53 protein-coding genes (2 of these 53 cut by a window edge) are annotated in these 55,808 nt (G+C 73.6%); 27 read left to right on the top strand and 26 right to left on the bottom strand.

The genetic code is table 11. The annotated features are described in order from the left end of the window. The 3 genes in view from Mco01_RS04020 to ppk2 are tightly spaced (each overlapping or abutting the next) and all read left to right on the top strand, a layout consistent with a single transcriptional unit that may run on beyond the window. Window positions 1-68, top strand: the final stretch of a protein-coding gene (locus Mco01_RS04020) for an inorganic phosphate transporter (protein ID WP_204055501.1). 1,087 nt of this gene lie to the left of the window's left edge; the window shows 68 of its 1,155 coding nt (coding positions 1,088-1,155); its start codon lies off the left edge, out of view; its stop codon occupies window positions 66-68. Next, complete coding sequence (locus Mco01_RS04015; RefSeq protein WP_204055500.1) at window positions 65-292, top strand: hypothetical protein; 228 nt, start codon at window positions 65-67, stop codon at window positions 290-292. The genes Mco01_RS04020 and Mco01_RS04015 overlap by 4 nt, the downstream gene beginning before the upstream one ends. Next, on the top strand, window positions 289-1,218 hold the full coding sequence (gene ppk2 / locus Mco01_RS04010) for a polyphosphate kinase 2 (RefSeq protein ID WP_239103319.1): 930 nt from the start codon (window positions 289-291) through the stop codon (window positions 1,216-1,218). Before Mco01_RS04015 ends, ppk2 begins: the two co-directional genes overlap by 4 nt. A 9-nt stretch (window positions 1,219-1,227) precedes the next feature. Here ppk2 and Mco01_RS04005 read toward each other — a convergent pair whose 3' ends face one another. Together Mco01_RS04005 and Mco01_RS04000 are read right to left on the bottom strand one after the other, a co-directional pair. Continuing rightward, window positions 1,228-2,250 (bottom strand): trypsin-like serine peptidase, encoded by a 1,023-nt coding sequence (locus tag Mco01_RS04005; RefSeq protein ID WP_239103318.1) that lies wholly within the window; start codon window positions 2,248-2,250, stop codon window positions 1,228-1,230. A gap of 59 nt (window positions 2,251-2,309) precedes the next feature. Next, entirely contained in the window at window positions 2,310-3,362 is a 1,053-nt protein-coding gene (locus Mco01_RS04000) for a trypsin-like serine peptidase (protein ID WP_204055499.1), read from the bottom strand. A 215-nt stretch (window positions 3,363-3,577) separates the two neighbouring features. On the opposite strand from Mco01_RS04000, the gene dxr reads away from it, so the two are divergent. Next, the gene (gene dxr, locus Mco01_RS03995; RefSeq protein WP_307825556.1) at window positions 3,578-4,729 is read left to right on the top strand and encodes a 1-deoxy-D-xylulose-5-phosphate reductoisomerase; all 1,152 of its coding nucleotides are present in this window, start codon (window positions 3,578-3,580) and stop codon (window positions 4,727-4,729) included. A gap of 91 nt (window positions 4,730-4,820) precedes the next feature. On the opposite strand, the gene Mco01_RS03990 is transcribed toward dxr, so the two are convergent. Further along, window positions 4,821-5,918 carry a lytic polysaccharide monooxygenase gene (locus tag Mco01_RS03990; protein WP_204055497.1) on the bottom strand — a complete coding sequence of 366 codons (1,098 nt, stop codon included), beginning with the start codon at window positions 5,916-5,918 and terminating at the stop codon, window positions 4,821-4,823. A gap of 345 nt (window positions 5,919-6,263) precedes the next feature. On the opposite strand from Mco01_RS03990, the gene ispG reads away from it, so the two are divergent. The 3 genes from ispG (at window position 6,264) to Mco01_RS03975 (ending at window position 10,168) form a co-directional block, all read left to right on the top strand. After that, window positions 6,264-7,427 (top strand): flavodoxin-dependent (E)-4-hydroxy-3-methylbut-2-enyl-diphosphate synthase, encoded by a 1,164-nt coding sequence (ispG, locus tag Mco01_RS03985; protein WP_204055496.1) that lies wholly within the window; start codon window positions 6,264-6,266, stop codon window positions 7,425-7,427. 126 nt (window positions 7,428-7,553) lie between these two features. After that, the gene (locus Mco01_RS03980) at window positions 7,554-9,251 is read left to right on the top strand and encodes an alpha/beta hydrolase (RefSeq protein WP_239103316.1); all 1,698 of its coding nucleotides are present in this window, start codon (window positions 7,554-7,556) and stop codon (window positions 9,249-9,251) included. A 74-nt stretch (window positions 9,252-9,325) separates the two neighbouring features. Continuing rightward, entirely contained in the window at window positions 9,326-10,168 is an 843-nt protein-coding gene (locus Mco01_RS03975; RefSeq protein ID WP_204055559.1) for a GNAT family N-acetyltransferase, read from the top strand. On the opposite strand, the gene Mco01_RS03970 is transcribed toward Mco01_RS03975, so the two are convergent. From Mco01_RS03970 to Mco01_RS03950, 5 genes are all read right to left on the bottom strand, one after another. Then, window positions 10,149-10,535 (bottom strand): DUF3037 domain-containing protein, encoded by a 387-nt coding sequence (locus Mco01_RS03970; protein ID WP_204055560.1) that lies wholly within the window; start codon window positions 10,533-10,535, stop codon window positions 10,149-10,151. The two genes, Mco01_RS03975 and Mco01_RS03970, sit on opposite strands and share 20 nt — an antisense overlap. Window positions 10,536-10,540: 5 nt before the next feature. Beyond that, entirely contained in the window at window positions 10,541-11,368 is an 828-nt protein-coding gene (locus Mco01_RS03965; protein WP_204055495.1) for a HipA family kinase, read from the bottom strand. A 55-nt stretch (window positions 11,369-11,423) separates the two neighbouring features. Then, entirely contained in the window at window positions 11,424-12,746 is a 1,323-nt protein-coding gene (locus tag Mco01_RS03960) for an alkyl sulfatase dimerization domain-containing protein (RefSeq protein WP_204055494.1), read from the bottom strand. A 78-nt stretch (window positions 12,747-12,824) separates the two neighbouring features. Next, entirely contained in the window at window positions 12,825-15,416 is a 2,592-nt protein-coding gene (locus Mco01_RS03955; RefSeq protein WP_204055493.1) for an AAA family ATPase, read from the bottom strand. A gap of 117 nt (window positions 15,417-15,533) precedes the next feature. Then, window positions 15,534-16,076 carry a TetR/AcrR family transcriptional regulator gene (locus tag Mco01_RS03950; protein ID WP_239103315.1) on the bottom strand — a complete coding sequence of 181 codons (543 nt, stop codon included), beginning with the start codon at window positions 16,074-16,076 and terminating at the stop codon, window positions 15,534-15,536. Window positions 16,077-16,184: 108 nt separating this feature from the next. On the opposite strand from Mco01_RS03950, the gene Mco01_RS03945 reads away from it, so the two are divergent. Further along, a complete protein-coding gene (locus Mco01_RS03945; RefSeq protein ID WP_204055492.1) occupies window positions 16,185-18,434 on the top strand; it encodes an MMPL family transporter in 2,250 nt (749 codons plus the stop codon). 69 nt (window positions 18,435-18,503) lie between these two features. Here the strand turns inward: Mco01_RS03945 and Mco01_RS03940 are convergent, their stop codons facing one another. From Mco01_RS03940 to Mco01_RS03930, 3 genes are all read right to left on the bottom strand, one after another. Then, the gene (locus Mco01_RS03940) at window positions 18,504-19,802 is read right to left on the bottom strand and encodes a cellulose-binding domain-containing protein (protein WP_239103314.1); all 1,299 of its coding nucleotides are present in this window, start codon (window positions 19,800-19,802) and stop codon (window positions 18,504-18,506) included. Window positions 19,803-20,129: 327 nt separating this feature from the next. Then, window positions 20,130-22,448: a serine/threonine-protein kinase gene (locus tag Mco01_RS03935; protein WP_204055491.1), complete on the bottom strand. Its 2,319-nt coding sequence runs from the start codon at window positions 22,446-22,448 to the stop codon at window positions 20,130-20,132. A gap of 70 nt (window positions 22,449-22,518) precedes the next feature. Then, entirely contained in the window at window positions 22,519-23,889 is a 1,371-nt protein-coding gene (locus tag Mco01_RS03930) for an amidohydrolase family protein (RefSeq protein ID WP_204055490.1), read from the bottom strand. A gap of 75 nt (window positions 23,890-23,964) precedes the next feature. Here Mco01_RS03930 and Mco01_RS03925 point away from each other — a divergent pair, with 75 nt between their 5' ends. Beyond that, entirely contained in the window at window positions 23,965-24,489 is a 525-nt protein-coding gene (locus Mco01_RS03925; protein WP_204055489.1) for a MarR family winged helix-turn-helix transcriptional regulator, read from the top strand. Here Mco01_RS03925 and Mco01_RS03920 read toward each other — a convergent pair. Together Mco01_RS03920 and Mco01_RS03915 are read right to left on the bottom strand one after the other, a co-directional pair. Continuing rightward, window positions 24,486-25,820, bottom strand: coding sequence for a serine hydrolase domain-containing protein (locus Mco01_RS03920; protein WP_204055488.1), 1,335 nt, complete (start codon window positions 25,818-25,820; stop codon window positions 24,486-24,488). The two genes, Mco01_RS03925 and Mco01_RS03920, sit on opposite strands and share 4 nt — an antisense overlap. Window positions 25,821-25,835: 15 nt before the next feature. After that, on the bottom strand, window positions 25,836-26,471 hold the full coding sequence (locus tag Mco01_RS03915; RefSeq protein ID WP_204055487.1) for a MerR family transcriptional regulator: 636 nt from the start codon (window positions 26,469-26,471) through the stop codon (window positions 25,836-25,838). Window positions 26,472-26,620: 149 nt separating this feature from the next. On the opposite strand from Mco01_RS03915, the gene Mco01_RS03910 reads away from it, so the two are divergent. Further along, on the top strand, window positions 26,621-26,854 hold the full coding sequence (locus Mco01_RS03910; protein WP_036322524.1) for a hypothetical protein: 234 nt from the start codon (window positions 26,621-26,623) through the stop codon (window positions 26,852-26,854). Here Mco01_RS03910 and Mco01_RS03905 read toward each other — a convergent pair. From Mco01_RS03905 to Mco01_RS03895, 3 genes are read right to left on the bottom strand one after another with little or no spacing between them, the layout of a single operon-like run. Then, the gene (locus Mco01_RS03905; RefSeq protein WP_204055486.1) at window positions 26,812-27,792 is read right to left on the bottom strand and encodes an SIS domain-containing protein; all 981 of its coding nucleotides are present in this window, start codon (window positions 27,790-27,792) and stop codon (window positions 26,812-26,814) included. The two genes, Mco01_RS03910 and Mco01_RS03905, sit on opposite strands and share 43 nt — an antisense overlap. Before the next feature lie 17 nt (window positions 27,793-27,809). After that, the gene (locus tag Mco01_RS03900; RefSeq protein ID WP_204055485.1) at window positions 27,810-28,901 is read right to left on the bottom strand and encodes a hypothetical protein; all 1,092 of its coding nucleotides are present in this window, start codon (window positions 28,899-28,901) and stop codon (window positions 27,810-27,812) included. Beyond that, the gene (locus tag Mco01_RS03895; RefSeq protein ID WP_036322522.1) at window positions 28,898-29,512 is read right to left on the bottom strand and encodes a TetR/AcrR family transcriptional regulator; all 615 of its coding nucleotides are present in this window, start codon (window positions 29,510-29,512) and stop codon (window positions 28,898-28,900) included. Before Mco01_RS03895 ends, Mco01_RS03900 begins: the two co-directional genes overlap by 4 nt. Window positions 29,513-29,620: 108 nt before the next feature. Here Mco01_RS03895 and Mco01_RS03890 point away from each other — a divergent pair, with 108 nt between their 5' ends. Both Mco01_RS03890 and Mco01_RS03885 read left to right on the top strand, forming a co-directional pair. Next, window positions 29,621-30,889: a glycosyltransferase gene (locus tag Mco01_RS03890; RefSeq protein WP_204055484.1), complete on the top strand. Its 1,269-nt coding sequence runs from the start codon at window positions 29,621-29,623 to the stop codon at window positions 30,887-30,889. Then, window positions 30,886-32,283, top strand: coding sequence for an aminobutyraldehyde dehydrogenase (locus tag Mco01_RS03885; RefSeq protein WP_204055483.1), 1,398 nt, complete (start codon window positions 30,886-30,888; stop codon window positions 32,281-32,283). Before Mco01_RS03890 ends, Mco01_RS03885 begins: the two co-directional genes overlap by 4 nt. 16 nt (window positions 32,284-32,299) lie before the next feature. Here the strand turns inward: Mco01_RS03885 and Mco01_RS03880 are convergent, their stop codons facing one another. Continuing rightward, complete coding sequence (locus Mco01_RS03880) at window positions 32,300-32,980, bottom strand: DNA alkylation repair protein (protein WP_204055482.1); 681 nt, start codon at window positions 32,978-32,980, stop codon at window positions 32,300-32,302. Then, the gene (locus Mco01_RS03875; RefSeq protein WP_204055481.1) at window positions 32,977-33,651 is read right to left on the bottom strand and encodes a TetR/AcrR family transcriptional regulator; all 675 of its coding nucleotides are present in this window, start codon (window positions 33,649-33,651) and stop codon (window positions 32,977-32,979) included. Before Mco01_RS03875 ends, Mco01_RS03880 begins: the two co-directional genes overlap by 4 nt. A gap of 95 nt (window positions 33,652-33,746) precedes the next feature. On the opposite strand from Mco01_RS03875, the gene Mco01_RS03870 reads away from it, so the two are divergent. From Mco01_RS03870 to Mco01_RS03860, 3 genes are all read left to right on the top strand, one after another. Continuing rightward, window positions 33,747-35,123 (top strand): alkaline phosphatase D family protein, encoded by a 1,377-nt coding sequence (locus Mco01_RS03870; protein WP_275410460.1) that lies wholly within the window; start codon window positions 33,747-33,749, stop codon window positions 35,121-35,123. A gap of 98 nt (window positions 35,124-35,221) precedes the next feature. After that, the gene (locus Mco01_RS03865) at window positions 35,222-36,715 is read left to right on the top strand and encodes a glycoside hydrolase family 3 protein (RefSeq protein ID WP_204055479.1); all 1,494 of its coding nucleotides are present in this window, start codon (window positions 35,222-35,224) and stop codon (window positions 36,713-36,715) included. Window positions 36,716-36,800: 85 nt separating this feature from the next. Beyond that, window positions 36,801-37,619 carry an ATP-grasp domain-containing protein gene (locus Mco01_RS03860; protein WP_204055478.1) on the top strand — a complete coding sequence of 273 codons (819 nt, stop codon included), beginning with the start codon at window positions 36,801-36,803 and terminating at the stop codon, window positions 37,617-37,619. Here Mco01_RS03860 and Mco01_RS03855 read toward each other — a convergent pair. The 4 genes from Mco01_RS03855 to Mco01_RS03840 all read right to left on the bottom strand — a co-directional run bounded on the left by Mco01_RS03855 (window position 37,616) and on the right by Mco01_RS03840 (window position 40,003). After that, the gene (locus Mco01_RS03855; RefSeq protein ID WP_204055477.1) at window positions 37,616-38,083 is read right to left on the bottom strand and encodes a TIGR00725 family protein; all 468 of its coding nucleotides are present in this window, start codon (window positions 38,081-38,083) and stop codon (window positions 37,616-37,618) included. The genes Mco01_RS03860 and Mco01_RS03855 overlap by 4 nt on opposite strands. 22 nt (window positions 38,084-38,105) lie before the next feature. Next, a complete protein-coding gene (locus tag Mco01_RS03850) occupies window positions 38,106-38,867 on the bottom strand; it encodes an SDR family oxidoreductase (RefSeq protein WP_204055476.1) in 762 nt (253 codons plus the stop codon). Between the two features lie 73 nt (window positions 38,868-38,940). Further along, entirely contained in the window at window positions 38,941-39,474 is a 534-nt protein-coding gene (locus Mco01_RS03845; RefSeq protein WP_204055475.1) for a flavin reductase family protein, read from the bottom strand. Window positions 39,475-39,706: 232 nt separating this feature from the next. Beyond that, window positions 39,707-40,003 (bottom strand): hypothetical protein, encoded by a 297-nt coding sequence (locus Mco01_RS03840; RefSeq protein ID WP_204055474.1) that lies wholly within the window; start codon window positions 40,001-40,003, stop codon window positions 39,707-39,709. Window positions 40,004-40,170: 167 nt separating this feature from the next. Here Mco01_RS03840 and Mco01_RS03835 point away from each other — a divergent pair, with 167 nt between their 5' ends. The 3 genes from Mco01_RS03835 to Mco01_RS03825 all read left to right on the top strand — a co-directional run bounded on the left by Mco01_RS03835 (window position 40,171) and on the right by Mco01_RS03825 (window position 42,587). After that, window positions 40,171-40,923 carry a GntR family transcriptional regulator gene (locus tag Mco01_RS03835; protein ID WP_204055473.1) on the top strand — a complete coding sequence of 251 codons (753 nt, stop codon included), beginning with the start codon at window positions 40,171-40,173 and terminating at the stop codon, window positions 40,921-40,923. A 286-nt stretch (window positions 40,924-41,209) separates the two neighbouring features. Then, entirely contained in the window at window positions 41,210-41,821 is a 612-nt protein-coding gene (locus tag Mco01_RS03830) for a GNAT family N-acetyltransferase (protein ID WP_204055472.1), read from the top strand. 85 nt (window positions 41,822-41,906) lie between these two features. Next, entirely contained in the window at window positions 41,907-42,587 is a 681-nt protein-coding gene (locus Mco01_RS03825) for a copper homeostasis protein CutC (protein WP_036322499.1), read from the top strand. A gap of 103 nt (window positions 42,588-42,690) precedes the next feature. On the opposite strand, the gene Mco01_RS03820 is transcribed toward Mco01_RS03825, so the two are convergent. Next, on the bottom strand, window positions 42,691-43,869 hold the full coding sequence (locus tag Mco01_RS03820; protein WP_204055471.1) for a DUF6986 family protein: 1,179 nt from the start codon (window positions 43,867-43,869) through the stop codon (window positions 42,691-42,693). Window positions 43,870-44,052: 183 nt separating this feature from the next. Between Mco01_RS03820 and Mco01_RS03815 the strand changes: the two genes are divergently transcribed. Then, window positions 44,053-44,703, top strand: coding sequence for an NYN domain-containing protein (locus Mco01_RS03815; RefSeq protein ID WP_204055470.1), 651 nt, complete (start codon window positions 44,053-44,055; stop codon window positions 44,701-44,703). A gap of 25 nt (window positions 44,704-44,728) precedes the next feature. On the opposite strand, the gene Mco01_RS03810 is transcribed toward Mco01_RS03815, so the two are convergent. Further along, window positions 44,729-46,039, bottom strand: a complete 1,311-nt coding sequence (locus Mco01_RS03810; protein WP_239103313.1) for an FAD-dependent oxidoreductase — start codon at window positions 46,037-46,039, stop codon at window positions 44,729-44,731. Window positions 46,040-46,260: 221 nt separating this feature from the next. Between Mco01_RS03810 and Mco01_RS03805 the strand changes: the two genes are divergently transcribed. Together Mco01_RS03805 and Mco01_RS03800 are read left to right on the top strand one after the other, a co-directional pair. Continuing rightward, complete coding sequence (locus Mco01_RS03805) at window positions 46,261-46,752, top strand: hypothetical protein (protein WP_239103312.1); 492 nt, start codon at window positions 46,261-46,263, stop codon at window positions 46,750-46,752. A gap of 250 nt (window positions 46,753-47,002) precedes the next feature. Continuing rightward, window positions 47,003-48,745, top strand: coding sequence for a proline--tRNA ligase (locus Mco01_RS03800; protein WP_204055469.1), 1,743 nt, complete (start codon window positions 47,003-47,005; stop codon window positions 48,743-48,745). Between the two features lie 28 nt (window positions 48,746-48,773). Here the strand turns inward: Mco01_RS03800 and Mco01_RS03795 are convergent, their stop codons facing one another. Next, window positions 48,774-49,340, bottom strand: coding sequence for a ferritin-like domain-containing protein (locus tag Mco01_RS03795; protein ID WP_239103311.1), 567 nt, complete (start codon window positions 49,338-49,340; stop codon window positions 48,774-48,776). Beyond that, window positions 49,333-49,872 carry a hypothetical protein gene (locus Mco01_RS03790; protein WP_204055468.1) on the bottom strand — a complete coding sequence of 180 codons (540 nt, stop codon included), beginning with the start codon at window positions 49,870-49,872 and terminating at the stop codon, window positions 49,333-49,335. Before Mco01_RS03790 ends, Mco01_RS03795 begins: the two co-directional genes overlap by 8 nt. Before the next feature lie 167 nt (window positions 49,873-50,039). Here Mco01_RS03790 and rimP point away from each other — a divergent pair, with 167 nt between their 5' ends. The 6 genes from rimP to rbfA form a co-directional block, all read left to right on the top strand. Then, window positions 50,040-50,567 carry a ribosome maturation factor RimP gene (gene rimP, locus Mco01_RS03785; RefSeq protein WP_204055467.1) on the top strand — a complete coding sequence of 176 codons (528 nt, stop codon included), beginning with the start codon at window positions 50,040-50,042 and terminating at the stop codon, window positions 50,565-50,567. 23 nt (window positions 50,568-50,590) lie between these two features. Next, window positions 50,591-51,580 carry a transcription termination factor NusA gene (gene nusA / locus Mco01_RS03780; protein ID WP_204055466.1) on the top strand — a complete coding sequence of 330 codons (990 nt, stop codon included), beginning with the start codon at window positions 50,591-50,593 and terminating at the stop codon, window positions 51,578-51,580. Further along, on the top strand, window positions 51,564-51,866 hold the full coding sequence (locus Mco01_RS03775; RefSeq protein ID WP_084369573.1) for a YlxR family protein: 303 nt from the start codon (window positions 51,564-51,566) through the stop codon (window positions 51,864-51,866). Before nusA ends, Mco01_RS03775 begins: the two co-directional genes overlap by 17 nt. 184 nt (window positions 51,867-52,050) lie before the next feature. Continuing rightward, the gene (infB, locus tag Mco01_RS03770; RefSeq protein WP_204055465.1) at window positions 52,051-55,182 is read left to right on the top strand and encodes a translation initiation factor IF-2; all 3,132 of its coding nucleotides are present in this window, start codon (window positions 52,051-52,053) and stop codon (window positions 55,180-55,182) included. A gap of 58 nt (window positions 55,183-55,240) precedes the next feature. Beyond that, a complete protein-coding gene (locus Mco01_RS03765; protein WP_204055464.1) occupies window positions 55,241-55,540 on the top strand; it encodes a DUF503 domain-containing protein in 300 nt (99 codons plus the stop codon). Between the two features lie 45 nt (window positions 55,541-55,585). Next, on the top strand, window positions 55,586-55,808 hold the 5' end (the start) of the coding sequence (gene rbfA / locus Mco01_RS03760; RefSeq protein ID WP_204055553.1) for a 30S ribosome-binding factor RbfA. Its footprint extends 266 nt past the window's final position; 223 of the gene's 489 nt are visible here — the first part of the coding sequence; it begins with the start codon at window positions 55,586-55,588; its stop codon lies off the right edge, out of view.

Raw genomic sequence — 55,808 nt, 5'->3', positions numbered from 1 at the left:
CCAACGTCAACGCCGAGTGGAGCGGGAGACTCGTCCCCTCGGTCCCGGTCAAGGAGCCCGTGGCATGAGCCAGTACATCGATGTCGACGCCCTGTGGAAGGTGCTCGTCGCCGGCCTGGTGGCGGGCGCGGGACTCGTCGCCCTGTACGCGCTGGGCCTGGTCGGCCTGGCCGCCGCCAGGACGCAGGACGGGACCGCGGCCCGCCCGGCCGGGGTCGTGGTCGCGGCCGTCTGCTTCGCGCTGGTCCTGGCCGGGGCGTTGCTCGGCCTTTATGTCATGCTGGCGAAATGACCGGGATGTCGGAGAGCGACGGCGTCGAACTGCTCCGCCGGACGCCGGGCCTGAAGGTGCTGGACGACGATGACGACGACCCGGTCCTGGTGCGGTCCGACGGACGCCCCGTGGACACCTGGCGCGAGCACTACCCGTACGACGAGCGCCTGAGCCGGCACGAGTACGACCGGGACAAGCGGCTGCTCCAGATCGAGCTGCTCAAGCTGCAGTACTGGCTGAAGTCCACGGGCGGCCGGATGGTCATCCTGTTCGAGGGCCGGGACGCCGCGGGCAAGGGCGGCACGATCAAGCGCTTCATGGAGCACCTCAACCCGCGGGGCGCCCAGGTGGTCGCACTGGAGAAGCCCAGCGAGCGCGAGCGCACCCAGTGGTACTTCCAGCGCTACATCGCCCACCTGCCGGCCGCCGGGGAGATCGTGCTGTTCGACCGGTCCTGGTACAACCGGGCCGGCGTCGAGCGGGTCATGGGCTTCTGCACTCCGGAGGAGTACCAGGAGTTCATGAACCAGGCGCCGCTGTTCGAGCGCATGCTCGTCCGGGACGGCATCCGCCTGGTCAAGCTCTGGTTCTCGGTGTCGCGCGCGGAGCAGCGGACCCGGTTCATCATCCGCCAGGTCGACCCCGTCCGGCAGTGGAAGCTGTCGCCGATGGACGTGGCGTCGCTCGACCTGTGGCACGACTACACGCGGGCCAAGGAGAACATGTTCCTCAACACGGACACCGAGGACGCTCCCTGGACGATCATCAAGAGCAACGACAAGAAGCGCGGCCGCCTGGAGGCCATGCGGCACGTGCTGTCGCTGTTCGACTACGAGGACAAGGACCACAGGATCGTCGGAAAGCCCGACCCGCTGATCGTGCGGTCGGCCGCCGACATCTTCGAGGAGGACAACGCCGAGTCGCCGAACCTGCTCGACCACTGATCGGCGCGGTCACGCCCCCGCCGCGGCGCGGTACAGGTCCCTGACCGCCGCGCCGAAGTAGGGACCGTACATCGTCCGGTGGTCGTTGCTGTACTTGAAGCTGCTCACCGACGTGAGGAGGCCGCGGCCGGTGGCCGGGTCGAAGCCGCTCAGCCACGGCCCGCCGCTGGCCCCGGCCGTCAGGTCGCAGCGCATGCCCTGGTCGCGGGTCTGCCGCTGGGGGTCGCCGTGGACGAGGCCCGCGCAGTACAGCAGCCGCTGCCCGTCGTACGGCGGGTCGGCCGGGAACCCGAACCCGTAGGTCCGCTGTCCCCGCGCGGTGTCGAAGCCGATCTCCTGGCCGCCCACGGAGTCGGTCAGGTGGCGGCCGTAGGGAGCGGACACAGCGACCATGCCGACGTCGTAGTCGTCGTCGCCCCTGCGCGACCAGGGCCCGGCGACGAACATGCGCCGCGCCGGGAACGCCCCGTACGGCTGCCGCCCCTGGTCGTACCCGGGGACGAACGTCCAGTTCTCGGCCCAGGACCCGGCGCCGTCCTTGACGCAGTGCCCGGCGGTGACCACGACGTCGCGGTTCGCGCTGCGGATCGCACTGGCCGAGCAGACGAAGTCGACGCCGTCCATGGTGAGGAACACCCGTCCGGTGGTCCTCGTGACCTGCCCGCCCGCCGGCCAGCGGGAGCCGCTGGTGGTGGCGGGCAGGGCGGCGGCCCGCATCGGGCCCGAACGGGCGGCGGGGATCGCGGCCTGCGGGATCCGGACGGGCGGGGCGACCGGCGGCAGGACGCCGGCGGCGACCGCCCCCACCCGCCGCACCGCGGACACGGTCCGGTCCATCGCCCCGTGGAGGTCGATCGGGAGCGCCCGCGCCATGCGCTCGGGGGTCCAGTACGTGCCGGAGGGCGGCGGGGCGGCGTGGGCGACGACGTCGGCCACGTGGGGGAGCGGGATCGGGGCGACCGGCGCGGAGGGCGTGCCCAGGAGCCCGGCGGCGAGCATGAGGGAGGCCGAGTAGGGGAGGCTGGGACTCATGGCTCCCGAGTGTGGACCACGAGAGGTGACGCCGCCGCTACTTTTGGTGAATAGGCAGATCAGGTGAGCGAGGTCTTCTGCGCCGCGTCGTACACGGCCTGCGCCTCCGGGCCGAAGTACGGGCCGAACATCCAGAAGTTCGCGAAGTTGTACTTGAAGCTGTTGACCGAGTTCAGCAGGCCCGCCCCGGTGCTCTCGTTGAAGCTCGTGAACCAGGGCCCGCCGCTGGAGCCGCCGGTCATGTTGCAGTTGAGGCCCTGGTCCTCCGAGCTGAGGAAGTCGTCGAAGGCCCGCCCGCTGCAGTAGACGAGCTTCGACCCGTCGTACGGCGAGGCCGCGGGGTAGCCGAAGGCGTACATCTGACGCCCACGGGGCTGGTTGAACGCGACGCCCTGCCCGCCCACGACGTCGGTCAGGCTCTGGCCGTTCTGCGGCGCGACGACGGCCGCCGCGACGTCGTAGTTCATGTCCTCGCCGGAGTTCCACTGAGGGGTGGTGAGCAGGTTGGTGGCCGGCCAGGTGCCGTTGGGCCGGTCGCCCCGGTCGTAGCCGGGGACGAAGACCCAGTTGGTGTGGAAGGCGCCGCCGATCTTCACGCAGTGCCCGGCCGTGATCACCACGCTCTTGTTGGCGCTCGTCACGGCGGTGCCCGAGCAGGAGGCGTTCCGCCCGGCGTCCGAGCCCGCCGCGATCGTGAAGAACACCCGCCCGGTCGTCTTGGTGACCGCGCCGCCGGCCGTCCAGGCCGCGCCCGGGCTGCGGGAGGAGGCCGCCGCCGCCGAGCCGGCGACGGCGTCGGCCTTCACCGTGGTCGGGCCCACGGTGGCCGGGGTGGCGTCCGGGCCGTCGAGGAGCGTGGCGGCGCTGGCGAAGCGGCGGGAGCCGTCGCCCGGCGCGTCGAGCGGCTTGGCCGCCTCCATCTTGGCCTCGGTCCAGAACTGCTTGACGCTGCGCTGCTCCGCCTTGGTGTCGGCCGCGTCGTGAACGGCGACGGGGCGGGGGCCGGCGCTCGCCGCCGCGGCCGTGGCCCCCTGGGCCGCGGGGAGCATGACCCCCGCGGCGGCCAGGGTGGGGACGGCCAGGGTCGCGAGACGTCGTGCGGTGGGGTGCATGCGTACCTCCGTGTCGGATGTCCTGACGCGCGAAGGTAGCGAGGCGTCTCGCCGGATTTCTCATCATTCGCGTATACGGTTATGGGCAGATTCGGGCATTTATGTGCTGGTTTCTCGTCCGTCCCGGGCGTCCCCACTTCGGGCCCGGCCGGCCTTCGGCGACAATGGGGTGCGTGACGTCTCATGCCGCCGGCGCGACGCCGGCCCGGTCTCTGGTGGTGCTGGGCTCGACCGGATCCATCGGCACCCAGGCCCTCGACGTGGTCTCCCGCAACCCCGGACGGTTCCGGGTCGCCGCGCTCGCAGCGGGAGGGGGGCGGGTCGACCTGCTCGCCCGGCAGGCGGCCGCCTTCGGGGCGGAGGCCGTGGCCGTGGCCGACCCCGAGGCCGTGCCCGCCCTGCGGGAGGCGCTCGCCGCGAGCGGCGCGCGGGCGCGGGTCGTGGCCGGGCCGGAGGGCGTGGCGGAGCTGGCCGCCGCCCCCTGCGACGTCGTGCTGAACGGCATCACCGGCGCCCTCGGCCTGACCTCGACGCTGGCGGCCCTGGAGGCCGGCCGCGTGCTCGCGCTGGCCAACAAGGAGTCGCTGATCGTCGGGGGCCCCCTGGTGAAACGGCTGGCCGCGCCCGGGCAGCTGGTCCCGGTGGACTCCGAGCACTCCGCGCTCGCCCAGTGCCTGTGGGCGGCCGGGCCGTCCGGCGCCGACCCCCGGGCCGTACGGCGCCTGGTGGTGACCGCGAGCGGCGGCCCGTTCCGGGGCAGGACCCGGGCCGAGCTTGCCGACGTGACGCCGGAGATGGCCCTCAACCACCCCACCTGGAGCATGGGCCCGGTCATCACGGTCAACTCGGCCACCCTGGTCAACAAGGGCCTGGAGGTTATTGAGGCGCACCTGCTGTACGACATCGGCTTCGACCGCATCGAGGTGGTCGTCCACCCGCAGTCGGTGATCCACTCGATGGTGGAGTTCACCGACGGCTCGACCGTCGCCCAGGCGAGCCCGCCGGACATGCGGCTGCCGATCTCGCTCGCGCTCGGGTTCCCCGAGCGGGTGCCGGACACCGCCCCGGCGGTGGACTGGACGGCCGCCCACACGTGGACGTTCGAGCCGCTGGACGACGAGGCGTTCCCCTCGGTGGGCCTCGCCCGCCACGTCGGCTCCATCGGCGGGACGGCCCCGGCCGTCTACAACGCCGCCAACGAGGTGTGCGTGGAGGCGTTCCTGAAGGGCGCCCTGCCGTTCCTCGCCATCGTCGACACGGTGGAGCGGGTGGTGTCGGAGCACGACGCCGGAGCCGCCTCCACGGTCGAGGAGGTCCTGTCGGCCGACGCGTGGGCCAGGGCCCGGGCGGCCGAGCTGACGCGGTGAGATCCGGGGCGGCGGGGTGCGCCGCCCCGGATCGGGGCCGGTTCCCTCAGGGCGCGGACCGGTCAGGCGGGTCCGCCCCGGAGCGGGACGGTCAGGCCGGCGTGCAGGTCACCGCCGGGTTCGAGCCGCTCGGCCCGCTGGCCAGGAATCCGAACGTGGTGGACGCGTTCGGCGCGAGCGACCCGTTGTAGCTCACGTTCCGGACCGAGACGCCGCTGCCCGACTGGGTGAGCGTGCCGTTCCACAGCTGGGTGATGGTCTGGCCGCTCGGCAGCGTCCATTTGACCGTCCATCCGGAGATGGCCGCGTTGCCCGAGTTGCGCACCGCGACCTCGCCCTGGAAGCCGTTGTTCCACGAGCTGACCACCTTGTAGGTGGCCGCGCATCCGCCCGGCCCGGTGGGGGTGGGAGTCGGGGTCGGCGTGGGCGTGGGCGTGGGGGTCGGTGTGGGTGTGGGGGTCGGCGTCCGGGAGGGACTGGGGCTGGGAGTCGGCGTGGGGGTCGGAGTCGGGGTCGGGGTGGGGCTGGGGCTGGGGCCGCTGCCGGGACCGACACCGGTGACCTCGCCGTTGCCGCCGTCGAACACGACGTCGGAGCAGTTGTAGAAGGTCTCGTTGCTGTCCGACCGCTGCCACACGGAGTAGATGATGTGGCGGCCCGTCTTGTTCGAGGGCAGCGTGGCGTTCCAGTAGTAGTAGGAGTCGGCGCTGCCCGGCGAGCCGACGCTCGGCGGGTCGGTCACGCTGTCGAACGGCGTGGACTCGAGGTCGCTCCAGGCGAGCGGCCGGGTGGGGCTCCAGGAGTCCTTGGTGATGTACATCCGCCACGTGCCCGGGTGGGCGGCCCACTTGTTGTACCGCATCTGGATCTGCGCGCCGGAGGTCAGGTGGGTGACCGGCCAGTCGCTGCGGGCGAGGTCGAAGCCGCTGAAGTCGTAGACGGTGGCGGCGGCGCTGCACAGCTTCCCGTCGGGGATGAAGCCGGACATGCGCCCGGCGCCGTCGGAGCGCAGGACCGCGAACCAGTTGTAGAGCGCGTTCGTCCCGCTCTGGGCGACGGCGGCGGCGCAGGCGGGGTTGTTCGGGACGATCTGTCCCTGCGGCGTCAGGCCGTCCTTCCAGCACAGGTACGTCCGGCTGCCGGGCATCATCATGGCCCCGTGCGCCGATGCCGGGCTCGGGAACAGCATGCTCGCCACCAAGGCCGCCGCGGCGGTCAGGACGGCGGCGAGAGCCGCTTTGGCTCTTCGTGGTCTTCCCACAGGTCACCCTTTCGCAAGGTCATCAGAGGGTCGTCGACCGGTCAGGCGAAAGCGCGCGCGTTTCGAGACTGTAAATCCGGTCTGTCCGCCCTGCCCAGCGGGCCGCGGGCGGTCCGGCGGCGTCCGGAGTGTCCGGGCAGGTCACATGCCCGGGACATCGCGGGGGGCGAGGGAGATGGATGAAACCTTCATCACTTGGACGTCCGGGGCGGGCGGGTTCGGGGCACTGCCTAGACTGAGAGGAGTCGACACCCCATCGCACAAGGGACTGCAATGCCAGTTGATCTCGGGATTCCCACGGTCAGATCGCAGCCGATCGCCAAGCGGCGGGTCTCGCGGCAGATCATGGTCGGGTCGGTGCCGGTGGGCGGGGACGCCCCGGTGTCGGTGCAGTCGATGACCACGACGCTGACGGCGGATGTGAACGCGACGTTGCAGCAGATCGCCGAGCTGACGGCGGCGGGCTGCCAGATCGTGCGGGTGGCGGTGCCCTCGCAGGACGACGCGGACGCGTTGCCGGCCATCGCGCGCAAGTCGCAGATCCCGGTGATCGCCGACATCCACTTTCAGCCCAAGTACGTCTTCGCGGCGATCGAGGCGGGCTGCGCGGCGGTCCGGGTGAACCCGGGCAACATCAAGAAGTTCGACGACAAGGTCGGCGAGATCGCCCGGGCGGCCTCGGCGGCCGGGGTGCCGATCCGGATCGGGGTCAACGCCGGGTCGCTGGATCCGCGGCTGCTGGGCAAGTACGGCAAGGCGACGCCGGAGGCGCTGGTGGAGTCGGCGCTGTGGGAGTGCTCGCTGTTCGAGGAGCACGGGTTCCGGGACATCAAGATCTCGGTGAAGCACAACGATCCCGTGGTGATGGTGCAGGCCTACCGGCTGCTGGCGGAGCGGTGTGACTATCCGTTGCACCTGGGGGTGACCGAGGCGGGCCCGGCGTTCCAGGGGACGGTCAAGTCCGCGGTGGCGTTCGGGGCGTTGCTGGCCGAGGGGATCGGGGACACGATCCGGGTGTCGTTGTCGGCGCCTCCGGTGGAGGAGGTCAAGGTCGGCACGGCGATCCTGGAGTCGCTGGGGCTGCGGGAGCGTGGGCTGGAGATCGTGTCCTGCCCGTCGTGCGGGCGGGCCCAGGTGGATGTGTACACGCTGGCCGAGCAGGTGCAGGCCGGGCTGGCCGGGCTGACCGTGCCGTTGCGGGTGGCCGTGATGGGCTGCGTGGTCAACGGCCCGGGCGAGGCCCGGGAGGCCGACCTGGGGGTGGCCTCCGGCAACGGCAAGGGCCAGATCTTCGTGAAGGGCGAGGTCGTCAAGACCGTGCCGGAGTCGCAGATCGTGGAGACCCTCATCGAGGAGGCGCTGCGCCTGGCCGAGGAGATGGGCGTCGAGGTCGACCTCGGCGACGACGCCTCCGGCCCCGAGGTCGTCGTCTCCTGACGCCCCCGTTACAGAAAGCAATGCTCTGGCTACACAATGGCAATGATCGGGTCTAGCGGGCGGTAGCCGCGCGATCATCTCCGGGAAGCTTGCCTCTGCCGTTTAGGGGAGCAGAGGAGCGTGCCGGTGAAGCGGGTCGTCGGGGTCGTCGCGGGTGCCGCGATGGTGGTTGCCGGGCTGGTCGGGCCCGAGGGGGCGCACGCGGCGCCGGGACGGGAGACGTTGGCCTGGGGGCCCTGCCGGCCCGCGGGCGCCGCGGCCTCGGCCGGGGCCACGGCCGCGCCCTCCGCGGGGGCCGCCCTGGCCGCCGTCACGCGGGTCTCCGGCGCCCTCGGCGCCGTGATCGGCCCTCCTGCGGCGGCCTCGTCCGTCCGCCGTGCACCCGTCCATACCCCCGGCCGCGCCGCCGTGCAGTGCGCGACGCTGCGGGTGCCGCTCGACTACGCGGAGCCGGAGGGCCGGCAGATCACGCTGTCGCTCAACCGGGTCAGGGGCACGGCCTCGCAGCGGGACGACCACCTGGGCGCGCTGCTGGTCAACCCCGGCGGGCCGGGCGGGTCGGGCCTCGACCTGGCCAAGTACGTCGCCGCCATGCTGCCGTCCGAGGTGGCCGCCCGCTACGACGTGATCGGCTTCGCGCCGCGCGGCGTCGGGCCGAGCGAGCCGGCGATCTCCTGCGTCGACCCGGCCCGCTTCTACGCCCCGCCGCGGCCGGACGCCGTCCCGAAGACCGTGGACGACGAGGCGGCGCTCGTGTCCCGGGCCCGGCAGTACGCCGAGGGCTGCGGCTCCCGGTGGTCCTGGTTCCTGCCGTACCTGACCACGGAGAACTCCGCCAGGGACATGGACGCCATCCGCGCCGCCCTGGGCGAGGACAAGATCAGCTACCTGGGCTACTCGTACGGCACCTACCTGGGCGCCGTCTACGCCACGCTGTTCCCGCAGCGGGTGCGCCGGCTCGTGCTCGACAGCAACGTCGACCCCGACGGGGTCTGGTACGACGCGAACATCTCCCAGGACTACAGCTTCGACCGCCGGCACCGGGACTTCCTCGACTGGGTGGCCCGCAACGACGACGCCTACCGGCTCGGCGCGACCGAGCAGGCGGTCCACGACGCGTGGTACTCCATGCGCTCCCGGCTGCGGGTCAAGCCGGGCGGCGGCCTGGTCGGGCCGAGCGAGCTCGACGACATCTACTCCGCCGGGGGCTACTCCAACGCCCTGTGGCCCGCCCTCGGTGCCGCGTTCTCCGCGTACGTCCGCAAGGGGGACACCGCGGCGCTGGTCAAGCTCTTCCACAGCCAGGCCGAGATCAAGAAGACCGAGGAGAACTCCTACGCCGTCTACCTGGGCGTGGAGTGCCGGGACGCCCGGTGGCCCCGGTCCTGGGACCGCTGGCACGTCGACACCCTCAAGGTGAACGCCGAGGCGCCCTTCATGGCCTGGCCGAACGCGGTCTACAACGCGCCGTGCGCGTTCTGGCCGGTGCCCGGGCTGACGCCGGTCCGGGTGGGCGCGGTGAGCCTGCCGCCCATCCTGCTGATCCAGGCCGAGCACGACGCCGCCACGCCGTACGCCGGGGCGGTGCACCTGCGGCGCCGCTTCCCGACCGCGAGCCTGGTGACCGAGGGCGGCGGCAACCACGGGGTGTCGCTCTCGGGGAACTCCTGCGTCGACCGGTACCTGAGCGCCTACCTGCGGGACGCGTCGCTGCTGCCGCAGCGGCGGACCTCCGCGCGGGGGATGCGGCGGGGCGACGCGTGGTGCCCGGCGCTGCCCGACCCCAAGCCGCAGGCCCCCGCCGCGGCCCGGCGGGCGCGCTGAGCGCCGGACGCCCGGACCGCTCACCGAGCCGGTAACTCCCAAAATCGGCGAGGTCGCGTAGGCTGGCCCTCGTGATGCTGCGTACATCGGCGTCGCGCGTGCTCGACGACAACGATCGTGACGAGGTGCTCGCGCTCCTCGACGCCGATCCGGTCGCCAACGTATTCGTCGCATCCCGGGTCAGGACCGTGGGTCTCGCCCCGTCGCGGCTCGGCGGCCAGATGTGGGGATACGGGCCGCGCGGCGGCCTGACGTCCCTGTGCTACGCCGGCGCCAACATGGTGCCGGTCAACGCCTCGCGCGACGCCGTGCACGCGTTCGCCGACCGGGCCCGCAAGCAGGGCCGGCGCTGCTCGTCCATCGTCGGCCCGGCCGGGGCGGTCGAGCAGCTGTGGGAGCGGCTGGAGCCGCACTGGGGCAGCGCCCGGGCCGTCCGCTGGGCGCAGCCCGTGATGGCCACCGGGTCGGCCCCCGCCGTCGAGCCCGACCCGCTCGTCCGGCGGGTCCGGCCCGAGGAGTTCGGCATCCTGCTGCCGGCCTGCGTGGCGATGTTCACCGAGGAGGTGGGCGTCTCGCCGGACAACGGGGACGGCGGCGCGCTCTACCGGTCGCGGGTGGCCGAGCTCATCCGCATCGGCCGGTCGTACGCCCGCATCGAGGACGGCCAGGTGGTGTTCAAGGCCGAGATCGGCGCGGTCACCCCGCAGGCGTGCCAGATCCAGGGCGTGTGGGTCCACCCCGAGATGCGGGGACGCGGTCACGCGGCCGCCGGGATGGCCGCCGTCGTCGAGCAGGCGCTCAAGTACTTCGCCCCGCTCGTCACGCTCTACGTGAACGACTTCAACCTCCCGGCCAGGGCCGCCTACCGGCGGGTCGGGTTCCAGGAGGTCGACACGTTCATGTCCGTGCTGTTCTGACCAGCCGGGCCAGCAGGCGCTCCAGTTCGGCGGCCGGGTCGCCGGTGAGCCCGGCGTGCACCGGGCCCGTCTGCACCACCGTGCTCCTCGGCGCCGTCAGCCAGCGGAACCGGCTGCCGAGCGGCTCGCCGCGCAGCGGCCCCGCCTCCTCGCCGCAGGCGTCCTCGTACGCGGACAGCGCGTGGCGCACGCCGGGCAGGTCGACCGGGCAGCCCAGCGCGAGCAGCCGGTCCTCGTCCAGCTCGACGCGGGCGCACAGGTAGCCGCGCGGCTGGCAGTACACGATCACCCCGGCGTTGAGCAGCTCGCCCCGCTCGACGCTGGGGACGACGCGGATCACCGCGTACTCGTAGACGTCCCTGGTCATCCCGGTCATCGCCCCTCGCCCCTGGCCGTCCGCCAGAACCCGCCGATCGTGCCGCGTTCGCGCCTCGGCGGGGGCGGGGCCGCCTGAGCCGGGTCCGGGAGCCAGTCCCGCGGTCCCGCCGCCCGCGCCAGCAGGTGGTCCACGTACGCCCGCCGCACGTCGCCGGCGGACGCGAAGCCGGGCTCGTCCTCCAGCCACTCGTCCGGGACGAGCGCGGCCGCCGTCTCCAGCAGCTCGGGGGTGACGGCCTCGGCCAGCTCTGCGTCCGCCTCGGCGAGCTTGGTGGCGAACGGCGCGAGGACGTGGTCGCGGCCGTCGAAGCGGCGGCGGGGGTCGGCCGTCGGCCAGTTGTGGTGGAACCAGAGGGCGGCGCCGTGGTCGATGAGCCACACGCCGCCGTGCCAGACGAGCAGGTTGGGGTTGCGCCAGCTCCGGTCGACGTTGTGGACGAACGCGTCGAACCACAGCACCCGGGAGGCGAACCACGGGTCGGGCTCCCAGGCCAGCGGGTCGAACCCGAGCGCTCCCGGCAGGAAGTCGACGGCGAGGTTGTGCCCGGCGCTCGCGGTGAGCAGATCCTGGATCTCCTCGTCCGGCTCGCGCGCCCCGAGCTGCGGGTCGAGGTCGATGACCTTGAGCTCGGGGGTGGCGAAGCCGAACCGGCGGGCCAGCTCGGCGCAGAGGACCTCCGCCACCAGCACCCGGCGGCCCTGCCCGGCGCCCCGGAACTTCACGACATAGGTGCCCAGGTCGTCGGCCTCCATGACGCCGGGCAGCGACCCGCCCTCGCGCAGCGGCGCGACGTACCGCGTCGCCGTGATCTGTTCCAGCACGACAGGAAGGGTACCGGCCGGCGGGCACTCCCCTCCTCGTGCCCGCCGGCCGGGCTCAACAGGCGGAGCTGGGCATCCACCACAGCCGGCCGCCCGTCACCTCGTGGTAGACGTCGAGGAGATCGAGTCCGGTGATCTTGCTGCGGGACTCGGCCGCGGCCCACGCGTACACGCCGCGGGCGATGGCGCCGGGCTCCTGCTGCACGCGCAGCGCGTAGACCAGTGCCCTGATCTCGTGGACCTTGTGGTCGTCGGGCGCGGCCTGCGCGGCCAGTTCGGCGAGCTGGCAGGCCAGGCGCAGGTCGCCGTCGGCGGCGGCCTCGACCGCCCGTCCGGCGACCGTGCCGGCCCCGGCCGACAGCTCGGCGACCGCGCGGGCGAACACGGCGTCCGGGGCCGGCTTGAGGTGCGCCGGGTTGCCGTCGTGCCAGCCGCCGTGCAGCCGCCACACGTTGCGGACGATGAACTCCGGCTCGTCGTAGTGGGGCCGCAGGTAGGCCCGGTCGGCCAGCTCGGGGGGCGGGGTGACCGCGTGCAGGATCTCGTCCAGGCGCGCCCCCGCGTTCATCAGGTCGAGGGTCTGCTCGACCAGGCTGTCGAGGTAGTCGGCGGTGTCGGTCAGCGCCCGCCGCACCCGGGCGGCTCCCGCGATCGGGAGCCCGTGGCCGGGGAGCAGGATGTCGGCGTCGAGGGTCGCCATGCGGCGCAGCGCGACCGCCCACTCGTCGGGGTACCGCTGGACCTTCTGCGGGTCGCCCGCCCCCGGGACGGCCCACACGAACAGGTCGCCGGTCAGCAGCACGCCGCGTTCGGGCAGGAAGGCCCAGGTGGCGTCGTCGGTCTCGCCGAGGGCGTGGCGGAGCTGGAGCGTCACGTCCCCGAGCGAGAGCGTGAGCCGGTCCTCGTACGTCAGGTCCGGGGTCCGGTAGGTGTTCGGCCAGCCCATGCGGACGAAGCCGTTCTCCCGCTGGTCGACGACCGTGTTGTACCCGGCCGTCCGGGCGTACCGGACGAACCGGCGGGCGACGCCCTCCTGGGCCACCACGGTCGGCCGCGGTCCCGGCTCCTCGTCGAAGCCCTCCATGCCCGACACGTGGTCGAGGTGGCCGTGGGAGAAGACGGCGTACTTGACGGTCTGGTCGCACCAGCCTCTGATCGCCCGGTACATCGCCGGGGCGTCGAGCGCGTTGCCCGTGTCGAAGAGCGCCAGCCCGTCCTCGCCGCGGACCGCGTACACGTTGCCGGAGGCCGGCCACATGGCCACGCCGTACGTGATCTCCTGGGCGCCGCCGCGGCGCAGCTCGGAGAGGGGCACCTCGTCGGGGCGCACCGAACCACGCCACAGCTTGTCGGCGTACTGAAGGATCGGTGTATCCATGCCCCGAGCCTGGCCTCCTCGCCGGGGGAGGCCCAGTAGGGACCTCCCTAGAGTCCCGCTTTCACCGCGAATCAGCCGTCACAGCTCGCCGCGCTCGACGGCGAGGGCGAGTTCGACGCGGGAGCGGAACCCGGTCTTGGCGTAGACGCGGGTCAGGTAGACCTCCACGGTCTTGCGGCTGTAGTGCAACTCCTCGGCGATCTGCGGGTTGCTGAGACCGCCGGCGACCAGCTCGATCACCCGGCGCTCGCTCGGGGTGAGGTCGCCCGACGGCTCGACGGGGAGGCCGGCGGCCCGCAGGTGCCGCTCGGCGATCGTCCGCCAGGGCGCCGCGCCGAGCCGGTCGAACGTCGCGTGGGCGCGGGGGAGCTGGGACCGGTCGCCCAGCACGCCGAGTACCAGCCGGGCCCGCGCCTCCTCGAACGGCAGGCCGTCCGCGCGGGCCAGCTCCAGGGCGGCGCCCGCCCGGTCGCGGTCCCGGCAGGCCCAGCCGACCGCGATGTGGGCGGCCATGACGGCCCGGGGGGTCCCGTCCGCGGACACCTCGTCGAGCCGGGCCGCCGTCGCCACGCAGGCCTGCGCGTCCCTCGTCGCGGCGTGCAGCAGCACCCGGACGGCGAGGGCCCGGTGGAGCACCTCGGGCACGCCGAAGGCGGCGGCCCGGTCCAGCTCGCGCCGCGCGGTCGCGTGGTCGCCGCGGCCGAGGGCGAGCCGGGCGCGGGAGACGCACCGCAGGCCCACCTGCAGGGCGCACTCGGGCGGGGGCTCGGCGAGCACGCGGGCCGCCTCGTCGTACCGGCCCTGGTCGAGCAGGATGTCCAGCTCGATGTTGCGCAGCAGCGCCCGGTTCTCCAGCAGCCCGGCATCGGCCAGCGCGCTCTCCGCGGGCGCGATCTCCTCCAGGGCGCGCGCCCACTCGCCGCCCAGGCGGCGCAGCACCGCCGTGGTCCGCACGTGCTGACCGGCGATGTCGTGCCAGCCGAGGCCGCGGTGGATCTGCTCGGCCTGGTCGAGCAGCTCGACCGCGCGGGTGCGCACCCCCGCGATCGTGAGGACGTGCGCGGCGGACTCGAGCGAGGCCAGCCGGGCGCCGGGGGGCAGCGCCGCCGCGAACGCGAGCAGGTCGTCCAGCGCCTTCTGCGTCAGCGGCCAGTCGCCCTCGATCAGGGCATGGAGGGCCAGGCACCCCGCGGTGATGACCCGGTCCTCAGGCGGGCAGTCGGCCAGCCCCTCCCAGCCGCGGCGGGCCGCCTCCTGGGACGGCCGGCCCAGCTCCGCGTCGATGAGCGCCCGCTGCGCGAACAGCGCGGTCGGGTCGTCGGCCTCGGGAAGCGCCCGCCTGGCGACGTCGAGCGCCACCTCGTACCAGCCCATGGCGTGGGCCGCGCCGACCGCGGTGTAGGCGGTGCGGGTGTGCCGGCGTCCGGGTGTCAGCACGGCGAGCGCCCGCTGGGCCGAGTTGAGCGCGAGCGCCGGCCGGGAGCCCTTCCAGTACGCCATGGCCTGCCGGGCCAGCAGCTCGCCCCGCTCGCTGGTGAGCTCGGCGGCCCTGCCGTACCAGTGGGCGGCCGACAGGGGCGCGGTCCAGCGGGTCAGCTCGGCGGCGCGCAGGACGGCGGGCAGGGCCGCGGGCGTCCCGGACTCGGCCACGTGGGTGGCCCACTCCAGCACCCGCCGCGAGCCGCTCAGGCCGTCGCGCTCCAGCATCGCGGCGATCCGCCCGTGGACCTCCCGGCGCCCGACCACCCCGAGGTCCTGGTACAGCGCCTCGGCGACGAGCGGGTGCGTCAGCGCGTACGCCTCGCCCGTGCGGGTGACGACGCCGTCGCGCACCAGGCCCTCGATCGCTCGCTCGGCCGTGGGGAGCGGGAGCCCGGCCAGCTCGGCCAGCTCGGGGAGGGCGGCGGTCTCCCGCGTGCGCGACACGGCCGCCAGGACCCGGGCGAGGTCGCGCCCGCCCTGGTCGCGCTGGAACAGACGGCTGAGGATGGCGCCGCGCCGGGGACCGGGGACGGCCGACCGGACCGCGCCGCCCTGGAGGAGCGTGAGCACGGCCTCCTGGACGAACCACGGGTTGCCCCGGCTGGCCTCGTGGACGCGCCGCAGCACGATGTCGCTGGGCGTGCGCCCGAGCAGGGCGGTGACCATCGCGGCCACCTCGGCCGGCGTCAGCGGGTCGAGCCGTACGGCGAGGTCGACCTCGAGCGAGGGCGGCGTGCGGGCGGTCCCGAGGATCGAGATCCAGGGGAACCGCCGGGGCAGCGCCCCCAGCACGCTGAGCGTGTCGGCGTCGGCAAGGTGGAGGTCGTCGAGGGCGATCAGCGTGGGCCCGGGCAGCGACTCGAACAGCCGGGCCGCCAGGGCGGCGGGGGCGGGCGAGGTGGCGCCGAGGGCGGCCCGGTCGATTGCGTCCTCGAGCGCGGCCAGGGCCTCCCCGGTCTCGCCCCCCTCCCCGCGCAGGGTCTCCAGCGCTCCCGCGAGCGGCGCGTAGGCCCGGCCGCCGTCCAACTCGCGGGCCTGTCCGCGCAGCACCCGGAAGCCGGGCAGCCCGGCCGCCGCCTCCCCGAGCAGACGGGTCTTCCCGATCCCGGCCTCGCCGCAGACGAGGACGGTCCGCGGCGTCCGCGCCAGGGCCGATATGACCTGCTCCAGGATCCCGGCACGCCCCACTGCGCTGTCCCGCCTTCCTCTTCCGTCCCCGCTGGTGTCAAGAAGACGCGGCGGAAAGCTTGAACGTTCACAGGAAATGTGACTCCGGATCCCGCAGATCGCAAGGGAATTCGGATATCAATTGTGCAGAATCGCCACAGCCGCCTCTGCGAGCGCGTGTTCGACCGTCTCAGCGGGCAGATCCATGGTTTTGACCACCGCCGACTGGACGGATCCGAGCGCCGCCCAGGCGCGGACCCGGGCCTCGGGGGTGGGATCCGGCCCGGCGAGTTTCGTGAATAGTTCTCTGCCGAATTCCCGGAGTGCCTCGCCGGGGCTGCCGGGCGGGGCGTTGTCGGCGCCGCCGATGTCCTCGGTGAGCAACCGGATGACGGCGCGGTGCCTCACCGCGAAGGACGTGAACGCCCTGAGGAAGGCCGGGCCGTCGGGGAACTCCCGGCCCAGCAGCGCGATCAGGTCGTCGGCCGCCGGTGCGATGATCTCCGCCGCCAGCCGGTCCTTCGGATGGAAGTGGTAGGCCACCGCGGTCTTCGTCAGCCCGACGGCCGCCGCGATGTCGGCCAGGGAGACGGCGGCGTAGCCGCGCTGGGCGAACAGGTCCCGGGCGGCCGCGAGGATGCGGGAACGGGTCTCGTTCCCCTGGTCCAGTGTGGTCATCATCTCATTTCCCCGCGGGCTACAGCATTTCAGATCTCATCCGCCTACGCTCGTATTGTACGGCCGTACAGGACGGCTATTCGGACACGCTCCCCAAACAGGCGGTCAACGATGAGCGAGCTTTTGGGACGGCTGGGCGGCTGGTGCGCGCGCCACGGCAGGATCGTGCTGGCGCTGTGGGTGCTCGCGGCGGGCCTGCTGACCGCGGGCACGCTGGTGTGGGGCAGGCCGGTCACCAACAACGTGGCCATCCCCGGCAGCGACGCCCAGCGCGCGCACGACCTCATGCGGGAGGGCTTCGGCCCGGGGCTCGACGTGGGCGGCACCGCCCAAGTCGTCCTCTACTCCAAGGACCGCACGCTGATCGACGCGCCGACGAGGCGGGCGGTCGAGCGGGCCATGGACGGGATCCGCCGGGTGCCCCACGTGTCCGAGGTCCAGACGCCGTACCGGGTGGGCGGCATCTCCTCCAACCTGCGCATCGGCACGATCGTCGTACGGCTCAGAGGGCAGGACTCGACCAGGCTCGGCGAGCTGTCGCAGCAGCTCACCGACGCCGCCAAACCGGCGGCCGACGCCGGCGTCGAGGTGGTGGCCGCCACCTCCGCCACCCCCGCGGACAAGGAGATCAAGACCGGTACCAGCGAGATCGCCGGCGTCCTGGTGGCGCTGCTGGTGCTGCTGTTCGCCTTCGGGACGCTGGTGGCCGCGCTCGTGCCGATCTTCACGGCCCTCCTCAGCCTCGGCGTCGGCCTCGGCGTGATCGCGCTGCTCGGGCATGTGATCGACGTGCCGAAGTCCGCGTCCATCATGGCGACGATGATCGGCCTCGGCGTGGGGATCGATTACGCCCTGTTCCTGCTGTCCCGGCACCGCAGGCTCCTCGCGGACGGGGTGCCTGTCCGGGACGCCGTGCGGCGGACGGCCGCGAGCTCGGGCGGCGCCGTGCTGTTCGCGGGCGGCACCGTCGTCATCGCGCTCAGCGCGCTCATGTTCACCGGCTTCCCGATGCTGATCACGCTCGGCTGGCTCACCGGGATCTCCGTCGTCTGCGCGGTGCTCTCCTCGCTCACGCTGGTGCCCGCTCTGCTGGGCCTGCTCGGGCACCGCGTGAACGCGCTGCGCCTGCCGTTCTCCGGCCGCGTCGCGGGCCGGAGCGGCCAGGCCGGCGGGTGGGCCAGGCTGGGCGTCTGGGTGTCCGGCCGCCCGTGGCGTGTGCTGGCCGTCACCGTGGTGGCGCTGGCGGCCCTCGCCGCCCCGGCGGCCGCGCTGAAACTGGGGCCGCTGGACGCCGGGTACTCCGACCAGGGCACCCCCGCCCGCCGGGCGTACGAGCTGATCGACGTGGGCTTCGGGCCGGGGGCCAACGGGCCGCTCATGGTCGTCGCCGAGACCGACCGGGCGATCGCGGACGGCACCCCGGCGGACCCGGTCGTCCAGGTGCTCCGCCAGCGGCTGGAGCACACCGAGGGCGTCGCGTACGTCGCCCCGCCGAAGGTGAACGAGAACCACCGGTCCGTGCTGTTCCAGGTCGTCACCGACTACGCGCCGAGCGACCACCGGGCCCTGGACGTCGTCGAGCGGGTCCGGGCCCTCCAGGTGCCCGGCGTCCGCGTGCACGTGGGCGGGGAGGTGGCCGGCCTGTCCGACGCCGGCGCCCGCATCATGGGCAGGACGCCGCTGGTCGTCGCCATCGTCGTGCTGCTGAGCGCGATGCTCCTGCTGCTGGCCTTCCGCGCGCCGCTGGTCGCGATCAAGGCCGCCGTGATGAACCTGGTCTCGCTGGGCGCCGCGTTCGGCGCGCTCGCCGTGGTGTTCTCCGACGGCCTCGGCAGCCGCCTGGTCGGCATGGACCCGCCGCCGTCGGTCGAGGGGTCCTACCTGTCCACGCTGTTCTTCTCGGTGCCGATCGACACGTACGTGCCGCTGATGCTGTTCGCCGTGCTGTTCGGGCTGTCGATGGACTACGAGGTCTTCCTGCTCACCTCCGTGCGGCAGGCGTACGCCCGGACCGGGGACAACCGGCGCGCGGTCGCCGAGGGCCTCGGCGCGACGGGCCGCGTCATCACCTCGGCCGCGTTGATCATGGTGGCGGTGTTCACCGCGTTCATCGCCTACCCCGACCCGCTGGTCAAGGTCTTCGGCGTCGGCCTGGCCGTGGCCATCGCGGTCGACGCCACGGTGATCAGGGGCTTCCTCGTCCCGGCCACGATGGTGCTGCTCGGCAGGCTGAACTGGTGGATCCCCCGCCGGCTCGACCGCGTCCTGCCCGACCTGGCCATCGAGGGCCGCGAGGAGGACGCGCCCGCCGGGACGCCGGAGCCCGAGCTCGTGGGCGCCGCCCGGCACGCCCGCCCGTGACACGGCCGCTCGTCCGGGCGGGCCACCGCTTCGTCGCGGCGGCCCGCCCGGCGGCCCGTGGCATGCGGGTCAGAAGTTCTTGCTGCGGACCGTCCAGGGAGCCTTGGCCGCCAGGCCGGAGGGCCCGAGGATGTACGAGCGCGCCGTGGCGTTGCCGTTGAGCGTCATGTCCAGGAACTGGACCACCGCGGTCATCCCGTCGTTCATCTGGGCGCCGGTGATGAACCCGACGTGACCCGCCTGCGGCTGCTCGGCCAGCACGGCCGGCACCTGGGTCAGGTCGTAGTTGGCGCGGGTGTTGTCGTAGGCGATGTCGGAGGATCCGCCGTCGAGGAACATCACCGGGGTGTGCAGCTTGGACAGCTCCGAGCGCGAGTAGCCGAACGAGCCGTCGGCGAAGAACCCGCTGTCCAGCGAGACGACGCTGCCGACCCGGCGGTCCTGGCCGGTGACCAGCGCCTCCAGCCCGCCGCAGGAGTGGCCGGCGGCCGCGACTCTGGACAGGTCGAGGCGCTGGTAGAGCGGCGAGCCGGTGCGGGCGTTCTCCCGTTCGGCCCAGCTGATCCCGTCGGTCAGCAGCGACGGTATCGGAGACCCGCTCTGCACCCCGTTCGCCGAGCCGTCGACCGACGCGGTGTCCACCACGACGAACCCGCGGGCCGCGATGAACGTCAGCGCCGAGATCACCTCGCTCCCGTTGGTGTGGGCGCAGGCCCCGTTGCCGAAGACCAGCACGGGCATGGGGCGCCCGAGCGCGGACGGGTTCGACGGCCGGAACACGGTGTACCGGTTGGTGCCGTACGCCCCCTCCCGGGTGACCGGGAAGTTGTTCTCGATGACCGGCCGGCTCGGCGAAGGGCTCGGGGAGGGCGTCGGTGTCGGGGACGGGGTGGGCGTGGGCGTGGGGGTCGGCGTGGGGCTCGGTGTGGGGGTGGGGGTGGGGGTGGGGGAGGTGACCCCGCCGGTGCAGGTGACGCCGTTGAGGGCGAAGCTCGACGGTGCGGGGTTGGAGCCGTTCCAGCTTCCGTTGAATCCGAAACCGGCGCTGCCGCCGGTGGGGATGCTCGCGTTGTAGGAGGCGTTGGTGACCGTGACCTGGGAGCCGGACTGGGTGTAGGTGCCGTTCCACAGCTGGGTGATGGTCTGCCCGGCGGGGAACGACCAGGTCAGCCTCCACCCGTTGACCGGGTCTCCGAGGTTGCGGACGCTGACGCTCGCGCCGAAGCCTCCGGGCCACTCGCTGGACACCGTGTAGCCGACCTGGCATCCGGCCGTGGCCGCGGACGCGGCGTGGACTCCGGCCACGCCGACGCCGGCTGTCAGCAGTGCGGCGGCCGACAGGCTCAACCACCGGCGAGAGCTGTCCAATGGCACAGGCTTCTCCCATTCTCCGAGACGCGAGGGTTTTCAGGACGGCGAAAACGCCCTGGTGGAGACACCGGATGCGGACCCGGCGGTGGCGCGGCCTGTCGCGTTAGCGCTAACACCTCAGGACGCCGGAGTCCTGTGGACATGGTGGTCTCCCGCTGCCGCGAGTCAATCCCGGTAAGGAGAGCCGAGTCAACGAGGTGTGGTCGTCGCCGTTCTCACCTGGTCGCGGGGAATCCACGGTGAACAGGCGCTTCGGAGGCGCGGGTGAGGCCGGCCGTCAGGACGGCGGTGAACATTTCATCCCGCCCGCTCGCCGGGGATAGGTCAGGTGATCGCCGGAGGGGGCGGGCTGTCCTGCGGATCGGGACTCTTGGGCGTGTCAGGCGGGCTGGGCGAGGGGCTCTCCCCGGGGCCGTCCCCCGGGTCGGAGCAGGGCGGGCCGGTGACCGTCAGCGTGCGGGAGGCGCTCGCCCCGCCCGGGGAGACCGTGGCCGTGACGGTCCTGACGTCGACGAACCCGCACTTCGGCTGCCTGAACTGCGCCGTGTAGGCGTGGGAGTAGGACGTGTCGCCCGACAGCGTGTCGCCCGCGGAGTCGTCGAAGGTCAGCGTGCGGCCCTGGTAGGTGAGCCGCTGGGTGAATCCCACCTTCAGCGTCACCGTGGTCTGCCGGCCGGCCCGTACGTTCACCGTCGCCGAGGAGCCGTTCCAGGAGCCGATGGCGACGGATGGCGGCGGGCACTTCGGGCCCTCGACCCGGACCTCACGCGTCTGGGGGCCGTTGGCCGCGGGCGGTCGCGTCGTCACCCGGACGCCGAGCACCGAGGTCGTCTCGCACTCCAGCCGGCCGAGGCCGCCCTTGAGGGAGAAGGCGTAGGACGTGCGGCCCGACAGCGTGCGGATGACGGCCCCGGCGGGCTCGCCGTCGCGGGTGAAGCGCGCCGTCACCCCGACCGGGCCGACGCCGTCGGTGGTGACCGCGACGTCCGCCTGCCTGCCGTCCCATCCGGTGATCGTGGCGCCGCGGACCGAGGGGGCCGGGCAGGGCGCGCCGGTGACCTTCACGACCTTGCGGCGGGCCCCGCCGGACGCCGCAGGCGCCGTCGAGACCTCCACCTGCCGGTAGACGGCCGTGCCGCACGGCGGGGCGGGGAAGGCCTGCTGCACCCCCGGCTCGTACGACCGCGCGCCCTCCAGCGGGATCGCCTGCGGGTCGCCTCCCACCAGGCCGTCCGGTGAGGGGCCCTCGGCGAACCGCGCGGTCAGCACGATCCGGCCGGGGCCGTTGGCCCGGACCCGGACCGTGGCCGCCTGCCCGTCGAAGCCGGTCACGCCGAGGCCCGTCACGGCGAGCGGCGCGGTCGGCGTCGCCGGCGTGGCCGGCGTGGCCGGTGGGCTCGGGGAGCCCGGGGAAGAGGGTGGCGGCGCCGCCGTGGTCGCGGCCACCGCGGTGGTCGGGCCGGTGCCCGAGGTGGCGTCCACGGTCGGGACCGTCGTCGGGCCGTCCGTGGCCCCGGGGGTGTCGCCCGGCGTCTCGGCCGGAGCAGCCGTGGCGGGAGGATCGGCGGGCGGCTCCGCCGTACGGCTGTGCGGAGGCGGGGTGAGCAGGGTGTCCTGCGCGACCGGGGTCTGCCGGTGGGCCGCGACGAGCGCCGCGATCACCACGGCCGACAGCACCGCGGCGCCGATGGCGAACCGGGGCGCGAAGTGCGCCAGCCGGTTCGACAGCACGGTCCGGGCGAGCGACGTGGACACCTCGACCGGCTCGGCCGGCGTGGCCAGGGGGAACGTCAGCGCCAGCAGGGTGGCGAGCTCGGCCAGGTGACGGCGGCCGCGCTGCTCCCAGTCGGGCCCGTAGGCCGCCGTGGCCGCGGCCTCCAGATCGGCCACGAACGCCCGGGCCGTCGCCGGCCGGTCGGCCGGGTTCTTGGCCAGCCCCCGCACGACGAGCCCTCGCACCGATCCCGGCACCTCGAGGACCGGGATCGGCGCGGACTGGTGCTGGTGCCGCAGCCCGGCCACGTGGTCGGCGCGGAAGGGCCGATGGCCGGTCAGGCACTCGAAGAACACGCAGGTCGCCGCGTACACGTCGGTCGCCGGGCTGGCCGCGTTGCCGCTCCACTGTTCCGGCGCCATGTACGGCGGCGTCCCCGCCGGGGTGTCGGGGGCGCCGCTCGGGGTGGCGATGCCGAAGTCGGAGAGCTTGCTGGTCCCGTCGGCCTGGATCAGCACGTTCTCCGGCTTGTAGTCGCGGTGCACGATGCCCGACGCGTGCGCGACCGACAGGCCCGCGAGCGAGCCCTTCAGCACGACGAGCGCGGCCTCGGGGCTGGTCGACCCGTGCTCGGCGAGGATGCGCCGCAGCGGCACCCCGTCGACGAGCTCCATGACGATGGCCGCGCCGTCCCGCGACTCGACGTACTCGTAGAGCCGCACGATGTTGGGATCGTTGAGCTCGACCATGACCCGGGCCTCGCGGCGGAACCCCGACAGGAAGCGGGGGTCGGCGCGCAGCTCATCGCGCAGGTACTTGATCGCGACGTAGGCCCCGGTCGTCGAGTAGGTCGCCAGCACGACCCGCCCGGCGCCACCGGCGCCGAGCTCGCGCACTTCCCGGTATCCCGGAACCGACCAGGCGTTCATGCCGCCGCCCCCTCGGAGAGCCCTGAACCAAGGTCTCATCCGGAACGGCGGTTGTCACCGGAGCATAATGTCACCTCGGGGTTGTACTCCGGCCGAGGGCCTGGGCCGACACATGCCGGGCCGACCGCTCCGCGAGGTCCCGCGCCCGGGCCGTGTCCGGGCCCACGAGGCGGCCGCCCCGCTTGACCACCCGGCCCGCCACGAGCACCGTGTCGACGGTGGAGACGTCGGCCGCGGTGACGACGGCGGCCACCGGGTCGTGCACGGGGGCGAGGTTCGGCGCCCCGGCGTCCAGCAGCAGGAGGTCCGCCTGCTTGCCCGGCGTCAGCGAGCCGATCCTGTCGGCCATCCCGATCGCCGTCGCGCCCTCGATCGTGGCCATCCGCAGCACGTCCGCGGCGGTGAACGGCCGGTCGGCCGGCCGTCCCGGTCGCGACCGCTCCGCCGCGAACGCGGCGCGCATGACCGCGAACATGTCGCCGGGCACGGCGGTCACCGTGTCGACCCCCAGCCCGGTCGGCACGCCCGACTCCCGGAACCTGCCGGTCTCCGGGAGTCCGTGCCCCATCTGGCACTCCACCGCGGGGGTCACGGAGGCCGTCCCGCCGTTGGCCGCGACCAGCTTCATGGCCTCCTCCGGCATCCCGTTGCCGTGCACGAACAGCACGCCGGGACCGAGCAGCCCGTTCGCGTGCAGCCGCTCGACCGGGCCCTCGCCCGTGGCGTGCAGGCTGATCGGCAGTCCGAGCTCGCGGGCGAGGAGCCAGTCGGCCCGCGCCGCCTCGACGGAGCCGTAAACCGGGCCCCAGGCCGCGAAGGCGGGGGTGACCAGGCCCGGTTCCGCCGACGGGAAGTGCTCGGACCTGAACCGCCGTACTGCGGCCTCGTCACGCGCGCCGTCGCCGGGACCCGGATGGGCGTACGCCAGGACGGCGCGGACGCCGGACTCGCGCAGCGCCGCCACGGCGGCGTCGGTGTGGGCCGGGGTGAGCTGGATGTGGGACCAGTCGTACAGGGTCGTGACGCCGGCGTTCAGGGCCTCGATCGCGCCCCAGAGCTCCGCGGCGTACACGTCCTCGGCGCGGAACGCCGGGGCGAGCCGGCCGAGGACGAGGTCGAGGTAGCCGCCGAGCGTCGCGTCGGCCGCGATCCCGCGCAGCACGCTCTGCCAGACGTGGCGGTGGGTGTCGACGAGGCCGGGCAGCACGATCCGGCCGGTCGCGTCGATCACCTCCACGTCCCCGCCGTTCACGTCCCCGCCGTTCACGTCCCCGCCGTTCACGTCCCCGCCGTTCACGTCCCCGCTGGGACGGTCGCCGCGCGGGGGCTCGGGCCCGACCGAGACGATCACGCCGTCCTCCACGACGACGCAGGCGCCGGGGAGCACGCGCGGCTCGGGCTCGGTGTCGATCACGGTGCCGTTCACGATGACGGTGCGCATGGAACTCCTTCATTGAGAAAGCTTTCCTAAAAGCTTTATCGAAAGCTATCAGGGAAGCGGGCTAGGCTCAAGGCCATGACCGATCGCGACCTCGTCGACGAGGTGATCGAGGGGTGGCGGGCCGAGCTGCCTGAGGCGGCCACGGTCGAGCTGGAGATCGTCAAGCGGGCCGGGCGGCTCAAGGGCCGGGTCGAGGAGGTCACCCAGGTTGTGCTCGGCCGGTACGGCCTGACCTACGCCGAGTTCGACGTGCTCGCCACGCTGCGGCGGGAGGGCGAGCCGTACCGGCTCAAGCCCAGCCGCCTCGCCGCACGCTCGATGCTGACCACGGGAGGGACCAGCAACATCCTCCAGCGGCTGGTCGGCGCCGGGCTCGTCGAGCGCGAGCCCGACCCGGCCGACGGGCGGAGCTCCTGGGTGCGGCTCACCCCGCTCGGGGTCCGGCGGGCCGAGGAGCTGGCCATGGAGACGACCCGGGCGCACAGGGAGATGCTGGCCGGCGTCCCCCCGGCGACCGTCCGCGCGCTGGCCGACCTCCTGCGCGACGTGCTGCTCGCCCTCGGCGAGCGCGCCGAGGACGAGGCGCCCGCGCCTCGCTAGCCCAGCGCCGCGTAGACGGCCTCGGTCAGCCGGTACGCCCGCAGGCCGTCGCCGAGCTCGGTGGCCAGCCGGTTCATGGTGTACGCGAGTGCGAGGCCGCGCTCCGGGTCCCCGAGGCCCACCGACCCGCCGAGCCCGGTGTGCCCGAACGCCGACGCGACGCCGGCGGCGGGGGTCAGGAACGTCATCGCCGGCCGCATGTACCCGAGCCCGAAGGCGCTCCGCGCGCCCAGCACGCGGTCGATCCCGTCCGACCGCGGCCGCAGGGCGTCCGCGAGCGTCGCGGGCCGCAGGATCCGCCCGGCGACCAGGTCGCGGTAGAACCCGGCCAGCGCCCGTGCGGTCGTGACCAGGCCCATCGCGGGCCATCCCGCCCGCAGGACGACGGGGTTGTTCGCGCCGCCGGGCAGCAGGGCGACCGGCGGGTTGCCCAGCGCCCGCAGCATCAGGTCGCCCCCGGCGTACGGCGCGCCGGGCGGCCCCTGGGCGCCCGCGCGACCCATGACGGCGGCGCCTGCCGTCCCCGTGACGGCGGCGCCCGGGGTTGCTGTGACGGTGGTGCCCGCGGTCCCTGCGGCGGCGGCGCCCGCGGTCTCCGCGGCGGCGGTGTCCGCGGTGCCTGTGGCGGCGCCGGCGGGCCCGCTCCCGGCCGGGGCGCCGTCGCCCGCCCCGGCCGCCGCGTGGTCCGGCCGCCGTCCTGCGGACAGGCGGGCCGCCCGCTCCGCCACCTCGGGAGGGGCCCCGAGCCACATCTGGAGGCCGCGCGGCCCGGCGATCTCCGCGGCCACCACCTCGCCCGCAGTCACCCCGGTGACCCGGCGGACGATCTCGCCCACCAGGAAGCCGTACGACACGGCGTGGTAGCCGTGCTCGGCCCCCGGCTCCCAGATCGGGGCCTGCCCGGCCAGACGGGCGGCGATCGCCGGCAGGTCCTCGAACTCCTCGACCGGCACCTGCTCCTCGATGGCGGGCAGCCCGGCCCGGTGGCTCAGCACGTGCTCGACCGTGACCCCGGCCTTGCCGTTGGCGGCGAACTCCGGCCAGTACGCGCTCACCGGCGCCCGCACGTCGACCAGCCCGCGCTCGGCGAGCAGCAGCAGCGCGGTGGCCGCGACGGCCTTGGTGCAGGAGTACGCGAGGACCGGGGTGTCGCACTCCCACGGACGGCCGGTGCGCCGGTCGGCCAGCCCGCCCCACAGGTCGACGACCGGCTCGCCGTCCAGGAACACCGCGAACGCGGCGCCGATCTCCTGACCGGCCGCGAAGTGGCGCTCGAACACCTCCCTCACCTGCGAGAAGCGGGGGTCGCAGTGGCCGTCGATCGTCGTCATGGGCACCCCCTCACACTAGGTCGCGCCGAGGATCCGGGCGGACTCGGATTCCTGCGCGAGGCGGCGGAACACGTCGAGGACCCGGCCGTACAGGACCGTGCAGATCACCAGCGTCTCGACCGCCACCTCGCGCGGCCCGTCGAAGGGGATCCTGCTCATCTCGTGGTCGTGGGCGAGCCGCATGGCGGAGGCCGCGTACGGGAGGAGGTCGGCCTGGCCGGCCGGCATGCCGAGCCGCTTCAGCGTGACCAGCGCCCGGGCCAGCTCGTCGCGGGTGGGCGCGAGCGGGGTGACCGTCCAGCCGAGGCCGGCGATCAGCTCGTCGACCGTCTGCCTGGCCTCCCGCAGGTCGTCGTCGCCGGCGTCCGGCTCGGGCGCCGCCCCGAGTGCGTAGTGGGCCGTGCCGAGCATCGTGTGCACCGGGAGATCCTCGTCCTCGACGGCCTCGATCACCCGGCGGATGGCCGCGACCGGCAGCCGCCCGACCTCCAGCAGCGCCCGGATGAGCCGCAGCCGGCGCAGGTGTGACGGGCCGTACTCGGCCCGCGTGGCGGCCGTCTGCTCGCCCGCGGGCAGCAGGCCCTCCCGCAGGTAGTACTTGATGGTCGGGATGGGCACCCCGGATTCGGCGCTGAGCTGGGAGATGCGCATGGACCGATGCTAATGGATAGCCATGCTATCCAAACAGGGCGGGGTCGCGACGAGGGGGGATTACGGGCGCTCCTGGGGTGAATGGGCTACGCTCCGTCTACCCCGGACCGGCACCGGCCCGAGTGGACGGACACGCGCGGAGAGCACCCATGGGCAGGCACAGGCGCGGTAAGACACAGGGCATCGAGACCGTGGGGGATCTGATCGAGGCCCTGGAACGGTTCGATCCCGACCTCGAAATCAGGTTCGCCGTCCAGCCGCGCATGCCGATGGGCTACCGGGTGGGCCCGCTCGCGGAGTTCGACGACATCCTGTGGATCGGCGAGGCCACCTCCGACGGCTACGTCCCCGACGGGGCCGCCAACCGGCTCGGCTGGCGCTGACTCCGTTCCCACCAGGTGGCGGCGACCAGCTCGGCGACCAGGGTCTCGGTGAGCAGCGCCACGTCCGGGTCGTCGTCGTGGCGGTACCGGACCGAGGCCGCCTGACCCGGCACGTCCCCGCCCACGGTCAGCACCGTGCTCCCGCGCTCGCGGATCCACTCCATGGCCTGGCCGTCGTACCGCGACCCGGGGAACAGGAGCGCCCGGTAGTCGCGGGTCTTGGTGAGGTAGACGTCGACGTGGGCCCAGTCGCCGGTCTCGCAGGCGTCCGCCGGGCGGCGCGGTCCCTCGCGGACCATCAGCGCCGACTGCTCGGCCGACGACAGCCGCTCCGCCGGGGCGATCGCGTAGACGCCGTCCGGGCCGTCGAGCAGCGCGGCGGCCTCCTCCAGCCACTCGCCCCGCCGGTCCAGGAGGTCGGCGGAGGCCTCGGCCGCCCGCCGTACGAGGTCCGGGAGCCCGGGACGGCGCGTGAGCGCGAGCAGCAGGACCAGGGTGTGCTGGAACGTCCGGCAGGCCACGCCGCCCCGCTCCTCGCCCGCCGTCATCGGGACCACCAGATCGGCGCCCTCGGTCACGGGGGACCCGGGCACGTTGGTCAGGGCCACGACGAACGACGAGCCGGCGTGCCTGGCCAGCGCGTCGAGCGTCTCCCGGCTGCCGCCCGTGGCCGAGACGGCCACCGCGACCGTCCCCGGGCCGGACGGGGTGCCGTACGCGGCCGAGGCGTACTCGGCGACCGCGTCGACCCCGGCCGCCCGCAGCCGCTGGGCCGCGACCCCTGCGGCGTAGCGGGAGCTGCCCATGCCGAGCAGCACCAGGCGGCCGGCCCGGGGGGGCAGCCCCGCGAAGGGGTCGCCCTCGTCCAGGAAGGCGGCCAGCGCCTCCAGCGCCCGGGGCTTGTCCTCCAGGTCGGCGAGGAAGAGCTCGGGGTTCACATGTCGTCCCTTCGTGGTCAGGGGTACCAGGACCGCAGCACGCCCATCGGGACGTACCGCCAGCGCGGCAGGTGGCGGGCGGCGTAGATCAGCTCGCGGCACTCCTGCTCGACCTCGAACGGCCGCAGCAGCGACAGGTCGAGCAGCTCGGCCCGGCCGCCGCCGGCCAGGGCGTCCGCGTACGCCGCCTCGAGCGAGGAGCGGGCGGACGCGGCCCACGCCGCCGTCGCGTCCGGGTCGGCCGACCGCCGCCGTACGGCGACCCGGCCGGCGTGGTCGACGCTGGTGGACAGCTGGGCCAGGTCGCGGGCCGCGGGCTGGTAGGCGTCCGCGCCGGTCACGGTCGGGTTGCCGTCGAAGTCGACCACCGCGTAGCCGCCGCTCCACCGCAGGATCTGGCCCACGTGCAGGTCGCCGTGGATGCGGATGAGCGGCGACGGGCCGGCGCCGATCAGCGGGGCCAGCTCGCGCCGCAGCGCGCCGGCCCGTCCGGCCAGCCACGCGCCGTCCTCGCCGTCCGTCAGCGTCAGCGCCTCCCGCAGCGCCTCCTCCGCCCGGCCCGCCCAGGCCGCGGGGGACGAGTGCCGCACCGGGTCGGGGAAGACCTCGGACGGCGTGGCCATCGCGAGGTGCAGCTCGGCGGCCAGGCGGCCGATCTCGGCGGCGAAGCCGGTGCGGCCGGCCACCGCCTCGTCCACGCACCACTCCCAGCCGTCCCGGGCTCCCGGCAGGTAGGCCGTGACCAGCGCGACGAGGGCGTCCTCCCAGTACAGCGCCGCGTACGGCCGGGCCGTACGGGTGAAACCGGCCAGGTGGGACAGCAGGCCGGGCGCGGGGTGCGGCGCGCGCGACGGCCGGGGGAACCACTTGACGACCACGGTCTCACCCGCGATCACCGAGCGGTTGGTCTGGTCGACCGCGACGGCCCGCTCGCCGGGCGGCACAGGGGGCAGCGGCGCGAACGCCCGCGCCGAGAAGGGGGGCGGGGGAGCCGCGCCCTCCGCGAGCGCCCGCACGACGGCCGAGGTCACCCCCTCCGCCGGGTCGAGGGTCAGCGAGCCGTCCGCCGCGACCGCCACCGACGGCCAGCCCCGATCTGCGGACGTCATCGAGCCGGCGCCTGGAGCGGATGGCCGGTGGCCAGGCGGGCGTACCCGAGGATCAGCTCGACCGCCGTGTCGGGGTCGATGGAGTGGTGGCGGGCGATGACCCGGTAGCCGTAGGCGTCCTCCAGCGCGACGAGGTTGCGTCCGATCGTCTCGGAGTCGTGCGCCAGCCGGAAGACGCCCTGGGCGGCGCCGGTCTCCAGGATCGCCTGGTACATGGACACCTGGCGGTCGAACAGCGTGGTGAGCAGCGTCGCGTAGACGCGGTTGCGCCCGGCCGCGCCGCCCAGCTCGCACAGCAGCCGGACGCCCGTGTCGTCGGGCCCGTCCGGCAGCCCCGACCTGATCGTGGTGACGAGCCGGACGGCGGGGTCGGCGATGCCGCTCGCCGCCCGCACCCGCCGCTCATGGAAGCGCTCCATGCCCGCGTGGTGGGCCTCGATCAGCAGGTCGCGCAGGTCGGGGTAGTGGTAGAGAACCGCGCCCGAGGTGAGGCCGGCCTCCTCGGCGATCTGGTTCAGGTGGACGCCCTCGACGCCGTGCTGGATGATCGCCCGCCGGGCCGCGTCGATGAGGTCGACCCGCCGGGCGGCCCTGCTCTTGCGCTGAGTCATTGCACCCCGCTTCATCGTCCGCGACACCATACTCTCCCAGCTCTTGACGGGCGCAAGGGCCAGGTAATTGAATCTCGCTTCAACTGGAGAGGCGGGAGGGGTCCCCATATGTCGGACAAGCAGCTGACGATCCTGTTCATGCCGGAGAGCGCCTACGGGCCCACCAACAACTGCATCGGGATCGGGGACGTGCTGCGCCGCCGGGGCCACCGGGTCGTGTTCGCCGCCGAGGCGTCGTGGAAGGGCAAGCTGGAGGCCCTGGGCTTCGAGGAGGACCTGGTCGACCTCGCTCCGCCGGCCGAGGAGGAGCAGGACCCCGGCCAGTTCTGGAAGGACTTCATCCGCGACACCGCGCCGGAGTACCGCAAGAGCACGCGGGAGCAGCTCGACACGGTCATCAGGCCCATCTGGGAGGCGCTGGTCGACGGCGCCAAGTACTGCGAGCCGCAGCTCAAGGCCATCGTCGAGCGGGTCGGCCCAGACGTGGTCGTGGAGGACAACGTCGTCGCCTTCCCCGCCCTCGTGACGGCGGGCGTGCCGTTCGTACGGATCGTCTCGTGCAACCCGCTGGAGGTGAAGGGCCCGGGCGTCGCGCCCCCCTTCTCGGGTCTGCCCGCCGACGGCACGGGCTGGGACGCCTTCCGGGCCGAGTACGACCGGACGCACCGCGAGCTGTGGTCGGCGTTCAACGAGTGGGTGGTGGAGCAGGGCGCCCCGGCGCTGCCCGACCTGGAGTTCGTCCACGAGGGCGACGCCAACCTCTACGTCTATCCGGAGATCCTCGACTACACGGCGGAGCGGCCGCTCGGCCCGTCCTGGACCCGGCTCGACTCCTCCGTACGGGAGACCGACGAGGAGTTCACGCTGCCCGAGATCCCGAGCGAGGGCGCGCTCGTCTACTTCTCGCTCGGGTCCCTCGGATCGGCCGACGTGGAGCTGATGCGCCGGATCGTCTCCGTGCTGGCCCGCACCCCGCACCGCTACATCGTCTCGAAGGGGCCGCTGCACGAGGAGATCGAGCTGGCCCCCAACATGTGGGGCGCCGAGTTCGTGCCCCAGACGAAGATCATCCCGCTTGTCGACCTGGTGATCACGCACGGCGGCAACAACACCACCACCGAGGCGCTCCACTTCGGCAAGCCGATGATCGTGCTCCCGCTCTTCTGGGACCAGTACGACAACGCCCAGCGCGTGCACGAAACCGGGGCGGGCGTGCGCCTCGACACGTACGGCTTCGCCGACGAGGAGCTCGTCGGGGCGATCGACCGGCTGCTGGGGGACGACGCGCTGCGCGCCCGGCTCGCGGCGGCCGGCGAGGAGATCCGCCGCCGAGACGGCCTGCGCCGGGCCGCCGACGTCATCGAGAAGCTCGCATGACGGTCCTGGTCAACCCCGCCGACGGGCGGACGCTCGCAGAGGTGCCGGACACGCCCCCGGAGGCGGTGGCCTCCGCCGTGCGGGCGGCCCGCGCGGCGTTCGAGCAGTGGCGCGAGACGACGCCGGGGGAGCGGGCCCGGGTGCTGCTGCGCCTGGCCGACCTCGTCGAGGCGGACGCCGAGGAGCTCACCCGGCTCGAGGTCGAGGAGACCGGCAAGCCGGCCTCCGTGTTCCGCGACGGCGAGCTGCCGTTCGGAGTCGACAACCTCCGCTTCTTCGCCGGGGCCGCACGCTCGCTCGACGGGACCGGCGCGGGCGTCCTGAGCGCCGGGTACACCTCGATGCTGCTGCGCCGGCCGATCGGCGTGATCGGCTCGATCGCGCCCTGGAACTTCCCGTTCATCATGGCGGTCTGGAAGATCGGCCCGGCGGTCGCGGCGGGCAACGCCGTCGTGATCAAGCCGGCGCCGCGGACACCCCGCACCACGCTGCGCCTCGCGGAGCTCATGGCCAGGGCCGGCGCGCCGGAGGGCCTGCTCCAGGTCGTGACCGGCGGGGCGGGCGTCGGCGAGGCCCTGGTCACCGACCCGGGCGTCGACATGGTCAGCGTGACCGGCTCGACCGAGACCGGCCGCGCCGTCATGCGGGGAGCGGTGGCCGGGCTCAAGCGGGTCCACCTCGAACTGGGCGGCAAGGCCCCGGCGCTCGTCTTCGCCGACGCCCCGCTGGAGGACATGGCCGCCGGGGTCGTGATGGGCGCCACCTACAACACCGGGCAGGACTGCACCGCCGCCACCCGCGTGTACGTGGAGAGGTCCCGCTACGCCGAGGCGGTGGAGGCGCTTCGGGAGGCCCTGTCGCGCGTCCGGCCCGGCGACCCCTGGGCGGCCGATTCCGACATCGGCCCGCTCATCTCGCCGGAGCACCGCGACCGCGTCCACGGGTTCGTCTCCCGGGCCTCCGGACGCGTCGTCTGCGGCGGGCGGCCGCTCGACGGGCCGGGCTTCTACTACCCGCCCACGCTCGTGGCCGACGCCGACCAGGACAGCGAGATCGTCCAGGGCGAGGTCTTCGGGCCCGTGCTCGTCGCCCTGCCGTTCGACGGCGAGGACGAGGCGGTCCGTCTCGCCAACGGCACGCCGTACGGCCTGGCCTCGTCGGTCTGGACGGCGGACGTGTCGCGGGCGCTGCGCGTGTCCCACCGGCTGGACGTGGGGGTGACCTGGGTGAACGACCACCTGCCCATCGCCTCGGAGGCCCCGCACGGCGGCGTGAAGGGCAGCGGCGTCGGCAAGGACATGAGCCAGGAGGCCGTCCTGGAGTACTCGGTGACCCGGCACCTGATGATCAAGCACGCGGCCCCCGCGGCCCGGGACTCGTTCCGCCCGGCCTGAGCCTGCGGGAGACGGCCTAGTCGCCGGGGACGTTCTTCAGCGCCTCCCGGCGGCTGAGGCCGGTGATCCTCTTGTGGTCGACGTACCGGACGACCTCGCCCGGGTTGGTCTTGGCGTACTCCCGCAGGGCCCAGCCGATGGCCTTGCGGGCGAAGAAGTCGGTGTCCGACAGGCTCGGCTCGATGCAGGCGTACAGCAGGCCGACGTCGGTGCGCTCCTTGAAGGAGTTCTGGCACAGGATCGCCGTGCGCCGCTTCCACAGGTCGCCGTCGCGCGCCCACTCCAGCATGAGCGGGCGCATGCTCTCGGGGAAGAGCCGCAGCAGGGTCCCGACCCGGTGCACGGCGATCTCGTCCACCAGGTCCCACCAGGCGCCGGTGACGACCATCTCCTCGTACATCGGCACGGTGTAGAGCGTCTGCCAGGGCCGGTAGAACCGGTGCGCCGTGAGCTCGATGGCGGCGTACCGCTCCTCGCGGTACTCGGCCTCCCGCCAGATCGCCAGCACGGCCCTGCGCCACTCGGGGGCGCTGTCGAGCCGGTGCTCGGCGAAGACGCGCCGCAGCGCGGCCCGCCGCGGCACCGCCGGCACGCCGAGGAACGGCATCTCCGACTTCATGTACGCCCGCATGCCGGCGGCCTTGGAGGGGTCGGCGGCCTCGGTCAGCGCCAGCCGTACTTCCTTGACGAGGCTCATGGACGCGGGCTCGCCCCGTCGCCGCTGGCCAGGCCGTCGAACAGGACCTTGACGTAGTGGTCCGCGAGGCCCTCGGTGTCGAGGCGGCCGCCGGGCCGGAACCAGCGCACGGTGACCCAGATGGTGTCGCGGATCATGCGGTAGGTGAGCTTCGGGTCGACGTCCGCGCGGAACTGGCCGACGGCCTGGCCGCGCTTGATCTGCTCGACCCACATGCGCTCGACCTCGTCCTCGGCCCGGACCAGGTAGTCGAACCGGTCGCCGGGCAGCGAGCGCAGGTAGTTCCAGTCGTTCTGCATCACGGTGATCGCGGCCCGGTGGGCCTCCAGCGTGCCGAACCCGATGCGCACCATCTCCGACAGGACGGCCCGCGGGTCGGACCCGTTGTCGAGGGCGACCCGGTAGCGGGCGATCAGATCCTCGAGGAAGGTGCGCAGCACCTCGTCGACGATCGTCTCCTTGGAGTCGAAGTGGTGGTAGAGGCTGCCGGACAGGATTCCGGCCTCGAGCGCGATCTCCCGCACGGTCGTCGCCTGGAAGCCCTTGCGCGCGAAGAGCTCGGCGGCGAGCTTCACGAGATGGTCGCGCCGCTCCGACGCCGATCCCGCCGCCGCCGCGCGCCTGCCGCGCACGGGTGCGGCGGCGCCCCCCGGATCCTTACGCTGGTTCACGGACCCATTATGGCTGTCAAGCAAGAGCTTGTTCACGCCCCCCGCCTTCCCGCAACCGCCGCCACGGGCCCGGCCCGTAGGGCAGGATCGAACCTATGGCGAAATTGGGCTATCCGTTCACCTTGGGGGTGGCTTCGGGAGAACCGTTACCCGACGGCGTGATCCTGTGGACCCGCCTGGCCCCCGAGCCCCTGCACCCGACCCGGCCCGGCGGCATGCCCAGCAGGGCGATGACCGTCAGGTGGGAGGTCGCCGAGGACGAGGCGTTCACCCGCGTCGTCCAGTCGGGCGCGGCCTCCGCGCAGCCCGACTGGGCGCACAGCGTCCACGTCCGGGTCGCCGGCCTCGCGGCCGGCGCCGACTACTTCTACCGGTTCACGCTCGACGACCACGTCAGCCCGACCGGCCGCACGAGGACCGCCCCCGCCGGCGCCTCGACCGCCCCCGTCCGGTTCGGCTTCGTCTCCTGCCAGCGCTACGAGCACGGCTACTTCACCGCGCTGCGGCACCTCGCCGGCGAACGGCCGGACGTGATCCTGCACCTCGGCGACTACATCTACGAGTACGGCAAGCCGAAGAACCCCGGGCCCGGCCGGTACGTCCGCCCGCTGGAGTCGGAGGCCGAGTGCACGACGCTGGGCGCCTACCGCAACCGCTACGCCCGCTACAAGATGGACGCCGACCTCCAGGCCGCGCACGCCGCCGCGCCCTGGATCGCGCTCCCCGACGACCACGAGGTGCGGGACAACTGGGCCGGCTCGCTGCCCGGCGACGGCAGCAGCCCGGCCGCGTTCCTCAAGCGCAGGGCCGCCGCCTTCAAGGCGTACTACGAGCACATGCCGCTGCGGGTGCGCCCCTCCGGGCCGAGCCTGCAGAACTACCGCTGGCGCCCGTACGGCCGGGTGGCCGAGTTCGTCGTCGCGGACGCGCGGCAGTACCGCGAGGGGCGTGACATGCTCGGCGCGGAGCAGGAGCGCTGGCTGGTCGCCCGCCTCACCGGCGCGACGGCGCGGTGGAAGGTGCTCGCCCAGGCGGTGTTCTTCGCCCAGCGCACGTTCCCGCTGGAGCCGCCCAGCACCGACGCCTGGGACGGCTTCCCCGACTCCCGCGCCCGGATCCTGGCGCACGCGCCGGACGGCCTCGTGGTGGTCAGCGGCGACGTGCACAACTACTGGGCCGGCGACCTGCGGGCCGACTGGGACGACCCGGCCTCGAAGGCGCTCGGCGTGGAGTTCGTGGGCACGGCGGTCACCAGCATGCCGCCGGCCACCGACGGGAGCGCGATCCTGGCCGCCAACCCTCACCTCGCCTTCTTCGACAGCCACCGCGGATACGTCTCGTGCACGGCGAGCATGGACTCCTTCCAGGCCGACTACCGGGGGGTCGCCTTCGTCGACCGCCCGGGCGCCCCGGTGACCACGATCGCCAGCTTCCAGGTGAAGGAGAACAAGCTGCAGCGCATCGATCTGTGAAAACCCAGGCCAGCCCCACTAGCGAATAGGAAACTTTCCTATTAGATTTCGGGCATGCCTGAGCGCTGCCCTGATCTTCCCGACCGCTCCGCCACAGCATGAAGCGGAGCCCCGAGCTGCTGCGGCTCGCCGACACGGTCCTCCTGCCCGGTTTCGTGGGGACGGCGCCGCCCGACTGGGTGCGGCGCCGGATCGCCGACGGGCTGGCGGGGGTGGTGCTGTTCTCCCGCAACGTCGACACCCCGGCCCAGCTCGCCGACCTGACCGCGGCCCTGCGCGCCGAGAACCCCGACATCCTCGTCGGCATCGACGAGGAGGCGGGCGAGGTGACCCGGCTGGAGGCCCGCACGGGCAGCTCCCGCCCCGGGAACTACGCCCTCGGGATCGTCGACGACGAGGACCTGACCGAGCAGGTGGCCCGGGACATCGGTCGCGACCTGCGGGCCGCGGGGGTGAACCTCGACTTCGCCCCCGCCGCCGACGTCAACTCCAACCCCGACAACCCGGTCATCGGCCTGCGGTCGTTCGGCGCCGACCCCCGCCTGGTCGCCCGGCACACCGCGGCGTGGATCCGCGGTCTGCAGTCCACCGGCGTCGCCGCCTGCGCCAAGCACTTCCCCGGGCACGGCGACACGGCCGTGGACTCCCACCACGGGGTGCCGCGGGTGCCGGCCGGCCGCGAGGAGCTGGCCGAGGTCGAGCTGTGGCCGTTCCGTGCCGCCATCGCCGAGGGCGTGCGCTCGATCATGACCGGCCACCTGCTCGTCACCTCGTACGACGACGAGCTTCCCGCGACGCTGAGCCCCCGCGTCCTCACCGGCCTGCTCAGGGAGGAGCTCGGCTTCGAGGGCATGATCGTCACCGACGGCATCGAGATGGCGGCCGTCGCCGGTCAGTACGGCATCGGCGGCGCGAGCGCGCTCGCCCTGGCGGCCGGCGCCGACTCCGTCTGCGTGGGCGGCCAGAACGCCGACGAGGCCACCCTCGACCTGATCAGGGACGCGGTCGCGGACGCCGTCGCCGAGGGCCGCCTGACCGAGGAGCGGCTGGCCGACGCCGCCGAGCGGGTGCGGGCGCTGGCCACCTGGCACGCCGAGGCATCCCTCGCCGCCCAGCCCGACCGCATCGGCCTGGTCGCGGCCCGCCGGGCCGTACGGGTCACCCGCCGCGGGCCGGTGGACGGCGTGCTCCCGCTGGCCGCCGCCCCGCACGTGGTCGAGCTCGCCCCCGAGACCAACCTCGCGATCGACAAGGGCATGCCGTGGGGCGCCGGCGAGCCGCTGAGCAAGCTGCTGCCCGGCACCACGGTCACCCGGCTCAGCGAGCCGGACGTCCACGACGGCCTCCCCGACGCGGCCCTCGGCGGCGCGGCCGACCGGCCCCTGGTGATCGTCGTCCGGGACGCCCACCGGCACCCCTGGCAGATGGACACGCTGGAGCGGATGCTGGCCGCCCGGCCCGACGGGATCGTCGTGGAGATGGGCCTGCCCGGCCGTACGGACCTGGGGGCGGTGCACATCGCCACGCACGGCGCGGCACGGGTGTGCGGCCAGGCGGCGGCTGAGGTGCTGACCGGCCTGCGCGCGCTCTGATCCCCGCCCGCCCCAGGCGGGGTGACAGGGCAGCGGTGACACGTCCGTACCATTGGACGCTGATGACACCGAGCCGGGAGCACGAGTGAACGTCGCCTACGTCACCACCGCCCACCCCGTCGCCCGCTTCGACGACGAGCGGGAGTCCGCGCTCGCCGCCTGGCTGGGAGCCGGCATCGAGGGCACCGCGGTGGTGTGGGACGACCCGCGGGTCGACTGGTCGCAGTTCGACGCCGCCGTGGTCCGCTCGGTGTGGGACTACGTCGAGCGGCGCGACGAGTTCGTCGCCTGGGCGCATCGCGTCGAGTCGGCCACCCGGCTGTTCAACCCCGCCTCGGTGCTGGAGTGGAACACCGACAAGTCGTACTTGCGTGACATCGGTGTGCCGACCGTGCCGACCCACTGGGCGCGCCCGGGGGACGAGCTGCCCGGCTGGGCCGAGTTCGTCGTCAAGCCGACGGTCTCCGCGGGAGCGCGGGACACCGTCCGCACCGCCGACCGGGCCGCCGCCCGCGCCCACGCCGACCGGCTGCTCGGCGAGGGCCGGGCCGTGATGGTCCAGCCGTACATGGAGGCCGTGGAGCACGAGGGCGAGCTGTCGATGCTCTACTTCGGGGGCGAGTTCAGCCACGCCGTCCGGCGGCACCCCATGCTGACCGAGGTCGAGATCACCGTCGACAACCGCGCGACGCTGCGCGACCCCGACGACGACCAGTTCGCGCTGGCCGAGCGGGTGCTCGCGCAGGTGGGGCGGCCGCTGCTGTACGCCCGGGTCGACGTGGTGCGCATGCCCGACGGGGAGCCGGTGCTGATGGAGCTGGAGGCGACCGAGCCGTACCTGTTCCTCGGGTACGAGCTGGCCGCCCCCGACCTGTTCGCCCGGGCCCTGGCCGACCTGCTCTAGCGCCCGCGCAGGGCCAGCCGCACGGCGTCGGCTGGCCCGGCGGCAGCCACCGGGCCGGGCACCGGCGCCCCGGACGCGTCGACGACCCGCCAGCCGCCCAGGGTGACGACGGGGGTGCCGCCCCGCATGGCGAGGGCCAGCTCCGACAGCGTCCCCCACGAGCCGCCGACCACGATCACCGCGTCGGCGGCCCGCACGATCACCGCGTTGCGGGCCTCGCCCATCCCGGTCGGGAGGGCGACGGTGAGGTCGGGGCTCGCGCCCGCCCGGTCGCGCCCGGACAGGACGCCGACCACCGTGCCCCCGGCCTCCCGGGCGCCCGCGGCGGCCGCGGCCATGACCCCGCCGTACCCGCCGCACACGACGACCGCCCCGGCCCGGGCCAGCAGGCCGCCCACGGCGCGGGCGGCCTCAGCCTCCTCCGGGGAGCACTCGCCCGGCCCGCACACCGCGACCTGAACCATGCAGGCAGTGTAGGGACGGCGGTCAGCCGTGGGTGGACAGGCCGCCGTCCACCGGGATGACCGCGCCCGTGAGATAGGACCCGGCGCGCGAGGCGAGGAAGATCGCGGCGCCGGCCATGTCGTCGGGCCGGCCGATGCGGCCCAGCGGCACGTTGCTCTCGATCGCGCCGCGCATCTGCGGGTCGTCCAGCGCGAACGCCATCATCTTCGACTCGAACGGCCCGGGCGCGATGGCGTTCACCGTGATCGACTCGCCGGCGAGCTGGTGGGCCAGGTGCCGGGTCAGCATGTGGACGCCCGCCTTGGCCGCCGAATAGGCGTAGTTCTCCATGAACGGCACCCGGATCCCGTCGATGGATCCGATGTTGATCACCCGGGCCGGGTCCTCGGGCGACGCGGCGGCGCGCAGCAGCGGCAGGAGGCGCCGGGTCAGGAAGAACACGCCCTTGACGTTGATGTTCCAGAGCTTGTCGAAGGCGTGCTCCGGATACTCCTCCAGCGGCGCCCCCCAGCTCGCGCCCGCGTTGTTGACGAGCACGTCGAGCCGGTCCTCCCGGGAGGACACGGCCTCCGCCAGCGCCTCGACGCCGTCGGGGGTCGACAGGTCGGCCTGGACGGCCGGGCAGCCGAGCTCGGCGGCCGTGGCCTCCAGCTCGTCCTTCTTCCGCGAGGAGATGTAGACGGTCGCGCCGGCGTCGAGGAACCCGCGGGCGATCATCTTGCCGATCCCGCGCGAGCCGCCCGTGACGACGACCGTCTTGCCTTCCACCGAGAACAGAGTCATGGCCGCAGCATACCGACCGGTCGGTTCCCGTGTCCCGGACCGCGGCGCGGGTTCGGTTCCCGTCAGAGGCGACCTAGGGCTGGAAGGTGCCGTACCCGCCGCGGAAGAAGACCAGCGGGCCGCCGTCCTCGTGGCGGTCGAGGCCGTGGACCCGCGCGACGACGATCACGTGGTCGCCCGCGACGTGCTCGGCCTCGACGGTGCAGTCGATCCAGGCGAGCGACCCGTCGATGACCGGGCCGCCGCCGGGGGAGAGGGTCCACGTCAGGCCCGCGAACTTGTCGCCGCCGCTGGAGGCGAGGCGGGCGCAGACCTGGTGCTGGTGGTCGGCGAGCACGTTCACGCACAGGCCACGGGCCGTGCGCAGGCGCGGCCAGGTCGTGCTGGTGTGGGCGACGCAGAACGAGACGAGCGGCGGGTCGAGGCTCACCGAGGCGAAGGAGTTGGCCGCCAGGCCGCACGGCTCTCCCGTGCCGGGGTCGATCGCGGTGATCGCCACGACGCCGGTGGCGAACCGGCCGAGGACGGCCCGGAAGTGCTGGGGGTGCACGGTCGACAGCGTCCGGGCCCCGTCATGGCCGAGCCTGCGGGCCACATGGGTGCTCATGCGCGGGCCTCCTCCGTCGCCGCCGGCCGCCGCCCGGAACCGTGCCCGGACGGCACAGGGCCTCCAAATAAGTTTCAAGGCGACTTCGGGTACGTGCATTCCCCATCGGGGCGAATGGACTCCCGGGCCCGGTCACGGCAACGCGTCCTGGCGGGCGTGGGGGACCCGCCAGGACGCGTACCGCCCCGGCGCGAGACCTCGACCCCGGCGAGGGTTGGGGTCGAGACCTCGTTCAATCGCGCGGAGTCAGCGGGGAGCCGTCGTCCTCCTCCTCGGACGGCCGCTCCGGCGTCCTGTAATGACGCATGATCAGGCGTGTCGCGCCGTCGGGGTCGTCCGAGGGGTGGGTCACGACCACGTCCCCCTCATGCCACACGAATGACCCGTTCTTGCACCAGACGGTCAGGTCGGTGGATACCGACAGCACTGACATGCCGTTCCCGTTGCTCTGGTAGGTGTGGGTGAACCCCTGCCGATGCAACGCGTAACGCAGCAGTCGCGTCGCCTCGCCGGGGTCGCGCCAGGGCAAGTACGGCGTACCCGCACGAACCGCTAGCACCCTGCCCCACCCCCATTGGATGGATTTGTACCAACGTTTGGATAATGCGCGGCCGGATGCGCTCCGGTCAAGGGGTTGTTTCTTGAAAGACCGAGATCCTCTAGATTTGTTGGAACAAAAGGGTGGATTGAGGAAAGATGGCACGATCGTCGCTCTACCAGCAGGTGGCCGCCGAGGTACGCAGGGCCATCTACACGGGCGAACTCGCGCCAGGCGACCAGATTCCGACCGAGACCGACCTCATGGAGGCCCATGGCGTCAGCCGCAACACCGTGCGGCTGGCCCTCGGTGAGCTCGAGAACGAAGGTCTCATCCTGCGGATGCGCCGGCGCGGGACGTTCGTGCGCGAGAGGCGCCCTCTCCTCATGCGCCCCCAGGACGAGTTCCTGCCGCTGGACCAGGGCGAGCCGCGCTTCGACTCGTTCGTGCACGCCGTCACGGCCGAGGGCCGGACGGCCGACCAGCGCATCGAGGTGTCCATCGTGGAGCCCCCCGAGGACGTGGCCACCCGGCTCGCCCTCGCCGACGGGGCGCTCGCCGTCGTACGCCGCCGCCTGCGGTTCGTGGACGGCCAGCCGTACAACACGCTGGACTCCTACTTCCCGCTCGACCTGGTCGCGGACTCGGAGATCGGCAGGCCGGGGGATATCACGCGCGGCGCCAACCGCGTACTGGAGGAGCTCGGACACCCCCAGGTCAGGGTTGTCGACGATATCTCGGCACGTATGCCGACCTCGGATGAGTCGGCGCGGCTCCAGCTGGAACCCGGCACGCCCGTCGTCGTCTACGTCCGGGTCGGCTACGACACGGAGGACACGCCCGTGCGCGTCGCCGTGTCGGTGCTCCCCGCCGACAAACACCTGATCCGATACGAGCTGGACCGTCATTGACGAGGCCCGGGCGCCCTCGCCGCTGAGGGGACGCCTCCGGCCGCCCTCCCCTCCCCGGGGTGGTCCGGGGCCGCCCGCCGCCCGCGCGCCGACCCCCGACCGTCCGCCGTCCCGGCCGCGCGTGCGCCGGCGGGACGGCCCGGCGCGACCCCGCCGCCCTCCCTCGCCCCGCCGCCCCCGGGCGCCCTGAGGCGATCTTGAGTCCGTCCGCGACGCGGGGCCGCGCGCCTTCGCGTCGTCACTCTTCGCGATCGCCCGAACGCCGTCAGCACCGAAAGGACCAAGCATGCCCGCGACCACCCTGAACCTCCTCGCCGAGCTCACGCTGCGCAGCGCCGTCCCGGACGACCTGCCCGCCGTCCTCGCCCTGCTCGCCGACACGGCCCACTGGCTGGACGCCCAGGGCGTACGGCAGTGGCCGGCGGACGGCTTCCCCGCGGAGCGCATCGAGCCGCTGATCCGGGAGGGGGTCCTGTACCTGCTGGACGACGGCCGGGGCGGCCTCCCCGCGGCGACCGTGGCGCTCGACGGCCACGCCGACCCCGAGTTCTGGACGCCCGCCGACCGTCCCGGCGACGCGCTCTACGTCCACAAGCTCGCCGTGAGCCGGGCGCACTCGGGCCAGGGCCTCGGCGAGGCGCTGCTCGACTGGGCCGGGCTGCGGGCCGACGCCGAGGGGCGGCACTGGCTGCGCCTGGACTGCTCCAAGGACAACCGGCGCCTGCAGGCGTACTACCGGGACGCGGGGTTCCGGCACGTCCGCACCGTCGACCTCCCGCACCGGGCCTCCGGCGCGCTCTTCGAGCGGCGCGCCTCGGGAACGCTCCTGGAGCGGCGACCGGTCGCCGCCCGCGCGCACGTCCGCGTCCCGCGCCAGGCGGCCGAGGCGCGCTTCTGACACGATTTCCGACAAGGAGTTGATCCCAGCCTGAACAGGGTGGATGCCGTACGGCGTAACAAAGCCACCCGATACTGTTCACCTCATGACCGGATCTCTCCTTGAAGTGATCGCGCTTGACGTGCGCGATGCCGCGGCCGCCGAGGAGGGTGGGGCCGACCGCCTCGAGGTGGTGTCCGACATGGGCGCGGGCGGGCTCACCCCCTCGGCCGACCTGGTCGCGGCGATCTCGGAGGAGTGCGCGCTGCCGCAGATGGTCATGCTCCGGTGCAACGCCGGGTTCACCGTGACGCCGGAGGAGCTGGACCGGCTCCGCAGGGACGTCAAGGAGCTGGCCGAGGCCGGCGCGGCCGGGTTCGTCTTCGGGTTCCTGACGGCCGACGGGACGGTGGACCGGGAGGCGACCGACGCGCTGATCCACGCCGTCGCCCCACTCCCGTGGACGTTCCACCGCGCCGTTGACCACGCCGCGGACGTCCAGGCGGCCTGGCGGGCCGTGCGGCTCCTGCCGAACCTCGCCACCGTGCTCACCTCCGGCTCCCCGCAGGGCGTGGGCGCCGGGCTCGGGGTGTTACGGACGCGGAGCGAGGCGGGGGACGGCCCCCTGGTGCTCGCCGGAGGCGGCCTGAAGGAGGAGCACGTCCCGGTGCTGCTCGACTACGGCATCAAGGCCTTCCACGTCGGAAGCGCGGTCCGGGGCTCGTGGAGCCGGCCGGTCGACTCCGCGCTCGTGCGCCGCTGGCGCCGCGTCGTCGACCAGGGCTGACCGGCCGGCGGAGCGCACGGCGGACCCGGCGCTCGTACGCCGGCGGCTCCGTGTCGTTCCCGGACCGGCCGGCGGAGCGCGCGGTCGGCGCGTTCCGGACCCGTCAGCAGAGCGCGCGGTCGGCCCGGGCGATGGCCGCGATCAGCGTCTTGACCGTGGCCGGCTCGTCGAGCAGGCCGCCGGACGCCGCCCGCCGCTCCTCCCAGGCGCGCACCCGCTCGAGGTACCGCTCGTAGCACTCCAGGTGGAAGGCGTACACGGTGGTGAAGCGGCTGACCAGATGCGACGGGTGCATGTCCCAGCCCTGGTAGAAGCCGTTGGACAGCGAGTGGGAGACGGTCTGCGAGTGCCGCTGGAGCAGCGCCTGCACGTCGTCGGCCGACTCCGACGCCGGGGCGGCGGCCAGTGAGCCGTCCGACAGCTCCACCCCCGTTCCCGCCAGGGCGGTCTGCATCACGTGCCGCGCGTGGTCGCAGGCGGGGTGGTCGAGCCGCTGCTCGCCCGGCGGCAGCCCGAGGGAGGCCGTGTAGTCGAACACGCCGAAGTGCGCCGCGGCCAGCCGCCCCCCGAGCGACGCGACGAGGTCCGGCGACCGCTGCAGCATCAGCACGGTCTGCGGCGCCTCCACCTGCATCTCGAACCGGAGCGTGCCCGCGTCGAGGCGCAGCGTGGACTCCAGCGCCTCCAGGCACCGGGCGAACTGCCGCAGGTAGTCCTCCATGAGCACCTTGGGGAAGGTCACGACGAAGCCCGCGGGCAGCCCGCCGGACCGCCGCATGACCTCGGTGAGGAACCCGTCGAGCGTGCGGATCGACCGGCGCGGGTCCCCGTCGGCGAACGACTTGACGCGCAGCCCCCACCGCCGGGGCAGCGTGCCGTCCGCGTGCATGGCGGCCACCGCGGCCGCCGCGCTCTCGGCGTGCCGGTCCTCCTCCTCCGAGGGACGGGCGCCGTACCCGTCCTCGAAGTCGATCCGCAGGTCCTCGATGGGCTCGACCCCGAGCTTCCTGCGGACCCGGTCGTGCACGGGGGCCGCCAGCAGGGGATCGAGGCCGAAGGCCGCGGCAAGCTCCGCCGGCGTGAAGTACAGGCGGTGGAGGAGCTCGGTGGCCTCGTGCCGCCACTCGCCGACGACCGCCGACGTCACCCGGTCGGCGGGGACGTAGACCGTGTGCACCGGCTGCCAGGCCGGCTCCGGCGCCGGGAAGCGCTCCTGCTGCTCCCGGTGGGTCTCCGCGAATCCGTCGAGCAGCCCGTCCAGGCCCGTCAGCGTCGTCTCCATGTGGACGATCCTCGCAGAATCCACCACTCACCGCGAAAAGCACATCACGGAACGTGCCTGCGAACTGACGTTCCGTTGGCTATCGTTGGTTCGAACGGGTGAGCGAAAAGAAACGGCCCCCGTGCGGGGGCCGTAGAGCCGGGGGACGTAGCCCCTGGCGCGGTGACTCGATGTTAGGACGTGATGCCGGTGCGCGACAACCCGGTTCCCGAACCCGAGCGTGTCGGCGTCTACGTGGACGGGTTCAACCTTTACTACGGCCTGCGCTCCCTCGCCGGCCGCCGCTACCTCTGGCTGGATCTGTCCGCACTCGCCCGCCGCCTGTTGAAGCCCGGCCAGGAGCTCTGCGCCGTCCGCTACTTCACCGCGCCCGTCAGGGGCGAGCCGGCCGCGCTCGCGCGTCAGCAGACCTACCAGGCGGCCCTCGAAACCCTCGGCGTGGACATCGTGCTCGGCCGTTTCCAGGAGAGACGGGACCGCTGCCGGCTGTGCGGCACGTCCCGGCGCAGCTACGAGGAGAAGCAGTCCGACGCCGCTCTGGCCAGCGCGATCGTGGCGGACGTGGCGCTCGGCGCGGTGGACGTCGTCCTGCTGATGTCCGCGGACTCCGACCTGTGCGCCGCCGTCGAGGCCGTCCGCGGGGTCGACGCCCGGCGCGGCGCGAAGACCCGGGTGATCACGGTCTTCCCGCCCGGGAGACGGTCGGACGCCCTGCGCCGCGCGAGCGACGCGTGGTTCCCCGTCGGCGAGGCCGTCATCCGCCGCGCCCAGCTTCCGCCGCTCGTGCACGGCCGCGACGGCGCCGTCTACCACCGCCCGGCCCACTGGAACTGACCCGCCGACCGCTCCGGTCGGCGCTCTACGACGGCCGGCCGCCGCGCCCGCAGGCGGTGAGCATGGCCGTGGTCCCCACGAGCTTCACCCGCTCCCCGCGCCCGAGACTGCCCGCGAGCGCGCCCTCCGCGGCCTCGATCGCCAGCCAGTCCTCGTACGTCACGGGGCTGATGCCACGGGCGCGCAGCAGGTCGTCGAACCTCGCCGTCGCCACGCCGGGCCGCGCCTCGGCCAGCAGGGTGCGCACGGTCTCCGCGGCGTCCGACTTGTTGGTGCCGATCACGCCCGTCGGTCCGCGTTTGAGCCAGCCCGCGACGTACTGCCGGTCGGTTACCCGCCCCGCCGCGTTCGGCACCGTCATCGACCGCTCGTCGAACGGCACCCCGGGGAGGGCGACGCTCTGGTAGCCCACCGAGCGCATCACCATGTCGGCCGGGATGGTCTCGAACTCCCCGGTCCCCACGACCCGCCCGTCCTCCAGGCGGGTCCGCTCCATCCGCACGCCCTCGACGCGGGAGACGCCCATGATCTCGACCGGGCGCAGCCAGAAGCGGACCTCCAGCCGCCGCGGCCGGTCGGCCGGCACCCGCGACGCCCACGATTGCAGCACGTCGACGTTGCCCCTGGCCTGCCGCGACAGCGCGGCCAGGTCCTCGACCTTGACCTCGTCGGGGAACGTCAGCACGTCGGCGTTGAGCAGGTCGCCCAGCTCGCGCAGCTCCTTGAGCGTGAACTTGGCGTGCTCGGCGCCCCTGCGGCCGACCATGTGGACGCGCTTGACCCGGGAGGCCGCCAGCCGTTCGAGCACCTCCTCCGGCACGTCGGTCGCGCGCAGCTCGTCGGCCGTCTTCGCCATGATCCGCACGACGTCGACCGCGACGTTGCCGACGCCGATGACGACGACCTCCTCGGCGTCCAGGGAGAACCGATCCGGCGGCACGTCGGGATGCCCGCAGTACCAGTTGACGAAGTCGGTGGCGGCGACGCTGCCCGGCAGGTCCTCCCCGGGGACGCCGAGGTGCCGGTCCACCATCGCGCCCGTGCAGTAGACCACCGCGTCGTAGCAGGACAGCAGGTCGGCGGCGGAGAAGTCGGGGCCCATCTCGACCCCGCCGAGGAACCGCACGCCGGGCGACTCCAGGACCCGCCGGAGGTAGCCCGCGATCGACTTGATCGACGTGTGGTCGGGGGCCACGCCGTACCGGACCAGGCCGTACGGCGTGGGCAGCCGCTCCAGCACGTCCACCTCGACAGGCGCGGCGGACTGCTTGATGAGCGCCTCGGCCGTGTAGATCCCGGCCGGGCCCGAGCCGACGATCGCGACGCGCAGTGTCACCTTGGCCTCCGTCACCCTGGCCGCGCAGCGGCCACATTCGCGATTCTTTATCAAAGGCCCTCCGACTGCCAGCAGGGCCGCCGCGTGGCCCCGCCGCGTCGTCCGGTATGCGGGGGTTGCGGGTGATGAGCCGCACGATCAAAGTGATGCCCGTGGGCTCTGGGGCTAAAAGACGGGGAAACCCGAGGACGAGACGGCGCGACGGTGGGACCCTCCCAGACATGAGGGGAACCCACGGGGGGCGGGCCGAGCCCGCCGCGGACGGTGACGGCGTGCGCGCGCCCAACGCCCGGAGATATGAGGCGCTCGGCCGGGTCATGGCCGCGCTCGCCTGCGAGGCGGAGATGCTGGAGGCGTGCCGCGACCTCGCCTGGTGGCGGGGCGCCGACCACTCCTGGCATGTGGAGTGGCGCGACGGGCCGTACGCCTCGGAGGTCGCGGCGCTGCTGGCGGACCGGGTGGGCGAGCCGGACCAGTCCGCGCTCGCGGTGCCGGCCGGGCCCGCCACGGTCACGACGGCGGCCCTGGACGTCATGGGCGTCAGCTTCGTCTTACGGGCCATCGACCCACTGGGGATGGAGCGCCTGCGCGCCCGCCCGGGGCTGTGGCGGCTGTCGGCGGCGCTGGACGGCGCGGGCGGCGGCGCCCGCGCGGTGAGTGGAGCCGGCCGGTCCGCCCCGCGGCAGCACTGGGAGGAACTGCTCGGCGGCTGAGCGCCTCCGCCTTCGCCCCGTCCGGCGGCCCTGTCCCGCGGCCCCCTCCCGTGGCACAGCGTCGCGGCGCGCAGTCGCGGCACGGTAACGAAGAGGCGGTGCGCCGCCGGGAGTCGATAACCTTGAGGCACGTCCTCTTCACGTCGTCTCCGACGTCGTCTCCCGAGGAAGCCGCGCAGGGATCCGCGCAGGACCCGGCGCCGGCGTCAGGGGAGACCCCGGCGAGACCTCTCACGAGCAAGGAGTAGCCGTGCTGCTGCGTATGTCCACCCTGTTCCTGCGCACGCTGCGTGAGGATCCGGCGGACGCGGAAGTGCCGAGCCACAAGCTGCTCGTCCGCGCCGGATACGTCCGCCGCGTCGCGCCCGGCATCTACTCCTGGCTGCCGCTCGGCAAGATCGTCCTGGAGAACGTGGCCCGGGTCGTCCGGGAGGAGATGGACCGGATCGGCGCCCAGGAGGTGCTGTTCCCCGCCCTGCTGCCCCGCGACTTCTACGAGTCCACCGGCCGCTGGACCGAGTACGGCGACACCCTGTTCCGCCTCAAGGACCGCAAGGGCGCCGACTACCTCCTCGGGCCGACCCACGAGGAGATGTTCACCGACATGGTCAAGGGGGAGTACTCCTCCTACAAGGACTACCCGGTGACCCTCTACCAGATCCAGACGAAGTACCGCGACGAGGCGCGCCCCCGGGCGGGCATCCTGCGGGGCCGCGAGTTCGTCATGAAGGACTCCTACTCCTTCGACCTCGACGACGACGGCCTCAAGCGCTCCTACGAGTTGCACCGGGACGCCTACATCCGGATCTTCGACCGTCTCGGCATCGACTACAAGATCTGCTTCGCCATGTCGGGCGCCATGGGCGGGTCGGCGTCCGAGGAGTTCCTCGCCCCCTGCGACACCGGCGAGGACACGTTCGTGGCCTGCCGCAACTGCGGCTACGCGGCCAACGCCGAGGCCGTCGTCACGCCCGCGCCGCCCGCCGTCACGGCCGGGCAGCCCCCTCTCGAGGTGCTCGACACCCCCGACACGCCGACGATCGACTCGCTCGTCGCGCACGTCAACGAGCACTACGGCCTGGGGATCACCGCGGCCGACACGCTGAAGAACATCGTCGTGAAGGTCCGGACGCCGGGCTCCGACGAGGTGCGGACCCTGGTCGTGGGCGTGCCCGGCGACCGCGAGGTGGACTTCAAGCGCCTGGAGGCGTCCCTGTCGCCCGGCGTCCCGGAGATCTTCGAGGCGGAGGACTTCGCCCGGCACCCCGGCCTCGTGCGCGGCTACATCGGCCCTCAGGTGCTCAAGGAGCTCGGCATCGACTACCTGGTCGACCCCCGGGTGGTCGCGGGATCGTCCTGGGTGACCGGCGCCAACGAGCCCGGCAAGCACGCGGCGCACGTGGTGGCCGGGCGGGACTTCCAGCCCGACGGCACGATCGAGGCCGCCGAGGTGCGGCCCGGGGACGACTGCCCCCGCTGCGGCCACGCCCTGTCCATCGACCGGGGCATCGAGATCGGCCACATCTTCCAGCTGGGCCGCAAGTACGCCGACGCCGCGCAGCTCGACGCGCTCGGCCCCGACGGCAAGCCGATCCGCATCACCATGGGCTCGTACGGCGTGGGCGTCTCCCGGGCCGTCGCCGTGCTGGCCGAGCAGCTGCACGACGGGCTGGGCCTGGTGTGGCCGCGCGAGGTGGCGCCGGCCGACGTCCACATCGTCGGCACCGGCAAGGAGAACCAGGTCGAGGTCGCCAGCGGGCTGGCCGAGACGCTGGAGGCCCGGGGGCTCCGGGTGCTCGTCGACGACCGTCCCCAGGTGTCGCCGGGCGTGAAGTTCAAGGACGCCGAGCTGCTGGGCGTGCCCACGATCCTGATCGTCGGCCGCGGCGTGTCCCAGGGCGTCGTGGAGCTGCGCGACCGGGCCGCCGGGACCAAGGAGGAGATCCCGCTCGACGAGGCCGTGGAGCGCGTGCTGGCGGCCTGCGGGGCCTGAGCCGGGCGGGTCCTACGGGATCATCGCGTCACTGTCCGGGCGACTGCGAGGGCGCCTGGGCGGTGGCGGGGCTCGTCGTCGCCGGAGGAGAGGCGGACGCGTCCCGGCCGGGCATGCCCGGGAAGGCCGCGACGACCGGCTGCCAGCCGTACGCGCGGGTCGCGCACTCCTGCGCGGCCAGCGCGGCGATCCGCCGCAGCGCGGGGTCGGGGTCGGCGGCGAGCTCCAGGTAGGCCGTCGTCAGCCGCTCCTCCACGAGCACGGCCAGCCGCACGGCGTCCGCCGCCGTCCGCACCTCGAACGGGAGCCGGTAGGCCGGCCCCGCCTCCGACGGAGTTCCGCCGCGCCCGGCGATGAGCGTCCTGAGCTGGTCGCGGCGGGCGCGGTGCGCGTCGAACGCGGAGGTGGCCCGGCCGCGCAGCCCGCCCGACGTCTTCCCGCCGATGACGCCGTACGCGTACACGGCGGCGTGCTCGGCCGACAGGGCCCGGGCGAGCGCGGCGGTCGCGGGGGCGGCGGCCGCGGGCACGCCGGGAGAGCCGGAAGGTGACGGCGTCGCGCCGCCGGTGGCCGTGCCCGTCGCGGCCTCAGTCACGCAGCCTCCCCAGAGCGATCACGTGGACGGCCTCGCAGGCCCCGATGCTGGCAAGGAGCTGGGCGAGCGCGGGGGAGGCGCCGGCCATCTGGGCGGCCCGCCCGGCGGCCGCCCGCCGTTCCGCGTCCCTGAGCGCGGCGACCGGGACGGCGTCCGGCGAGCTGCCCGGCGAGGCCGTCGCGGACGCGCCGGGGGAGGCCGGCGTCGCCGCGGGCGCAGACGAGGCGCGCGGGGACGGGGCGGCCGAGTGAGGCAGCATCGTGCGCAGGGCGGTCAGGTGGGCGAGGTGCCGCTGCCGGAAGGGCTCAAGCCTGGCCGCCGCGCCCCCGGCGAGCTCGGCCCGCTGGTAGAGCGCGACCAGCTGCTCCTTGCCCCTGATCAGCGACGCCAGCAGGACCGCCTGCGGGTCGGGCCGCGCGGGCGGGGGCGGGGGCGCCGGGCGGGACGAGCACCCGGAGGCGGCCAGCCCGGCCGCCGCGGCCGTGCCCAGGAGGGCACGCCTCGTCACCCGCACCCCGCCGGTCTGCTTCACGACATAGCATCGTACGGCGCGCCGCCCAGTACTCACCGCTTCGTGGTGATGGTCGTGCTCGTGTCGGGTCGCCGCTCGGGTGTGGCGCTATTTCCACACCCCGGTGTCGATAGGCTGTGCCACATCGGGGCCACATCGGGCGAGGTACACGGCAAACGGAGGTCGGCATGGGCAGCGACGCTCGACACGGCCGCCTTGTGGAGCTTCTCGGCCCGGTGGTCGCCGCCGAGGGGCTCGACCTGGAGGACGTGACGATCACGCCCGCGGGCCGCCGCAGGCTGGTGCGGGTGGTGGTCGACCGCGACGGCGGCGTGAGCCTGGACGACGTGGCCGACGTGAGCCAGTCGGTGTCCAAGCGGCTCGACGAGGCCGACGTGCTCGGCGGCAACCCCTACGTGCTGGAGGTCACCTCCCCCGGAGTGGACCGGCCGCTCACGGAGCCGCGCCACTGGCGGCGCGCCCACGGCCGGCTCGTCAAGGCGGAGCTGCGCGACGGCACGGCGGTCGAGGGCCGGGTGACCGGCGCCGACGACTCCGGCGTGGAGCTGGACGGCGAGCGCCGCGTCCCGTACGGCGACCTGGCGCGCGGCCGCGTGCAGGTCGAGTTCAACCGGCCGGGCGCGGGGCTCGACGATGGTCCTGATGAGGACGTCGATGACCTCGAGGACATCGACGACGTTGACGACGAGGGCTAGGGGGGAGCCTTGTGGACATTGACATGAGCGTCCTGCGCAGCCTGGAGCGGGAGAAGGACATCTCCTTCGACCTGGTCGTCAAGGCGATCGAGGACGCGCTGCTGATCGCGTACTTCCGCACGGAGGGCGCGGCGCAGAAGGCGCGCGCGGAGCTGGACCGCGTCTCTGGCCATGTGACCATCTGGGCGGCCGAGCTCGACGAGAACGGCGAGGTCGCCCGGGAGTACGACGACACCCCGGGCAACTTCAGCCGGATCGCCGCGACGACGGCCAAGCAGGTGATCCTGCAGCAGCTCCGGGACGCAGAGGACGAGATCAACTTCGGCGAGTTCGCCAGCCGCGAGGGCGAGCTCGTGGCCGGCATCATCCAGCAGGGCAAGGACCCGCGGGTGGTGCTGGTCGACCTGGGCAAGATCGAGGCGATCCTCCCGCACAACGAGCAGGTCCCCGGCGAGGAGTACACCCACGGGGAGCGCATCCGCTGCTATGTCGTGCAGGTGAAGAAGGGCCCGAAGGGCCCCTCCGTGACGCTGTCGCGCACCCACCCCAACCTGGTCAAGAAGCTCTTCGCGCTCGAGGTGCCGGAGATCGCCGACGGGACCGTGGAGATCGCGGCCATCGCCCGCGAGGCCGGCCATCGGACGAAGATCGCCGTACGGTCGCGCAAACCCGGGGTGAACGCCAAGGGCGCCTGCATCGGCCCCATGGGGTCGCGGGTCCGCAACGTGATGACCGAGCTGCACGGCGAGAAGATCGACATCATCGACTGGTCGGACGATGCGGCCGAGTTCGTCGGGAATGCCCTGTCGCCGGCCCGTGTTTCCCGAGTCGAGGTCATCGATGCCGATGGCCGCGTGGCCCGGGTGACCGTGCCCGACTACCAGCTTTCCCTGGCGATCGGCAAGGAGGGGCAGAACGCCCGCCTCGCCGCCCGGCTGACCGGCTGGCGGATCGACATCCGGCCGGACATTCAGGAGGCACCGGCTGATCCCGCTGATGCGTCGGCAAGGTAAGCTGGAATATGGTTGCCGGGCAGTCCCGCAGAGAACATGCGTGGGCTGCCGGGTTCGCACGGTAAAGTCCGAGTTGCTCCGCCTGGTCGTGGTCGAGGGCGTGATCGTCCCCGACCCGCACGGACGGTTGCCGGGGCGTGGTGCGTCACTGCATCCGTCCCTGCGCTGTCTGGAGCTCGCCGAACGCCGCCGGGCGTTCCCCCGCGCGTTCCGCGCGGAGGGGGCGCTGGACGTGAGTGTGCTGCGGGTTCACCTCGAGGGGTTGACTGCGGGTCAGTCCGGGTGAATGGTTACCGCTGGCCCCTGGATCGGCCCTGGGGCCGGGTACGAAGAAACTGTCATGTAGGACGCCGAGTTGATGGGCGGAGTCAGATTGCTATGAGCGCCTGATGAGCACGCGGCGATGAGTACGTACAGGTAGCGACGGTCCGGCGGCACTGCGAGCCTCCCGGGCCGAGTTAGGGAGTGCAGTGGCGAAGGTCCGGGTATACGAGCTCGCCAAGGAGTTCGGAGTCGAGAGCAAGGTCGTGATGGCCAAGCTCACCGAGATGGGCGAGTTCGTGAGGTCGGCGTCCTCGACGATAGAGGCGCCGGTCGTCCGTAAACTCACTGAGGCGTTCAAGGGTGACGCCTCCAGGGGCGGGGGCAAGCCCGCCCGTCCGGCGCAGCCGCGGCCCGCGCCGAGGCCGGCCGAGAGCCAGGCCAACGGCGGCGTCCCGCAGGCGCCCGTTTCCCCGTCCGCCGACGCGGCGGCCAGGCCGGGCCCGAAGCCCGGGCCGCGGCCCGCTCCGCGTCCGGTTCCCATGCCTCACCCGCCGGTGCCCCAGCCGGACGCGGCGCGTTCCGACGCCACGCGTCCGCAGGCGCCGCGCTCCGAGGCACCGCGTTCCGAGGCACCGCGCTCCGAGGCACCGCGCTCCGAGGCACCGCGCCCGGCGGCCGCGGGCCCGCGGCCGGGCGCATCCGCGCCCAAGCCCGGCCCCCGGCCCGCTCCGGCCGCGCGCCCCGGTGGCGCTCCCGGCGCCCCGGCCGGCCCGGCCGGCGGCGGTGCTCCGCGTCCGGGCGCCCCGAAGCCGGGTCCCCGTGGCCCGCGTCCGGGCAACAACCCGTTCTCCTCGACCGCCAGCGGCATGGGCCAGCGGCCCCCGCGTCCCGGCGGTCGCGACGGCGGCCGTCCCGACCGCGGCGACCGGCCCGACCGCGACGGCGCTCCGCGCGAGTCGCGTCGTGACGGCGCCCGCGACGGAGGCATGCCGCGTCCGCCGTCCGCCCGTGGCGGCGCTCCGGGCGCGGCGGGTCCCCGTCCGGGTTCCGCCGGCGGCCCGCGTCCCGGTCCGGGCATGGGCGGTCCCCGCCCCGGTCCCGGCGCCGGCGGTCCGCGCCCCGGAGGCCCGCGTCCGAACCCGATGATGATGCCCCAGGGCCGTCCGTCCGGTCCGGGCGCCGGCGGCCCGCGTCCCGGTGGTGGCGGCGGCGGCCGTCCCGGCCCCGGTGGCGGCGGTCGTCCCGGTGGCGGCGGTGGCCGTCCGGGCGGCGCCGGCTTCGGCGGTCCGCGTCCCGGCACGGCGGGCGCCGGTCGTCCCGGCGGTCCGGGCGGTGGCCCGGGCGGCGGTGGCGGTGGCGGCGGCTTCGCCGGCCGTCCCGGTGGCGGCGGCGGTCGTGGCCGCGGCGGCGGCACGGCGGGCGCCTTCGGCCGTCCCGGCGGCCGTCCGACCCGCGGGCGCAAGTCGAAGCGGCAGAGGCGCCAGGAGTTCGACAACATGCAGGCGCCGTCGATCGGCGGCGTGCAGGTTCCGCGCGGCGGCGGGCAGACGATCCGCCTTCCCCGTGGGGCCTCCCTGTCGGACTTCGCCGACCGCATCGGCGCGAACCCGGCCTCGCTCGTGCAGATCATGCTGCACCTCGGCGAGATGGTGACCGCGACGCAGTCGGTCAACGAGGAGACGCTGCAGCTCCTCGGCGCCGAGCTGGACTACGTCGTCCAGGTCGTCAGCCCGGAGGAGGAGGACCGCGAGCTCCTCGAGTCCTTCAAGATCGAGTTCGGTGAGGACGAGGGCGACGAGGCCGACCTCGCGCCGCGCCCGCCGGTCGTGACCGTCATGGGCCACGTCGACCACGGTAAGACGAAGCTGCTCGACGCGATCCGCCACACCAACGTGGTGGCCCGCGAGGCCGGCGGCATCACCCAGCACATCGGCGCCTACCAGGTGGCGACGACGCACGAGGGCGAGCCCCGGAAGATCACCTTCATCGACACCCCCGGTCACGAGGCGTTCACCGCCATGCGTGCCCGAGGCGCGCAGGCGACCGACATCGCGGTGCTGGTGGTCGCGGCCGACGACGGCGTGAAGCCGCAGACGATCGAGGCGCTCAACCACGCGCACGCGGCCAACGTGCCGGTCGTCGTGGCGGTCAACAAGATCGACAAGGAGGGCGCGGACCCGACCAAGGTCAGGGCCCAGCTCACCGAGTACGGCCTGGTGGCCGAGGAGTTCGGCGGCTCCACGCTGTTCGTGGACATCTCCGCCAAGCAGGGCACCGGCATCGACAACCTGCTCGAGGCCATCCTGCTGACCGCGGACGCCGAGCTGGACCTGCGGGCCAACCCCGAGATGGACGCCCAGGGCATCGCGATCGAGGCGCACCTGGACAAGGGCCGCGGCCCCGTGGCGACCGTGCTCGTGCAGCGCGGCACCCTGCGGGTCGGCGACTCGATCGTCTGTGGCGAGGCCTTCGGCCGCGTCCGGGCGATGCTGGACGACAACGGCGAGACGGTCGAGGAGGCCGACCCGTCGCGTCCGGTCCTGGTGCTCGGCCTGACCGCCGTCCCGCGCGCCGGTGACAACTTCATCGTCGTCACCGACGACCGGATGGCGCGTCAGATCGCCCAGCAGCGGGCCGCCCGGCAGCGGATCGCCGACATGGCGAAGTCCGGCCGCCGGCGCACTCTCGAGGAGCTGTTCAAGGACCTCGAGAAGGGCCAGGTCGACGAGCTCAAGCTCATCATCAAGGGTGACGTCTCCGGTTCCGTCGAGGCCCTGGAGGACGCCCTGCTCAAGATCGACGTCGGGGACGAGGTCAAGCTCCGCGTGCTGCACCGCGCCGTCGGCGCCATCACGGAGTACGACGTCAACCTGGCGATCGCCGACGACAACGCGGTGATCATCGGCTTCAACGTGCGGCCCGAGGTCCGGGCCCGCGACCTGGCCGAGCGCGAGGGCGTGGACATCCGGTACTACTCGGTCATCTACCAGGCGATCGAGGAGATCGAGGCGGCCCTCAAGGGCATGCTCAAGCCGGAGTTCGAGGAGGTCAGGACCGGCACGGCCGAGGTCCGCGAGGTCTTCAAGGTCCCGCGGATCGGCAACGTCGCCGGCGCCATGGTCCGCTCGGGCACGATCACCCGCAACAGCAAGGCCAGGCTCATCCGCGACGGTGTCGTGGTGGCCGACAACCTCACCGTCGTGTCGCTTCGCCGGTTCAAGGACGACGCGACCGAGGTCCGCGAGGGCTTCGAGTGCGGTATCGGGGTCGGCTACAACGACATCAAGCTCGAGGACGTCATCGAGACGTTCGAGATGCAGGAGAAGCCGCGCGTCTGAGACGCAGCGCCGCCGTCCCCCGTCCTGACGGGGGACGGCGGCCGGCGGCGAGTCACCCATGTACGTCGGTGCCCTTACCCTGGACATCCTGCTCGGCGACGTCCGGTCGCTGAAGCAGAAGCGCTCCGTGGTCCGTCCGCTCATCGCCGAGTTGCAGCGGCGGTTCCCCGGTGTCGCCGTGGCCGAGACCGGCCACCACGACCTCCACCGCCGCGCCGAGATCGGCGTCGCCGTCGTGTCCGGCTCCGCCGCCAACTGCGACGAGGTGCTCGACGCGTGCGAGCGTATGGTGGCCTACCATCCCGAGATCGAGCTGCTGTCCGCGCGGCAGCGGCTCTTCAACGACCACGAGGAATAGACGGCCCGGCGCGCGCGTCAGCCGTACAGTCAACGAGGGAGCGTGATCATGGACGCAGCGCGCGCCAGAAAGCTGGCCGATCGCATCCAGCAGGTCGTCGCGGAGATGCTGGAGCGGCGGATCAAGGACCCGCGGCTCGGGTTCGTCACCGTGACCGACGCGAGGATCACGGCGGACCTGGGCGACGCCACGGTGTACTACACCGTGTTCGGATCCGAGGCCGAGCGGGCCGACACCGCGGCCGCCCTCGAGAGCGCCAAGGGGATCA

The organism is Microbispora corallina (assembly GCF_016863035.1).
Lineage (GTDB): Bacteria > Actinomycetota > Actinomycetes > Streptosporangiales > Streptosporangiaceae > Microbispora > Microbispora corallina.
The sequence above is the reverse complement of the archived record's forward strand: the minus strand, read 5'-3'. Positions and strand labels throughout refer to the sequence as shown.

Coding starts and splice junctions, on each gene's coding strand:
- Mco01_RS04015 (WP_204055500.1), top strand. CDS start 65: ATGAGCCAGTACATCGATGTCGACGCCCTGTGGAAGGTGCTCGTCGCC.
- ppk2 (WP_239103319.1), top strand. CDS start 289: ATGACCGGGATGTCGGAGAGCGACGGCGTCGAACTGCTCCGCCGGACG.
- Mco01_RS04005 (WP_239103318.1), bottom strand. CDS start 2,250: ATGAGTCCCAGCCTCCCCTACTCGGCCTCCCTCATGCTCGCCGCCGGG.
- Mco01_RS04000 (WP_204055499.1), bottom strand. CDS start 3,362: ATGCACCCCACCGCACGACGTCTCGCGACCCTGGCCGTCCCCACCCTG.
- Mco01_RS03990 (WP_204055497.1), bottom strand. CDS start 5,918: ATGCTGTTCCCGAGCCCGGCATCGGCGCACGGGGCCATGATGATGCCC.
- ispG (WP_204055496.1), top strand. CDS start 6,264: ATGCCAGTTGATCTCGGGATTCCCACGGTCAGATCGCAGCCGATCGCC.
- Mco01_RS03975 (WP_204055559.1), top strand. CDS start 9,326: ATGCTGCGTACATCGGCGTCGCGCGTGCTCGACGACAACGATCGTGAC.
- Mco01_RS03970 (WP_204055560.1), bottom strand. CDS start 10,535: ATGACCAGGGACGTCTACGAGTACGCGGTGATCCGCGTCGTCCCCAGC.
- Mco01_RS03960 (WP_204055494.1), bottom strand. CDS start 12,746: ATGGATACACCGATCCTTCAGTACGCCGACAAGCTGTGGCGTGGTTCG.
- Mco01_RS03950 (WP_239103315.1), bottom strand. CDS start 16,076: ATGATGACCACACTGGACCAGGGGAACGAGACCCGTTCCCGCATCCTC.
- Mco01_RS03945 (WP_204055492.1), top strand. CDS start 16,185: ATGAGCGAGCTTTTGGGACGGCTGGGCGGCTGGTGCGCGCGCCACGGC.
- Mco01_RS03935 (WP_204055491.1), bottom strand. CDS start 22,448: ATGAACGCCTGGTCGGTTCCGGGATACCGGGAAGTGCGCGAGCTCGGC.
- Mco01_RS03930 (WP_204055490.1), bottom strand. CDS start 23,889: ATGCGCACCGTCATCGTGAACGGCACCGTGATCGACACCGAGCCCGAG.
- Mco01_RS03925 (WP_204055489.1), top strand. CDS start 23,965: ATGACCGATCGCGACCTCGTCGACGAGGTGATCGAGGGGTGGCGGGCC.
- Mco01_RS03920 (WP_204055488.1), bottom strand. CDS start 25,820: ATGACGACGATCGACGGCCACTGCGACCCCCGCTTCTCGCAGGTGAGG.
- Mco01_RS03915 (WP_204055487.1), bottom strand. CDS start 26,471: ATGCGCATCTCCCAGCTCAGCGCCGAATCCGGGGTGCCCATCCCGACC.
- Mco01_RS03910 (WP_036322524.1), top strand. CDS start 26,621: ATGGGCAGGCACAGGCGCGGTAAGACACAGGGCATCGAGACCGTGGGG.
- Mco01_RS03900 (WP_204055485.1), bottom strand. CDS start 28,901: ATGACGTCCGCAGATCGGGGCTGGCCGTCGGTGGCGGTCGCGGCGGAC.
- Mco01_RS03895 (WP_036322522.1), bottom strand. CDS start 29,512: ATGACTCAGCGCAAGAGCAGGGCCGCCCGGCGGGTCGACCTCATCGAC.
- Mco01_RS03890 (WP_204055484.1), top strand. CDS start 29,621: ATGTCGGACAAGCAGCTGACGATCCTGTTCATGCCGGAGAGCGCCTAC.
- Mco01_RS03885 (WP_204055483.1), top strand. CDS start 30,886: ATGACGGTCCTGGTCAACCCCGCCGACGGGCGGACGCTCGCAGAGGTG.
- Mco01_RS03880 (WP_204055482.1), bottom strand. CDS start 32,980: ATGAGCCTCGTCAAGGAAGTACGGCTGGCGCTGACCGAGGCCGCCGAC.
- Mco01_RS03870 (WP_275410460.1), top strand. CDS start 33,747: ATGGCGAAATTGGGCTATCCGTTCACCTTGGGGGTGGCTTCGGGAGAA.
- Mco01_RS03865 (WP_204055479.1), top strand. CDS start 35,222: ATGAAGCGGAGCCCCGAGCTGCTGCGGCTCGCCGACACGGTCCTCCTG.
- Mco01_RS03855 (WP_204055477.1), bottom strand. CDS start 38,083: ATGGTTCAGGTCGCGGTGTGCGGGCCGGGCGAGTGCTCCCCGGAGGAG.
- Mco01_RS03850 (WP_204055476.1), bottom strand. CDS start 38,867: ATGACTCTGTTCTCGGTGGAAGGCAAGACGGTCGTCGTCACGGGCGGC.
- Mco01_RS03845 (WP_204055475.1), bottom strand. CDS start 39,474: ATGAGCACCCATGTGGCCCGCAGGCTCGGCCATGACGGGGCCCGGACG.
- Mco01_RS03835 (WP_204055473.1), top strand. CDS start 40,171: ATGGCACGATCGTCGCTCTACCAGCAGGTGGCCGCCGAGGTACGCAGG.
- Mco01_RS03830 (WP_204055472.1), top strand. CDS start 41,210: ATGCCCGCGACCACCCTGAACCTCCTCGCCGAGCTCACGCTGCGCAGC.
- Mco01_RS03825 (WP_036322499.1), top strand. CDS start 41,907: ATGACCGGATCTCTCCTTGAAGTGATCGCGCTTGACGTGCGCGATGCC.
- Mco01_RS03820 (WP_204055471.1), bottom strand. CDS start 43,869: ATGGAGACGACGCTGACGGGCCTGGACGGGCTGCTCGACGGATTCGCG.
- Mco01_RS03815 (WP_204055470.1), top strand. CDS start 44,053: ATGCCGGTGCGCGACAACCCGGTTCCCGAACCCGAGCGTGTCGGCGTC.
- Mco01_RS03805 (WP_239103312.1), top strand. CDS start 46,261: ATGAGGGGAACCCACGGGGGGCGGGCCGAGCCCGCCGCGGACGGTGAC.
- rimP (WP_204055467.1), top strand. CDS start 50,040: ATGGGCAGCGACGCTCGACACGGCCGCCTTGTGGAGCTTCTCGGCCCG.
- nusA (WP_204055466.1), top strand. CDS start 50,591: ATGAGCGTCCTGCGCAGCCTGGAGCGGGAGAAGGACATCTCCTTCGAC.
- Mco01_RS03775 (WP_084369573.1), top strand. CDS start 51,564: ATGCGTCGGCAAGGTAAGCTGGAATATGGTTGCCGGGCAGTCCCGCAG.
- Mco01_RS03765 (WP_204055464.1), top strand. CDS start 55,241: ATGTACGTCGGTGCCCTTACCCTGGACATCCTGCTCGGCGACGTCCGG.